This is a genomic window from Arthrobacter sp. P1_D12 (assembly GCF_056406175.1).
In genome coordinates, this window is the sequence record NZ_JBFUAR010000014.1 from 1 (window position 1) to 52603 (window position 52603).

The window sequence follows — 52603 nt, forward strand, 5'->3', positions numbered from 1 at the left end:
AACGCGCCCAGGGAAAGAAACACAACGCCGCCGTCATCTGCCTGGCCCGCCGCCGCTGCGACGTCATCTACTCCATGCTCAGACACGGCACCTTCTACGACGAGAAGCCCGCCCTGGCCGCTTGACCAAAAGCATAGGGACACCCCCCAGCCATTCTCGGGCAGGTCCAGCCAGGAAGCCGAGGGCCCGGATTCCTGCACCTCACTCCACATGGGCTGCTCCTTGCCTCTCCGAATGGGTCACCTCTCCGCACGGCTGCGGCAGGGAGAACATCCGGTTCCGGGACCCGCATCCGGGCGGCTTCCCGTGGAAGCTTGAGCCCGTCATTGAAATCCGTACCTTGACCTTCGTCCGCGTATCAGGGCGTGCGGTGGGCCGGGGCGAACTGCGCCGCGCGGTTGGTTTCTTCGGCGCGGATGAGGTGCACGAGCGCGTTGATGAGGGCCAGGTGGGTGAACGCCTGTGGGAAGTTGCCGAGGTGACGGCCGCTCACCGGATCCAGCTCCTCAGCGTAGAGGCCCAAGGGACTGGCAAGGGACAGCAGACGTTCGCACAGTGCCTTGGCGCGTACCACCTCTCCGATCTCGACCAGGGCCGAGACGAGCCAGAACGAGCAGGTCGTGAAGGTCCCTTCGTCGCCGGTGAGACCGTCGTCGGTCTGCTCGGGGCGGTAGCGCAGGACGAGTCCGTCCCGGGTGAGTTCATCGGCGATGGCCAAGACCGTGGCGCGCACGCGTGGATCGTTGATGGGCAGGAATCGGACGAGCGGAACAAGGAGAAGCGAGGCATCGAGGTTCGTTGTGCCGTAGGACTGGACGAACACGCCTCGGTCGTCGACCGCATTGCGGCAGATGTCCTCATGAATCTCCGTGGCGATGGCGTCCCACTTTCGTGCGTAATCAGCCTGACCGTGCAGGCGCGCCAGCCGGGCGCCACGATCCAGGGCGACCCAGCACATGAGCTTTGAGGAGGTGAAGTGCTTCGGTTCGCCACGGACCTCCCAGATGCCGTGGTCGGGGTCCCGCCAGTGGGCGGCGGCTTGCTCGACCTGGCGGAGCAGGACGGGCCAGAGCGGCTCGGGAAGCTGGTCACGGGATTTGGCGTGGAGGTAGACGGAGTCCAGCATCATGCCCCAGACGTCGAGCTGGCGCTGGTGGGCGGCAGCGTTGCCGATCCGGACGGGGCGGGCGCCGTCGTAGCCGCCGAGTCCCTCGACAGTAACCTCGGGAAGGTCCCTTTCGCCGTCGATGCCGTACATGATCTGCAGGTCGTCCTCGGCGGCGACGTCGCGGATGAATGCGAAGAAGTCGTCGGCTTCCCGGTCCAGGCCGAGGGTGTAGAGGGCCCAGAGCGCGAACGTGGAATCGCGCACCCATGTGTACCGGTAATCCCAGTTCCGCTCTCCCCCGGGCGTCTCGGGCAGCGAGGTGGTGGGCGCCGCGACCAGAGCTCCAGTCGGCGCGTAGGTGAGGCCCTTCAACGTCAGCGCACTGCGCTGCAACTGCTCCCGCCACGGGTGGTCGGGGAACTCGCCCCCGGTGATCCATTGCCTCCAGAATTCAGTGGTCTGCCACTGCTTGCGTGTGGCTTCTTCCCACGTCCGCGGCGGGGGCAGCGACCCCCAGGAGAGCGCGATAAAGGCCTGCTCGCCCTCGGTCATCCGGCTGCGAATGACCGCGATGGAGTCCTCGATGCCCAGCCGGCGGTCGGTAGTCAGATGCAGCACCGGATCCCCCTCATCACCGCTGACGGTCACGGCCTCTCCGTATCCGGGGCTGGAGAACTCCCACCGTGCCCGGCGCTGGCCGTAGCCGAGGACCGGCTCGCACAGCACGGACAGCTCAACCGCACCGTTGACGCACCGGACGGTGCGCAGCAGGCAATGCTCGGCCTCGTAGTTCGTCGGCGGGCGGCGGTACCGGCCTGCCCTCTCGTCGGTGTGGTGCCACGGACCCATCACCAGGGCATCTCTCACGATCAGCCAGCCCGTCCTGGTCTGCCAGGTGGTCTCCAGGATCAAGCTGCCGGGGAGATAGCGGCGCGCAGTGGGCTCCCGGACGCCGTACGGCGCCACCTTGAAGCCACCCGCGGCGCGGTCGAGGATAGTCGAGAACACACTCGGCGAGTCGTGACGCGGCACGCACATCCACTCGACCTGCCCGCTCGATGCAATCAAGCAGTTGGCCTCACAGTCAGACAAAAACCCATAGTCGGCGATCGGCGGAAACGGGCTCGTGCCGGCCCCGGGCCGCCGCTTCCCCTCTGCCCCTGACCGGGCGTCGATCCTCACCACCCCAGTATGTTCCCCTCAGGGTGGAAACGGGACCCCGGCTACCTGGACGGCTTCCTCCCCAACGGTCAGTTCTTCATCGCAGAGGACGACGGCGATGCGGCGGCGAAGATCTCGTACGCACGCCGGCCAAAGAGGCGCTGGACCTGAATTCCCTATATGGTCGAGGCCTCCTCGACCCGGGACAACGTTGACCCGCTCTGCCAATCCTTGGGATTGTTCAATCGGGGCGCTGAAGGATTTCGCCGATGATTGTGCTGAGATCCCCGTCGGCTCCGCAATTCCGATGGATCGACAAGATGAGCAACGGAGGATTGATCTCATGTCACAGGTATGGCGTTTCGATCATGTTGGTATCACCGTTGCCGATCTCAACGCGGTGACGGCGTTCTTCGTCGGGCTGGGTCTCGAGGTCGAGGGCGCGCCGATGTTCGTCGAGGGCGAGTTCCTCGACACGGTGATCGGCATCCCCGACTCCCGAACGCAGATCATCATGCTGCGGCCGCCCGACGGAGGTACCCGGCTGGAGCTTTCGAGCTTTGTCCGGCCCGACCACCAGCCTGGATCGCCCGCGGCGATGGCCAATGAGTTGGGGCTGCGCAACGTGGCCTTCGAGGTCGACGACATCCAGGCGGTCGTTGACCTCCTGGCCGCGGACGGCTACGGGCTGATCGGCGACATCGGCCAGTACGAGCACATCTGGCGCATGGCCTATGTACGCGGCCCGGAGAGGACTATCGTGTCCCTGGCCGAGCGGGCCGGCACCTGCACCGGTGTCCCTTCTCCCCCGCCATGCCATTGCTACCAGTAGAGGCAAGCGGACAGGCCGGCCTATTGTGGTCGATCCGGCGAAACTCGGCTATGCCGCCTACCTTCACGACATACGGGCTCTAGCGTCTGCCGTCACCTGCCACCTCGCCCCCGCAGGCGCTGACCACGGAGAACCAGCAAGCGACTAAGAGAACGGCTCCCAGCCCCCGCGGCGTTTGGTACACACGAGTTCGACGAGCACCCATTGACGGTCTAGCTCAGTCTCAGGCACCGTCCGGCGGTCTGCTCATGGGTCGGATTTGCGAGTAGATTGTTCACATCTGCTGAGGGCCCGCGTATCAGCGAAACGACGTGGACAAGGATCCGGATGGGCCGGCCGTACCGCATTGACACTCACCAGCACATCATTCCGCCTGGGTATGCGCGCTGGATACTTGAAAAGGGCATCCGCCCCGGCGGCATTGGCCTGCCGTCGTGGTCCGAGCGCTCAGCGTTGAAGTTCATGGACAGGCACGACGTGCAGACCGGCATCTTGTCCCTGTCCACGCCCGGCGTGTACTTCGGGGACGCTGCGGAGGCACGGCGGCGGGCGCGGGAGATCAACGAATACAGTGCAGAGGTGGTCGCGGCCCGGCCTGAGCGGTTCGGGTTCTTCGCGACGCTCACGCTGCCGGACGTGCAAGGCGCCCTGGCGGAGGCCCAGTACGCCCTGGACACCCTGCTCGCGGACGGGATCGTATTGCTGGCCAACAACGCCGGCCGCTATCTGGGCGATCCTGGCTTTGAGCCTCTGCTGGAGTTCCTGCACCACCGCCGTGCCGTAGTGTTCATCCACCCCGCTGAACTGCCCGGTCCGGCGGTGCCGGGCATACCCGCCTTCGCCGCAGATTTCCTACTCGACACCACCCGCACCGCTATCAGCCTGATCCTGTCCGGTGCGATGGAAAAGTTCTCGGGAATCAGGTTCATCCTGGCCCACGCGGGCGGCTTCGTGCCTTACATCGCCTACAGGATCCTGCTGACGATGCTCAACGATAAGGACCTGGCCCTCAGCGCGCTGGCGGCGCTGGGAGATAAGAAGCAGTCCATCTTGCGGCGGTTTTATTACGACGTGGCCCTGTCCGCCAGCCCGGCGGCCCTGCCCAGCCTGCTCGAGGTAGCTGACCCGAGCCGGATCACATACGGAACTGACTTCCCGTTCGCACCCTCTGCGGCGATCGATTTCCTGAATATGGAGTATGAGAATTATCCGCTGGACTCCTCCGTGCGCGCTGCGATAGACCGCGGCAATTCCGAGGCGCTCTTTCCCCGGCTGAGGCCTGAGCAGACTTAGTTCATATTGGAAGCGTTGCATGACAGCCACTGGTCGCACCGCCTGACCCGAACCGCCGAGTGCTGGCATGATGGGCGCATGAGCAGAGTCACATGCGATCTGACTATTTCCCTCGACGGATTCGTTGCTGGCCCAAACCAAAGCGTGGCGGAACCCCTGGGGCGGGGCGGAGAACGCCTCCACAGGTGGATGTTCGAAGAAGCCGAGTCCAACGCAGCCGAGCTCGAAGGCATCCTCGCCGCTGGCGCGTACATCATGGGCCGGAACATGTACGCCGGTCCAGGGGCATGGGATGAGCAGTGGCGGGGATGGTGGGGTGAGGAACCGCCCTATCACGCACCTGTGTTCGTTCTCACCCATCATCCACGCGAGCCCGTGGAGATGGAGGGCGGCACAACGTTCAACTTCGCGGCCGATGGGATCGAATCGGCGTTGGCCCAGGCGCGGAAGGCCGCTGGCGGCAAGGACGTGGCCATAGCCGGAGGAGCGCAGACCGCCCGACAATTCCTTGCGGCGGGGCTGATCGACGAGCTGCGGCTCCACATTGCGCCCATAGTTTTGGGAGCGGGCGAGCGGTTGCTGGACGGCGTGACGGACCTCAAGCTTGAGCCGACGGAAGTGAGCGGTTCCAGCCTCGTCACCCACGTGCGCTATCGGGTAATCCGCTGACAGGCCGACCCTTAGTCCTCGGAGATCACTCGGCCTGCCCGAGGACCACGGTATGGACGAGGCTTCGAACTTCGTCGAGCAGGCCGTGCCGCCGCGGAACCATCAGCGCGTGGTCTTCGCGGTTTATGTAGAACAGGCCACCGCGCCAGTACTTGTCGTCGTCCCGGTGAGTTAGTCCCGTGTCCCTCTTACCCTCATCGCGCTCGCGGTTGTTCCTGGCCAGGACCACTATGGCAACACCGACGGCGGCCAGGATCGGGAGCGCGACCACCAGTCCCGCCCACGGCGAGACCGTCCCGGTCCACATCAACAGCGACGAGCCCAGCATCCCCACGTCGATCATCGCGACCAGCCCGAGGAGCGCTTGACGCCCAGTGACATGTACTGCCGGTACCAGCGCGCCGAGGCCAACGGGCGAGCCGGGTCGAGGTCGGGCCGGCTGTGGAAGATGGCCGCCGCGATACGAGCAACCCGGTCACACAGATTTGCACGAACACCAGAGAGAAACGCAGGGCCCACCGACTTGGCTGCCACCCGGTTGGGCGCGCCGTTCGCGCCGTGGTGGACCGCGAGCGCGTCGGGCATCGACGGGTAGCTGATCACGCCGACTATGACCGTGGCGACGATGGCGATCACTGCCGGGGCCCCAGAGCCAGGTCGGGTAGGTAGGGCCTACGCTTGTCGGCGCCGCGCCGCGTCAGGGATTGTCCCGTGCCCCTGGGGGGACTTTTTCGCAAGCTACGAAGGAGCAACCTCATGAAGCGCGTGCTCATACCCATTGCCCTCCCTGTTCGGCCTTTCCGCAGGGTCGGGCTCGGCCGTCGCGGCACCACCGACGCCGGTCGAGCAGACGACGGACACTCTTGACTGCCCCGGTTTCCAGGTCGAGGCCGTGACTACGGGGAAGATCAAAGTGATCGAACAGTTTCCCCATCACTGCAACGGCTCGAAGCTGTTGCGGTTCTATAGCAACGTAGGTGCGGCCATCACAATCACGCTGACGGGCCCGACCTCAAAAGTGGTCAGCTACCCCTTGAACGGGACTATACAGGTGGCGCTTGGCCCCACCGACTTTGTCTATAAAGCGACCGGCAAAAACCTGATCACACTCCCAGTTGGCTCCGGCGCCCCTGGCATCTTCTACACATCAGGTCAGGTGAACTGGACTTTGAATGGGTCGGTCTACCCGAATGGGGGGCTCACCGGGCCGGGCAAATTGACGGATGTCTGTGCGCTGCTGGCGCCATAGGCGTGGCATTCCCGATCCCACACCGGGCCGCAGGTAACAGTCTGCGCCCCAGCGGCCGCCGGGCCGGATCCACCGGTGCAAAGGAGTGTCCCATGGCAGGCAAATACGAGGTCTACAAGGACAAAGGCCGGCGGGTCCCGGTTCCGGCGGAAAGCGGCGAACGGTGAGGTGATCGCGTCCTCGGAAAGCTATAAGACGAAGGCCAGCGCGATGCACGAGGTCGAGTCCGTCAAGAAGAAGGCCGGGTCCGACGTCGTGGACCTCACCGAGGGGTCCTGACCGGGCCCCTCACGGCGTGAGAAAAGCCGGCCGTCCGCTGCAAGCCGGCCGGACTTTCATCTGGCCTGGCTGTGGTCTTTCCGTGACACGAGCCGTGCGACCACGGCGCGGACCGGGCGGATGAAGCAGACCAGGGCCGCGGCCAGCAGCGCCCCGCCAATGATGAAGATTGGTGCCGGGTTGAACGTAGGGATGCTGGAGGCCCGCTCGGCGGCTGCCTGGCTCGCGACCGGCGGTGACGAGGATGCCACCGGAACGGCATTTGAGATTTCCTCGGCGGGGGGTGACCGTCTGCGGGCCGATGGCCGGACCGCACTGCGTGCCGGGAACCGGAGCGCCGGGAGCCTGCGGCTGCGCCCAGGTCTTGGCGGGGGCATTGTTCGGGGCCGGCACCCTGACGACCGGAGCCGGCGCGGGACCGGCACCCGATACACGGGGGCTGGGGGCTGGACCGGCGCGGGCGCGTGATAATCCGGTGCGGGAGCCGGGCCGTTTCCTCCGTTGCCAAGCGCTTCGGCAGGGAGATCCCCTTGCATGGGTTGTCTGCGCGCTACTTCGCTCTGACCTTGGTGTTGAACAATGCCGAAATCAGGCCGTGGACGTTCGCGCTTTCAATCCTGTTGATCGTTTGCTCCGAGCCTCGGTCACGAGAGTGCGTCCCACTTCCTTGGAACCGGGACAGCCATAGTGGAACGCTCCCCCCGCTGACCGCGAACCGCAGGCCGCCGCGTAACCTGGCCGTCCCGCATGTTGTCCCACAACCCCCACCACAATCACCCGTCGCAGATACAACCCTGGGTACGGTGCGCGGTTGTGACTGTCAACCTGGGATAGCGATTAAATTGCCGAGCTGGCCGGTCTTGCCGTTCCGTATAGGGATCCCTCTGCGGGAATCTGCGAGACTTGCCCGATGATTACCGAACACGCGCTGCTTCCCGTTATTTCCGGCCAGGAAGAAGATTTTGAGGCAGCATTCGATCGCGCTCGTTTGATTATTGCGTCGATGCCTGGCTTCGTCTCGTTGTCGCTCTCGCGCTCGATCGAAACACCCAACACGTACTTACTTCTGGTGCAGTGGGACAGTTTGGAGGACCACACCATTGGCTTCAGGGGATCCCGGCAGTATCAGCAGTGGCGGGAGCTTCTGCATAGGTTCTACGAGCCGTTTCCGTTGGTCGAACACTACGAGCTCGTGAGCTCCGCTCCTCCTCAGTAGAGCGCGCCTAGCCTGGCCGGCATCCCGGAAGGGATCCCTCACCGGTCTGGCAGACCAATGAAGGATCTACGTGTCCAGTGAAGGGGAAGGCGTCATCGATTGGGTCTCTTGCATACCGATACCCGCGGATATTATCTTCGAGCGGATTGTTGACCATCACGTCGTCAAAGTAGCCCGAGCATCTTACCGATGATCCCGGATTAAGGGGGAGGTGATTGCGCCCATTTCACTGGGGTCAACCTCGGGATGGGTAGCTGCCCAAGCATGAAGCGCGTCAATGTAGTTTTTAACCGGTCCACCCGGGTCAGGCACGCGGTCCGCTTCAGCCTGCAGTGCACGGACAGGAATCGCTCCCTCGCTGACAGCACAGCCTCCCCACGCCGGCGCATCGCGTCGTAGTGGTACTGATACCAAGCCTCGGAGTAGGCCCTCAACGCTGCACTGAGTTCTTCGTCGACCCCGTCTCATAGCTGCATGTGCCCCCGAGCGCCGTGAAGCGATGGATGCTCTACCCGTCGGTGTCGCGGAGTCCAGATGCGGTTAACGCTCCAAGATGATCCTGCAAGACTTATCCAACTTGGAGACGGAGCGGCGTCCCCGGCCGGCCCGCCCGTAAGCCGGTCCCCCACCGCGACACCCTCGATCCGCTCCCCCGCAGCGAAAAATCCCGGACAAATGTGTAAATCGCAGCGATAAGTGGCGGCATTCTCGCAGCGCTAATTGTCACCCCTGGTGCCCGTAAGCCGATCCCTTTGCGGGACGCGTATTGGCTCCGCCCGGGCTTGGCCAGCTTGTTTGCACGCAGTAGCGTTCTTCGGGTGAACGAGGAAGCTGAAGAACTTGTAGGCGGAAACGCCTCAGAGAGTGTCGTTCGTATTGGCGACACGGTCCGCAAACCGTGGCTGGAAAACTCTGCCATTGTCCAGAAGTACCTGAAAGCTCTTCAAGTAGCTGGCGTTGACGTTTTTTCCCAAACCCCTGGGCAAGGATCACGCTGAGCGGCATGTCATCGAGTACGTCGAGGGTGTATCTGCGCTGGACCAGTTGCCCCTAGGGCAGGATGACCTCTTGCGGGTCGGCCGTTTGATTCGCCAGATTCAAGATGCGAGCGAAGGATTTGGCCTCCCGGAGACGACCGGATGGAACCTTCTGCYTCCTGCCGAGAATCCGACCTTGATGTGCCACAACGACCTGGCGCCGTGGAACCTCATTATGGGCGAGCGGTGGGTGTTCATCGATTGGGACGCGGCGGGCCCGAGTACGCGCCTCTCGGACGCGCTGGTTCCAGTCCCCGAGAGCCTGGCCGCCTTCTCGTCATTCCTCCCGCCACTACCCGGAAATCCACACGGCATCGCCGTGTTCCCTGGCGCCGGACACGGCCTGTTCATGGAAGCCCCCGATCCGGCCATAGACAGAGCTTCGCAACTGGCACCGGGCCTCATTCCTATGGTTCAGTCCTTCATTCACAAAAATACGTCCGCCACGCTCAACTGACGCGCACGCAGTCGGGACCGGAGCCGACGGGTGTAATCACCAGGACCACACCTGTGGCCCACGTCGGAGTGACGCCCGAGGACGCTTGACCTGCACAAACGAGGCCTGTTCCTTCGGGGAGTCACGTCGGACCCCGAGAGAACGTTAGAAGTGGAACGGGCGTGCGGCTCCGATTTGCATTGATCAACTTCCCCCTTGCGCGGGAGTGACGACAAGCAGTTCACCGACCGAGCAGTCGAGAACATCGCAGATCGCGGAGAGTGTGGAAAAGCGAATCGCACGCGCCCGGTCGTTTTTCAGGACGGACAGGTTGACGATACTGACGCCTACTCGCTGGCTCAGCTCAGTCAAGGTCATGCCACGGGCAGCGAGGATCTCATCGAGTCGGCAATGGATTCGCTGCTCTTCGTCTGGTGCGGGAGGCATCAGATCAGCCCGTTCAGTTCGAGCTGATGGCGCCGGCCCGTCTCGAACATGCTCGCGAGAGCGGCAGTACCGACTCCGACCGCGATCGGCCAAAGATCCAGTTCCATGAGGAAGAATGCACCTGTTTCCTGTTCCGGAAGCAATGTGATCCGACTGAGGATCGAGTGGTGGGCGATTGCGTTCATGAAGGGGCCCAGGAGTCCCCAGGTCATCACGGCGATACCCGAGATGCCAACGGCGCGGGCCAGCTGCTTTCCGAAGCCCGTGCCGCGGTAGACGGACCAGCTGATCAGGCCCAGAGTCGCCGCGGACATCAGGGCGGCAAGACCGCCCAGGAGTCGTGATCCGAGCAGCAAATAGCGTTCGGTCGAGGTCAGGCTGGCCGGCTGGACATCGGCCGTGGCATACGCGGCTTTGATGACTGCGCTGTTGCCCTCACCCAGGTCGGGAGTCACCAGGTTCGTGAGGGGCACATTCAGAAGAGGCGTGTTCCCGAGCCCGGAGTACATGGCCACAAGCGCCGAAACGGCGATGCTGAGTGCGGCCAGCCCAAAAATGCCGGCAACCAGCAAAGCGCCCTTGCGGTCCAAAGGAGCAATCGTATTCGCCACAGTCCACCCCAATCCAAGACAAAGTTTATCGTTTTTCGTTAACATAACGACAAACGATAAATACTGCAAGGCGCCTGTGTGGATGACCGTCAGCCCCTACCGAAAGTCACCAGTCTGACAAATGACAGGATCCGGCAGCGGGCAGACCGATGTGGCACCTACTGCCAAGAGCGCCACTCAGTCCTGCGAAAAAGCCGCCATCTAGCGCTGCAATTGACACCTACTGTTGGGCTACTGCAGAGCTTCCGGGATGCGGAATCGCCTCCCAATGAGTTTGCGAACGGACGCCTCTAAAGGCTGATCCTCCAGCTCAACGCCCTCTCCCCCGTAATACACGCCCGTTTCGTCGGCTACAGCATCGATATCAAAAAGCCTGAGTATCTCGGCCACGCGCAACTGATATTCGACGGCGGTCATTTGGCGAGACGCACGAACTGGAATTGTGCTGAGTGTGCGCGCGACCTCAGCATCGATGGATTCAGTCATGGGCGCGCGTCGCGTTACCTGGTTCTGGTGCTGTCCGTGGGAGAAGATGACTTCCTGGTTCGCATCCAGGTGAAGGTCATCGGCGGTGACGCCGGCCAGTGTCAAGAGAAAGTGCGTCTCGAAGATCCGGATCGCATCGATCTTTCCGTAGATGACCTCGGCACCCTTGGTGAGACCGAAGTGGGCCCCAATGAAGGATTCGTTCAAATCCCTGGCCGGAACCGCGTACTGGTCAATGCTGCCACCTGGGTAGATCATGTTTCCTTTCGTAGGTGGACCTTGCCGTGCCGATCCTACGGGAGCGGCGTCACGGGGAGACGGACTTCCGCAAGGACCTTCTTGAAGGGCCAGATTAGAGATTCCGCCTTAACTGCCTTTGGCCTGATTTTGATGGACTTGCCAAGCTATGGAGAATGCTGCGGTAACGCAAACAGCGGTGAGGACACGGGTATGAACGCGATAAAAAGAGCCTTGATCGGCAAAGATAAGGAAGCCACCGCCAGCAGTACGGCCGGGGTCTCCACCGACCATGAACTCCAAGGATCAGCGGGCCCCGTCGCGCCGGCCGCCCGAAGCCCCCTCGCAGCGGCAGGTCTCCCCTAGCCTCTACGAGCGGGGCACCAACGTCGCCGAGGATCAGCGCATCGACGATGCCATCGCACGCATCTTCGGCAGGAATCGCTAGGCGGGCGCGACGTGTCCGGGGCCTTGTGCCGGCAGCCGGCGTGTGCAGACGACTTCTGACATTCCGTGCAGACGGCTTTTGAAACTGACAGTTCCGCGCAGTTACTGGTCTGGGCCATGTACGTAAGACCCGCACGATCAAATGCACGGAGACGGGGGGATTACTGCAACCATATCCTCATGACGGGAATGAAGATCGGCTATGCCCGGGTCTCGACGAACGACCAGGACCTCACCGCCCAACGCACGCTCTCCTTGCCCTGGGTGTAGAAGAGAAGCAGATCTTTATCGACCACGGCCTTACAGGAGCGAATCGGGCGCGCCCCGGACTTCGTGAAGCGATGGCGGCCTGCCGGGGCGGCGACACGCTCGTGGTGACCAAACTCGACCGGCTAGCGCGCTCCCTGCCCGATGCCAGGGACATAGCCGACGAGCTGACGGCCGAGGGGGTAGTGCTCAGTCTTGGCGGCAGCACCTATGACCCGACTGATCCGGTAGGCCGGCTGCTAGTGGGCGTAGTCGCCGCGGGTGTATTCGAAAACCCAGCCGATCAGTGCAACCAAGGCTAAACCGCCGGCAATATAGACGAGCCAGAAGCCAATCGCCATCCCTAGGAAGCCGGTGGCGGCGGAAAGTCCCAGGGACACCGGCCACCAACTCCATGGACTGAAGTGCCCCTGCTCGCCGGCGCCTTCGTGGATCTCGGCGTCGTTACGGTCTTCCGGGCGCATGCCGATGCGCCTGCCGGTGAAACCGAGGTAGGCGCCAATCATGCCGGTCAGCCCGCCAACGAGCCACAGGGCCAGAAAGCCCACCGGCTCCGTCCACCCCGTAACCCACCCGTAGACCACACCGACGGGCACGAAGAACAGTGCCAAGCCCCCGAAGATTCGAGATTCGATTCTCATCTGTCCTCGTTCTGAACTGACGGGCGCACCGGAAACCACCGGTGACGCAACCGGGGGCGGCAACGGTGGAGGCGCCCCTGAGTGCATTCTTCAGCGCCCAGGCCGGGCGCGGAAAGGGGCTAAAGTCACGCTTCGCCAGAATAGTTGCGGCGGGCGTCAATCCTGCGGCGGGCTCCAATGTGGACCAGCAACTCACAGGACGTCCTCCATGCGGGGGTCGACTTCGGCCGGGGGTTCTGGCTGTGCCGTTCTTCCGGTTTTGCTGCGTCGGCCATGAGCTGGTCAAATGCGTGCCGAGTCCGTGTGGGCGGCTTTGAGCGCGTCGGCGCGCCTGAAGGGTTCCGCCAGTGCTTTATCTGCCTGTTCGAGGCGCGACCCGGTACGGTTCACACCGCCGTCGACCGGGTGGTTAGGCTGGGTGGATGGCGACAGTTATTCTCGTGCGGCACGGCCGCACCACAGCCAATGCCACTGGACTGCTGGCCGGTCGGGCCGTCGGCGTCAGCCTGGACCAGATCGGGCGCGACCAGGCGGCTCTGACCGGAGACCGGCTCGCGGCCGTGCCCGTAGTCGGGGTGGTGTCGAGCCCTCTTGAGCGTTGTCAGCAGACCGCCCAGCTCATCCTCGATCGCCAGGCTGGCACGCCGTACGCACCGGTCGATCTCGATCTCACCGAGTGCGATTACGGCCAGTGGCAGGGCCGCACGCTCAGTGATCTCGCGACCGAGGATTTGTGGCCGGTTGTGCAGTCGCAACCGTCCGCCGTCGTCTTTCCCGGCGGTGAATCCATGGCCGCGACGCAGGCTCGGTCAGTGGCAGCGATTCGACGCCACGATGCAGCCTTCGAAGCCGAGTACGGGCCAGGGGCCGTGTGGGTGGCGGTGAGTCACGGTGACATCATCAAGTCAATCCTCGCCGACGCGCTCGGCATGCACCTTGACCTGTTCCAGCGTATTAACGTGGGCCCCGCCTCCGTATCGATCGTGCGCTACGGCGCTAGTCGGCCGAGCGTCTACGCGACCAACACCGACGCGGGTGACCTGTCGTGGCTGTCGAACGGCATCCACTCTGGCGATGCGCCGGTGGGCGGCGGTGCAGGACAAAAGGCGCCATGAACCTCATGTGCCTAAAATACTGACATGCCTACACGTGTTCACGAGTTTGCCTGGCCTGATCGAATCGTCGTCGGCACCATTGGCCTTCCAGGGGCGCGCACGTTCTACCTGCAGGTGCGCGCAGGGACGCAGATCGTGAGTATTGCCCTGGAGAAGCAGCAGTCGGCTCTGCTCGCGGAGAAGATCGACGAAATTCTCGACCAGCTCATCACAGTCGAGGGCAACCCCTTCAGCGTTCCCACGAGCACTCCCATTGAACTTGTCGACAATGACCAGCTCGAGGCCGTCCAGGAGCAGTTTCGCACCGGCGCCATGAGCTTAGGTTGGGACCCAACCACGGCCCAGGTCGTAATAGAGGCCTACCCCATCGCCGATGTCGATGCTGATGACAACGACGAACCGCTTGATGAGGGCGGCGCTAACGAGTCCGAAATGCTGCTGGTGCGAATGCCGGTCGGCACCGCCCGCGCATTCGCCAAGCGCACCCGTGAGATCGTGGGCGCCGGGCGTCCGACGTGCCCGCTCTGCGGTTACCCCATAGACGCCGACGGGCACATCTGCGCCCTTCCCGAGGTCTGATGCCAGCGCCGGACCTAGTGACCGCCGAGCTGACGCTCACCGGCCGCATCACGACGGCTTCAAACGCTACATTTCTGGGCAGCATCGGCGACGTGGTGGTCGTCTATAAGCCGATAGCAGGCGAAAGTCCGCTGTGGGATTTTCCCCACGGCACCCTGGCTCACCGGGAGGTGGCCGCCTACCTGGTCTCGCAAGTCTTAGGCTGGGACGTGGTGCCGCACACCTGGCTGCGCGATGGTCCTTTGGGCGAAGGAATGGTGCAGCTCTGGCAGGAGGAAGACCCCGCCCAATGCGCCGTGAACCTGGTCGCGACGGACCAGGTGCCGGAGACGGGCTGGAAACATGTTCTCGAGGGACGGGATGAGAACGGACGGATGGTCGCCCTCGTTCACGAAGACTCGCCAGCGCTCAGACGCATGGCGGTGTTCGACATGGTCGTCAACAACGCCGACCGCAAAGGCGACCACATTCTTGCCATGACGGACGGACACCGGCACGGCGTGGACCATGGGCTCACCTTTCACCGTGACCACAAGCTGCGCACGGTGCTGTGGGGATGGCTGGGAGACGCGCTGACCGCCGAGGAACGCGACGGCATCGATCGTGTCAGCGAAGGACTGCACGGTGGGCTGGGCCGGAACCTGGCGGACTTGCTCAGCGCCGATGAAATCGCATCGCTCGCCGCGCGCTGCGCACGGTTGCGCTTGGCAGGGCGGTTTCCGGCTCCGAGCGGTGAGATGTCGGCGGTGCCCTGGCCGCTGTTCTAGGGGAATTGCGGCTACGGGCTTCGCAGGCTGTGTCACACGACGGCATGGATCTTAAGGTAGCGACGGAGCAACTGTCACCAAGAACTCGCTGCCCAAACGCCGATAGCAGCGCCTACGCTCAACCAAGCCCGCGGGCCCCATCTTCCGCAAACGACGCGGCGAGTGTCCCATAAGCAGCACCCCTTCAGTCAGTTGTTGCGATGTCGAGGAGAAACCGCGCTGCTTACGCAGCCGAGGGATATGGGCAGAGTCCAACTTTTGTCGGCACGTCCGGCTACACTGATTATATCGAACATATATTCGAATAGGGTTGTGTTGTGGGCGTTGTTGTCGGTCCCCGCGTGATAGATGCGGGCATGTCGTTGCTGTCGGTGCTGATCTCTCCGGTCCCCGTCGCGGCCGGGTACCCCTCGCCGGCCCAGGACTACTTTGATGGGCGGATTGACCTGAACGAGCATCTGATCAAGGACATCACCAGCACGTACGTCGTGCGGGTCTCCGGAGACTCGATGGAACGCGCCGGCATCAGCGACGGGGATGAACTGATCGTCAACCGGGCCCTGGAACCCAAGGACGGGTCCGTAGTCATAGCCGTCCTGGACGGAGAATTGACCATCAAGCGGCTGCGAATCACGGCCGCCGGCGTCGTGCTGCAGGCGGAGAATCCGTCCTACCCGGACATCCGGGTTCCGTCCATGTCGGATCTGGTCATTTGGGGCGTCGCGACCCGCTGCCTGCACCATGTTTGAGGCACACCATGTCTAAGCCCTCCCCGATGCGGCGGATGCCGCAGATCGCGCACGTGGATGTGAACTGCTTCTACGCCTCGGCCGAGCGGGCATTCGACCCGTCCCTCGAAGGCCGGCCCGTCGTCGTCCTGTCCAACAACGACGGGTGCGCCGTCACCCGGTCCCCGGAAGCCAAGGCTCTCGGGATCGGCCTCGGTGACCCATGGTTCAAACTCGCCCCGCGGGCCAAGGAGTGGGGACTTGTTGCCCTCTCGAGCAACTACGAGCTTTACGGGGACATCAGCGCCCGGGTGATGGAACTGCTGGGCCGCTACAGCGCTTGGTTGGAGGTTTACAGCATCGACGAGGCCTTCCTGGGCGTCAAAGGCGCGCCGGAGGACCTGCTGATCCTGGGCCAGACCATGAAGGCAGCCGTGCGGCGCAACGTCGGGGTTCCGGTCTGCGTCGGGATCGCCGGGACCAAGACACTCGCGAAACTGGCCAACAAATGGGCCAAGCACAACCCGGCCTTCGACGGGGTCTGCCACTGGGACTCCGTGCCGGCCGCCGCCCGGGAAGCGCTGATGGGCCGGCTGTGTCCGTGATCGAAATCTGGGGCGTCGCGACGCGGCTGACCAAACGCCTCAACGCCTTAGGGCTCCAGTCCATCCTTGACCTGGCCCGGGCCGACCCGGTGATGATCCGGGACCGCTTCTCCGTGGTCATGATGCGCACCGTCCTGGAACTGCAGGGCACCCCGTGCATCCCGATGGAAGAAGAACGGATCGGCCGGGACCAGCTCATCTTCTCGCGCTCCTTCGCCACCCCCATCACCACCGCCGCCGGCATGCGGCAGGTCCTGTCCGTCTACGGCCAGCAGGCTTCAGCACGGCTGGCCAAACACAGCCTCCAGGCCAAGGTCCTCACCGCCTTCGCCGGCACCTCGCACTTCAACCCGAACGACACCTCCTACCCCTCGGTGTGCGTGCCGCTGCCGATGCCCACCGCCGATCCCGTCCTACTCACCCGGGCCGCCCACGCCCTCTTGCCCCACATCCAGGAAGGCATCAAATACGCCCGGGCCGGCATCATGGTCACCGACCTGCGGCCCACCGGCAACCAGGCACCGCTGGCCCTGTTCCAGAACCCGCACGAGGAACGCCACATCGGAACCCTCCTGGAAGATGTGACCCGCCGATACGGGCGCGGCTCCATCGGCCTCGGCCACGCCGGCATACGGGGCGGGCCGGACTGGACCATGAAACGGGACATGCTCTCCCCCCGCTACACCACTCATTGGGACGAACTCCCCCTAGTCAAAGCCGCCTAACGCCAACACGCGCCCGCAGCACCGCACCACGAAAGACCACCCCATGACCCTCAGCACCGAAAACCCCACACGGACCCTTGACCTTCAAGTCCGGCTCGACCCGGCAGGCAAGCCCCTTGCCATCCGGCACGACGGACGGATCTGGCTTGTCGATCCGGCCACCGAATCCCGGCACTGGATCGGCGGTGACGCCGGGCGGGGCACCCGATGCACGGCCGCCGCTGGCTGCGCCAACCCGGCCGGTATCGAATACTGGCGTGTCGAGGCCCGGCTGGGGTCGAATTCAGCGCTGCGCACCTTCACGCTGCGCCGGAATCCGCGCTCCGTCCAGTGGCTCCTGGACGACATCAGCGACGGCGGCTAGGCAACGGTGACACTGAACCGTCAGCCGATCAATGACCAGACCTGGGCGGGGATCAGGGAAGAATTCACGCTGCCCGCCCTGGAACAGGTCCGCCGCCGCCTCGCCGAACTGATGGACGACCCCGACCCTGTAATGCAGCAGCTTGTCCGCGTCTTCATCGACGACGGCACGTTCTGCCCGGGATTCCAATTCGTCGCCGGCGGCCACCTCCACCCGACCGTCGTCGGACTATTCCAGCGCGCCATAGAACTGAAGGTTCCGCACAACTACTTCACGGCCTGGATGGTTACACCCTGCCGGGAACTCGGCGGGTCCCGCCCCGTTGACCATCTGAAAAGCGGTCGCGCTCCCCTGTTTCGCGCGCTGGAATCCCACCGATGGCAGTAGAGCCGGCCAGCGAACCGACGTCCAACGGTTCCGCTGATCAGTCCGGCCCGGGGATGTATTGAGCCACACCCGGGAATCGCAGCTGCCCTGCCATTGGTAGTCTTTAGCCCACTGTCCCTTTCCGCCCGACACTTGAGGTGCGAACCATGATCCCGACGACTCCCACTCCGGGCACTGTCCTTCTTGCCGGCGCCACCGGCGATCTCGGCGGGCGTATCCTGCAGAATTTGATCGCCCTGGGGGCCACCGTTCGGGTCCTGACACGGCCAGGAACCAGCACGGAGCGCATTGCGCAGCTCCGCACCCAAGGCGTCGAAGTGATCCAGGCGGGCTACGACGATCCCGCGGGCCTCCGAAGGGCCTGCGCGGACGTTGACTGCATAGTCTCCGCGATCAACGGCGTGGACAGCGCAATTTTCGACGCCCAATCGCGCTTGCTGGAGGCGGCGGCCGCGGTGGGCGTACCGCGTTTCATCCCTTCCGATTACTCCATCGATTACCGTGGAATCCGCCCCCGAAGCAACCGGAACCTGCAGTTCCGCCGAGACTTCGCACAGCGGCTGGATGCCACCGAAATCCGGGCCACTTCCATCCTCAATGGCGCCTTCACCGACATGCTCTCCGGGCAGGCACCCATGATCCTGTTCTCCCGGCGTCGTGTGCTCTTCTGGTCCGACGCCGACCAGGTGCTCGACTTCACCACGAAGGATGACACTGCCTCCTACACCGCCGCCGCCGCCCTCGACCAGCGGGCTCCCCGCGTCCTCCAGATCGCCGGAGACCAGGTCACGGCAAGGACCTTGGCCGCCACCATGTCCGACCTGACCGGAACGCAATTCCGGCTCCTCTACGCGGGCAGCGTCGGTTCCTTGACTGCTATGAGCCGGGCAGTCAAAGCCCTCATGCCGGCCTCTGACAAGCCGTTCCCGCCGTGGCAGGGCATGCAGTACTTCGCCAGCATGTTCAGCGGCGACGCGACGCTGAACTACGTCAGCAACGACCGGTACGGGAGCCGGACGTGGACAACCGCCCGGGACATCCTGGACCAGCACGTGCAGCAAAGCTCACCGGCCCCGGTCGCCTAGCCCGGGGGTTGTTGCACGGACAAGCCCCGAACCCCTAGGGTTCGGATCATGGCCGCGCCCGGGGGACCCGCTCGTTATGGAATGCACACGACGCCGACACTGCTATCCGTAGTGTGCCTCGCCGTTGTCGCGTTAACCGCGGCCTGCGCATCTACTCCCCCACTAAGCATGCCGGCCGGCGAGCAAACGGTCACCAAACCGCCCGCCGCCGGGCAGGGTATAGATGAATGCCTGCCACAGCGTGCAGAGAACGCCGTAGCCAACGGAGCGCTGGAGTGCCAGTACTTCACATCCGGTTCCATGACGCCGGCTTCTGTGCCCCGTGATCCGGGAATGAGCTCCGGCGACTACGCGATACGGTTCGGCAGCGTTGGCGGCCGCACGTTGACGACCGTGCGCATCCCCTGTGCCTCGTATGCGGTCACGGTCAGCATTGCCACCGAATCGATCACGCCGGATCCGGGGACACTGGGAAGTTCCCTGGGCACGTGCAACTTCCCGTGGGACCAGGAACAGTCGCGGATGAAACGATACCTTGAGGCTCCGCTTCAGTTTGCACAGCGGGAGACTGGAATCGTGCTGCACAACCCGGAATGGGGAATTACCCTCTTCCGGACCCCCTACGAGGCCGGCTGAGCCCGCGGTCCCGCCTAAGGGGCGCCAGGCGTGCCGCGGGAGGGGTGCGAGGCTGAGGGCCCGCGGGAGGGGTGCGAGGCTGAGGGCCCGCGGGAATAAGAACCGCCGCCACCATGTTCGTTTCCGGTGTGAAGAACATCGGATTCCTGTCCTTCGGCCATTGGACCGACCACCCGGATTCCGGCACGCGCACCGCGTCGGACGCGCTGTTGCAGGCGATCGACCTCGCGGTCGCGGCCGAGGAGCTGGGTGCGGACGGCGCCTACTTCCGAGTCCACCACTTCGCGCAGCAATACGCCTCCCCGTTCCCGCTGCTCGCTGCGATCGGGGCCCGGACAAGCCGCATCGAGATCGGCACCGGCGTGATCGACATGCGCTACGAGAACCCGCTCTACATGGCGGAGGACGCTGGCGCGGCCGACCTGATCGCGGGCGGCCGGCTGCAGCTGGGCATCAGCAGGGGTTCACCCGAGCAGGTCATCGACGGATGGCGTTACTTCGGCTTCGCCCCCGCCGAGGGCGAGTCGGACGCCGACATGGGCCGCAGGCACGCCGAGCGTCTGCTCGAGGTCCTCACTGGCAAGGGTTTTGCGGCGCCGAACCCCCGCCCGATGTTCCCGAACCCTCCGGGCCTGCTGCGCGTTGAGCCGCACTCAAGGGGGCTGCGCGAGCGCATCTGGTGGGGCTCCGGCTCGAACGCCACGGCCATCTGGGCGGCGAAGCTCGGCATGAACCTGCAGAGCTCCACGCTCAAGGATGATGAGAGCGGCAAGCCCTTCCACGTCCAGCAGGCCGAGCAGATCGAGCTCTACCGGCAGGCCTGGAAGGAGGCGGGGCACGAGCGGGAGCCGCGCGTCTCGGTCAGCCGCAGCATCTTCGCGCTGACGGACGAGCGCGACTGGCAGTACTTCGCCCGCGACCGCCACAGCTCCGACCAGGTGGGCAACATCGACGAGAAAACACGCGCGGTCTTTGGCCGCTCCTACGCCGGTGCCCCGGACGAGCTGGCCGCGAAGCTGGCCGAGGACGAGGCGATCGCCGCGGCAGACACCCTGCTCCTCACGGTCCCGAACCAGCTCGGTGTCGACTACAACGCCCACGTCATCGAGTCGATCCTGAAGTATGTGGCGCCGCAGCTCGGCTGGCGCTGACCCCTCGTGACAGATTCCCCGGGCGCCGCGCCGTCGACGCTTGCGGGGTCCAGCATTGCAACGCCAGTGCGACGACGCCGGTCCGGCCGGTACTCAGCACCGCGGCAGCCTTGACGCCGAACACCACTTCGGCTGAGGCACAGGGCGGGCGGCCGCGATGCGCTCGCGACCGCCCGCAGCAACCGGGTGCACCCTGGGCTTAGCGCACCGACTTGCGCTCGTAGATCGCCATCGACCAGGCGTACCCGGCGACCACAATCACGACGCACCACCCGATTGCCAGCACCGGGCTCCAGCCGAGCGGGGTGCCGAGCAGCAGCCCGCGGATGGCCTCAATGAACGGCGTGAAGGGTTGGTACTGCGCGAACCACTGCAGCCATTCCGGCATCGACTCGGTCGGCACAAAGCCGCTGCTGAGGAAGGGCAGGAAGGTCAGCACGAGGGGTAGGTTGCTGGCGGTCTCGGCCGACTTCGCCTGCATGCCCATGGCCACCCCGAGCCAACTGATCGCGTACGCGATGAGCACGATCAGACCTGCGGCGGAGATCCATTCGACAAACCCGGCGGTCGGGCGGAAGCCAATCAGGAGGCCGACGCCAAGCACGAGCACGACGGCGATAATCGCCTGGATGGTATTGCCGAGCACGTGCCCGGCGAGCACCGCGGCCCGCGAGATCGCCATCGTCCGGAACCGCGCGGTGATGCCCTCGGTCATGTCCATCGACACGGTCGTCGCGATGCCGCCTGCGCTGCCGGCGATGGTCAACAGCAGGATGCCCGGCATGACGTAGGCGACATACGCCTCGCGCCCGCCGGCCGGATCAGCGCCGGGCAGGCCGGCCCCGAGCGTGCCGCCGAATACGAACACGAAGAACAGCAGCAGGACTACCGGCCCCACTATGGTGAACACCGACAGGCCCGGGTAGCGCAGCATGTGCAGCAGGTTGCGGCGCAGCATCGTCACCGAGTCGGCAATGACGTGCGATTGCTGGCCGGTGCCCGGGGCCGTCCGGCGCTTGGCGGCGATGGTGGTCATGATTCGGTTCCCTTCGTCTCGACCCGGCCGGTGAGCGCGAAAAACACGTCATCGAGGTCCGGGGTGTGGATGCTGAGGTCGTCGACCTCCAGGTTGGCCGTGTCGAGGCGGTCCAGCACGGTGCGCAGCGCGCCGACACCGCCGTCGCTCGGCACGGTAAGCGAGAGCCCGGCGTCGTCGCGGACGGACTCACCGAGCAGCCGGGAGGCGGCGTCGAGCCGCCCGGCATCGGCGAACCGGAGCCGGATATGTCCACCCGGCACCAGGCGCTTGAGCTCGTCCGGCGTCCCCTCGGCGACGTGCCGGCCGCCGTCGAGCACCGCAATGCGGTCCGCGAGCTCGTCCGCCTCGTCCAGGTACTGGGTGGTGAGCAGCACGGTGGTGCCGTCCGCGACCAGGCTGCGGACAATGTCCCACATGGTGTGGCGGCTGCGCGGGTCCAGGCCCGTGGTGGGCTCGTCCAGGAAGATGACGCTGGGCGCCGAGACGAGGGTCATGGCGAGGTCGAGGCGGCGCTGCATGCCACCCGAGTAGGTGGCGAGCGGCTTGCGGGCGGCCTCGACGAGGTCGAACTGCTCCAGCAGCTCGGCCACCCGGGTCTTCGAGCGCTTCGCTCCAAGATGGCGCAGCCGGGCCATCAGCAGCAGGTTCTCCTCGCCGGTGAGCAGCTTGTCCACCGCGGAGAACTGGCCGGTGAGGCCGATCGCGGCGCGGACGCCGTCGGGGTCGCGCACGACGTCGCATCCGTTCACCAGTGCCGTGCCGCCGTCGGGCCGCACCAGGGTGGACAGGATGTGCACGGTCGTCGTCTTGCCGGCGCCGTTCGGGCCGAGCAACGCGGTGACGGTGCCCGCGTCCACGGTGAGGTCGACGTCGACGAGCACGGCCTTTGCGCCGTAGGACTTCCGCAGCCCGCGGACTTCGATTGCTGGCGTGTTCATGTGCTTCGTTCCCTTCTGTTGGTGGCCCGGAGTCATTGGGCGCGCTGGATGCTGATGTCACCGTGCTGGGTGCGTGCACGCACTGCGACGGTCTGTTCGGACGCGTCGGGAGCGCGGTCGCTGTCCAGCTGGTTGCGGACGTGCCCCTCTTTCGAGGACAGATCGAGCCAGGCGGGAACGCCGGGCCGCACGCCGATGGTGACCTGGCCGAAGCCGCTCTCGACCTGGATGGAACCACTCGAGACCTCTGCGAGCTGGATGCTGCCGTAGGCGGTCTTCGCCGCGACGGAGCCGAGTGCCTTCGAGATCTCGAGGTCGCCGTAGGAGAGCTTCGCTTCAAGGTCGCCGCCGGACTCCCCGATCAGGATGGTGCCGTGCGACGCCTTGAGTATCGCGTCGCCGGTGACTTTGCCGATCCGGATCTGACCGTGGTCGGCCGTGATCTCGATCCCGCCCTCGGCGGTGCCGAGGGTCGCGTTGCCGTGCGAGGCGCGCAGCCACAGGTCGCCGGTGGAGTCGAGATCAACGCGGCCCATCGAACTCTTGATCCGGGTAGCGCCGAGGCGTCCGACGGCGCGCACGCCGCCCACCCCTATCTCGGCGGTGAGCCGCGACCCGGCCGGCAGCTCGACCTTCACATCGACCGACTCGGTGGGGCCGATCCAGCTGATGCGGGGCCGGGGGCCGGTGATGATGAGCCGCTGGCCGTCGACGTCGACCCTGGTCTCTTCCGCGCCCCGCCGGTCGACCGCCTTCGCGGGGTTCGTCGGCGAGACGGTCACAACCGTGTCGTCGCGGTCAGTGGCGATGATTTCGATCGCGCCGACCTGCAGTTTGATGGCGAGGTCGATGGGGGTGGGGGTGTCGTAGGTGGGCATGCTGGCGCCTTCCTTTTGGGTGTGTTTGATCGACCCCGCGGGTCCGCGTGGTTGGTGGGTGTCGTGTGGTGCGGTGGGCGGTTTAGCGCGCCCAGCCGGCGAAGTTGTCGCCGGTGCGCAGCGTGCGCTGCGCGGATCGTCGCTGCTTGGGCTGGAGAGCGGCTGCGACCGCACGGACCAGCCAGGTGTTGACGGACAGGCCGTCAGCGGCCGCGGCCTCGTCCACCCGCGTCTTGAGGGCATCTGGCAGGCGGAGCGTCGTGCGCGAGGTGCTCGCGTCGTCGAGGTCGAGGGGTGCGGCCGGACGCTCGTCGGTGTCGGATTCCGGGTTCGGCTGGGTCACCACGAACTCGACGTCGCGTCCGCGCAGCCGCATGTCGACTGATCCGGGTGCGAGGTCGCGGGTGATCTCGCCGACTGCAGCCGAGAGAACGTCGAGGAGCACGAGCCGGGTCGCGGCGTCCAGTCCGGCGGCGAGCCGCTCGGCCACGGCGCGGGTGTCCTCCGAGCCGTTCTCCGCGGCATCCACTAGCTGCCGCTGTAGGTCGTTGACGTATTGTCCGAGTTCCATGCCACCATAGTGACACCACAGTGGTGTCACGTCAAGCCTTCGTGGTGTCACGGGTGATCCGCAGGTTGGTGCGGCGGCTCGATGAGGGTTGGGGACGGGCGAAGGGCCTCGCCCTGAGTCCTAGTTGGCGTCCTGTCGGTTCACCATTTCGGCGATCCAGATCGGCGCGAAGGGAGAGGTGCAGTTCGGCGGCGTCGGGTAATCCTTGAGCACCTCCAGGCGCTCGCCGATGCCGATCGCGCGGGCGCGGTGTTCGGGGTGCTCAATCCCGATCTGGGCCAGGCAGTGGTTCATCGCCCACTGCAAGCGGTCTGGGGTGTCCTTCATCTGCGCCTCGATGATGTCGAGCAGTCCTGGCAGGTCGAGGCCCCCCGGCTTCTTCGCAACGCGGTCGGTAGTCAGCGCCCAGCCGGCACTTGCCACCAGCGGGTCCGGATCGGCGAACCAGGCCACGCGCAGTTCCTCGGCATGCGGGTTCTTCTTCACCACATAGTTGACGAGCCAGTCCTGCACCTTGGGAGTGTGCGCCTGGCGCAACATGACGTCCAACTCATCACGATCGAACGCCTTCGGACGGCAGATCAGGAGCGCCAGGAGCCGCGCCGCGGTATCACCGGTCCCCCACAGCTCACCGGCCAGCTCCTGCTGCGTCTTGAGCCGCTTGGCCAACGCCCGCAGCTTGCCGAGGTTCACCCCGTGGTCGTCACCGTGCTTGGCGTTCACGTCCCGGATCCTCGGGTCCTCGAGGTCGGCCAGCTCGGCCATCACCTCGGCCGCCGTCGTTCCGGTTTCCGTCGTCTCGGCCACCTCGGCCTCCTGTCCGTTGCTTGTGCGATTCAGCATACGTCGGCGGTTCGGCCGCCCGCGGCAATAAGCGGCTTGGCGACGAAAACAGACGACTGCACCGTGGCCGCGCACGCCGGTGAGCGTCCGGTGCTCACCTGTGAATCGCCCGCTGCCCCTTGCCCCAGACTGGTTGCCTGCGGCAAGCTGTTGATCAGCTGATGAATTGATCAACCGGGAGAGACCCGACGGCGGCAGCCCCCGGAAGGTTGCCGCGGCGGTGCCGTTGCGGGGCTGGAACCCCGCAGGGCGGGAGGGCTCGGAACATGGAACGTGCAGGATCCAGGCCGGCAAAAATTCGCGACGCCGTCATTTTCTCAGTGGTGGCGGTGATGGTAATTCTTGGAATTGCGTGGATCGTGACTACCCGGTCACCGGTCACGCCGCCTCCGGGAGCGTCCGGGACCCCGGTGAGTAATCCTTCGGTATCGGGACGTGCGACTTTCCAGAAGGTCCCGAATCAGGTTCTGTTTGCGCTTGATGATTCCGGAAACCCGGACCTCTCCGGAGACTTGACGAATATCAAGCAGGGTGACGCCGGCGATTGCTATTTCCTCGCAGCGTTGATGACAGTGGCCTCCCGGCCCCTGCGACCGTCTTGAACATCGTTCATGACAACGGCAACGGCGCCCACACCATTTCTTTCCACAGCAAGTACGACGGGGTGTCCAATCCGGTGACGGTCACGGTCAACGGTGATCTTCCGTACCGCCGCGGCAAGCCCTCCAACTCCGACGGCGAGCTGGTCTCCGACCATTCCTACGCATTGCTGGGTCTGAATCCCTCCGACCAAACGGTCGTGGTGGGTGATCCGGAGGGTGGCCACACCACGCTGGCTTTTGCGACCTTCCAGTCAACGAACATCAACCAGTACATCGCGATACCGACATATCCTTGAGCGGCAGCCCTAAACGGCAGCCATGGCCCGCTCGCCGTTGAAGTATTCGAGCTGCCAGCCGTCGACCGCATGGTGGTGGGCCAGGTTGAGCACGGCGTTGTCGATGCTTTCCAGGGTGCGGCCGACGGCGCGGCTGAGACTCACGCGCAGGAGCGTGCCATGGGCGACGGCCAGGACGCGGCGGCCACGGAACTCCTCGGCCAGCGCCTCAAGCGCGGCCAACCCCCGGCCGGCGGCCTCGTCCTCGCTTTCCGCTCCTCGGAACCCATGAGGAATGCGCAGTGCGTCCAGTTCAGGACCGTCCTGCAGGCCCTCCGCGGGTCCGAAGCTGCGCTCGGCGAGCTCCGGCACGCGCCGGGCCACGCTGAGGCCGAGCCCGGCGGCGATGAGATCGGCGGTTTCAGCGGCACGGCTCAGCGGCGAGGACACGATCGCGTCCCATTCATAGCCGGACAGGACGGCGACGGCGTCGCGAGCCTGACCGCGGCCGACGTCGTTCAGAGGAATGTCGGTGGATCCCTGCAGCCGGCGCTGTGCATTCCAGTCCGTCTGGCCATGGCGGATGAGGGCGAACGTCGTAAAGGTCATGCCTTCCATTCTGCCCTGACGGCAGGCTGGCGATGACAGAGGCGCTGGCCTGGCAGCTCGGGACCCAAACAGCGGAGCCGCCGCGAGCATCCTCGTCATCGGCAAATGCGACAAAGAGCGATCGCAAAACACCGCCACTTCTCATAGTCCCTTGACGCATGGCCAGCACCGGACGCAAAGTTCACACGAGAGTCATTCCGCAGATGGCCGATAACCGTCCGGGCCCAGCCCTCATGCCGCAACAACCGCTGCACGGCGGAGCATATTGCATCCCATGAGCCCCTCCCCGGCCGAGCCGCTTGCGGTCAACAACGGAAGCGCTCCGGTCACCTCTTGGACAGGAGAAGTAAGGATGGATCTCGAGCAACCGCCCCCAGGCCCAAAGACGGTAACTGCGGCCAGGGCCGCCAAAGACGCGGCCCTGGCGTCCAGTTCCGCGTCGCGGAAGAAAGTTTCGTACGGAGCCCAGGACCGCAGAGGACCACTACTGTGGAACTCAGGCCTGGAAAGGCTCACCAACCGAACCCGTCTGCCGGGACAGCCAGCCGATGTGGGCGTGAACCTGTTCTACGAGGACCTTGAGTGGAATCCCCTCTTTGGCCCGGGCGATCCCTCGGGGATCATTCCAAGGGACACAGATCAGGTTCCGCCTGGAAATATGGCTAATGCGGGAGGGCTGATTCTGCCCTGGTGCTCGAATTCTCAGGAGGTCCGCCGGAAGGCCATTGTTGTGTACCGCCTTGGCGAGGACCTGGATACAATCGAAGATCCCCTCCTGTATGTCTTCCAGTATTACTGGGACAACGTGGGGTACTTCTTGCCGGCCACCTTTGGGTCTTTCGACGAGAAGATCTCTATGGGTGAGGGGCCCAGCGCATCCCTCAATGTGGACTTCGTTCTCGGCCCAACAGGAGACCTGGTTGCCAGGGCACGGGCATAGGGGCCTGGCCGGAGCGCGGCCCGGCCGCTGCCAATCACTTTGGGAGCCGGCAAGGGTGTCCGGATACTAAGTCGAGTTGCACGGTGGCACTATCCGGGAGTACCCGACTGTGCGGCGTAGGCAGTGGCCCGGTCGCGTACGTGGTCCACGTACGGATCAGACTGGTTGTAGGAGTAGATCGCGTCGGCCCAGCCGGCGGCGGTGGTCAGGTCACCGCCGTGGGCGCACAGGTACGAGGCGGCACTTAGCGCGGCGTCATCGATGTTAAACGGGTCGGCTGTTCCGTCGCCGTTCCCGTCCCGGCCTGCGAGCAGCCAGGTGGAGGGAATGAACTGCATGGGTCCGACGGCGTGGTCCCACCGGGCGTCACCGTCCAGGGCGCCGGCGTCCGAATCAGGGATCGCGGCGAAGCCGTCGCCATTGAGGCTCGGACCGACAATTGGCCCGCTCACCTGACCTGTGGCGGTCAGGCTGCCGCCGCCGTACGTTCCGTGGCCGGATTCGACGAAGCCCACCGCTGCCACTGTATTCCAACCGATCCCGCACGTCGGGGCCGATGTGTTGGCCGCATCGGCCGCCGCCACGTAGGCCTGGAGGGCCCGGGCGGGGATGCCGGTCTGCGCGGCGGCATGGGTGAGCCACTCGGCGTCCGCGCTCCGGGTGATGTTCACGGCGGAGGTGATGCCGGCGGACAGCGATTCGAGTTTCGCCTCTGCCCGCGGCGGCGCGGGCAGGGCCACGCGGGTCTCCGCCCCGGAGAACCGGAAGGCCCAAAACAAGAACCCGGTGATGACGCAAAATACGAACAGGCCGAGCACGGCAAGGCGTTTCAGACGGAGCATGGACTAAGCGGGCCGACCGGGGACGGCGCTGACCCGCGTGTCCGGCGCGGCACGGAAAACCGCGCCTGCGCTCGGCGACAATTTCCCCGCCCGGGCTGATCGCATCGTCAAAAGCGTCGGCTTCATCCAGTTCTCGGACAACGCTGCGGGCATCCGGGGCGTTGGCGGATTGCAGCGCCTGCAGGGAATTATCCTGCGACTCCTTGACGTCGGATCGGACTTCGTCGTAATCGGTTGCCACGGGGGTGACTCTCATTCCTGTGTTTAGTTCTGACGGGAAGCCAACGTACACCATTGCGCGCGTCGCTGCCTCATGTGAACCAAGTCCTTCAGGCCGAACGGAGTCCCGGGACCGCGTCGACCGGCACCTGTGCGGGGTCCTGGGACCCCGCCGGGCCCGGGCCCGCCGGACTCCTGTGGGCAGCCGAGACGAAGGTGTTGGCCGGCCGGGGCAGCCCGTAGTGTTCCCGGAGCGTCCGTCCACTGTATGCGCGCCGGAAGAGTCCGCGGTCCCGCAGGATCGGGATGACGTGGTCCACGAAGGCGTCCAGGCCGGACGGAAGCACGGGAGGCATGATGTTGAAGCCGTCCGCCGCCCCGGCCTCAAACCATTCCTGGATCGCGTCGGCCACCTGCTCAGGGGTGCCAGAGAAAGTACGGTGGCCGCGGCCGCCGCCGAGCCTGCCGATGAGCTGGCGCACGGTCAGCCGTTCCCGCCGGGCGAGGTCCACGATCAGCGTGTACCTGCTCTTGGCCCCTTCGATCTCGTCCTCGGAGGGCAGGTCGTCCGGTAGCTCGGCGTCGAGGGCCAGGGATGCTGCGGGGACCCGCAGCACCCCGGCGAGCTGCCTTCTGGCGTGCTCCGGGTGGATCAGCTCGTCGAGGTCTTGCTCCAGCCGCCGCGCCTCGGCCTCGGTTGAGCCGATGACGGGAACGATGCCCGGGAGCACCTTGATCGTTCCCGGGTCACGGCCGGCGGCGGCGGTTCGCCGCTTCAGGTCGGCATAGAAGCGCTGTGCGTCGGGCAGCGTCTGCTGGGCCGTGAACACCGCTTCGGCGTAGCGGGCGGCGAAGTCCTTGCCGTCCTCCGAGGAGCCGGCCTGGACAATCACCGGGTGGCCCTGGGCGGAGCGTGGCACGTCCAGCGGCCCCTGGACGCTGAAGTACGTGCCGGCGTGGTTGACCGGGTGGACCCGGGTGTTGTCGCCCCAGGTCCCGGCTTCCTTGTCGCCGAGGGCGGCGTCGTCCTCCCAGCTGTCCCAGAGCTTGCGGGCCACGTCGAGGAATTCCGCGGCCCGCTCGTACCGCAACGCGTGGGCCGGCTGGTCCCGCAGGGAGAAGTTCCTCGCGGCGGCGTCTCCGGCGGTGGTGACCACGTTCCACCCGGTCCTGCCGCCGCTGATGTGGTCCACGGAGGCAAACCGGCGGGCCAGGTTGTAGGGGTCGTTGTAGGTGGTGGACGCCGTGGCGATCAGCCCGATGCGGTCGGTGACGGCGGCGATGGCGGCGAGCAGGACGGTCGGCTCGAGTGTGCCGTAGGGCCGCTGGCCGACGTCGCCGTGCAGCACCGGTGAGTCCGCGAAGAAGATCGAATCGAACGTCCCGCGTTCCGCCGTTTGGGCCAGCCGCTGGAAATGCGCGACGTCCGTCCCGGCGAAACTGTCGCTTTCCGGCAGCCGCCACGAGGCCTCGTGGTGACCCGTGCTCATCAGGAACGCGTTCAGGTGCAGCTGCCGTGCCCCGCTCACAGCTGAACTCCGGGAACGCCGGCGCGCAGTTCTACCGTCTCGGAATAGACGGAGGAGTCGCCCTGGATGGACGTGCTGCTGCGTCCGTCGACGCCGCGGGGTACGTCGCCGGCCACCGTGACCCGGTTCAGCTGCCGGGGCTGGCCGTCGTAGTTGTCCGGGGCGTAGTGCTGGGTGATGCGGTTGTCGAACAGCACCAGCTGGTCCGGTTCCCAGTTGACGCGGACCACGTTCTCGGGGCGGGTGACGTAGGCCTGGAGCAGCCGCAGGATGTCCTTGGATTCGGTGTTGGACAGTCCCACGATGCGCAGCCTTTGGGCGAAGCCGCCGATGAAGAGGCCGCGCTCCCCGGTCAGTGGGTGGACCCGGACCACGGGGTGGGCAGTCTCGAAGTGGATCCGGGTGAATTCCTTCCGCCGCTCACCGGCGCTGGCGTGCTCGAGGTTTTTCGGCACGGAGTAGTCGTAATCATTGGTGTGGACGGCCCACAGGGTGTCGGCGAAGTTCCGCAGCTCGTCCGGCAGATCGGCGTAGGCTCCGGCGGCCGAAGCGATCAGGGTCTCGCCGCCGAAGGCCGGCAAGGTGATGCTGCGCAGGGTGGAGGCCTGCGGCGGGTTCACGACGAACGTGACGTCGGTGTGCCAGTTGTTCGCGCTGCCGTTTTCGCTGTCCACCGGCAGGACCGCAGGTTTGCCCTCGACGGAGGCCACCGTGGGGTGGGCCTGGGTGAGTGGGCCGAAGCGGGCGGCGAAGCGGACCTGGGCTTCGTCGTCGTGGACGTTTGCTTCGCGGAAGACCAAGGCCTTGTGCCTGTTCAGGGCTTCACGGATCTGGGCGATCGTGGCGTCGCTGAGGTCGCTGCTGAGGTCCAGGCCGCGGATCTCGGCACCGATGCGGGCGCTGAGTTTCCGGAATTCGAGGCGGGTTTGGGTGGTTATCGACATGGTTGACTCCTTTGGTCTGCGGGGGTTAGTTCGACTGGGATCCGACGGCGGTCCGCCACCGGGAGAAGTGCCGTTCGACGGCGACCAGCAGGTAGTTGACCAGCAGGCCGAGCAGCGAGACGGTGAGGATTCCGGCATACATGTCCGGGATCAGGAAACTGGACTGGGCGTTGACGATCAGGTACCCGAGGCCCGCCTTGGCACCGACCATCTCCGCCGCAATGAGCACCAGGATCGAGGACGTTCCGGCCATCCGGATTCCGGTGAAAATGGTCGGCACCGCCGAGGGAAGGATGACCTTCAGGAACAGCCGGAAGTTGGAGAGTCCCAGCGAGCGGGCGGCCCGGACGAGCAGCGGGTCGACGGTCCTGACGCCGGCGATGGTGTTCAGCAGCACGGGGAAGAACGCGGCGTAAGCCACGATGCTGATTTTGGAGGTCTCCCCGATCCCCAGCAGGAGGGTGAAGACCGGGAGCAGCGCCAGCGCCGCGGTGTTCCGGAAGACCTCCAGCAGTGGGTTGAGGAACCGGTCAAGGGACCGGTACCAGGCGACCAGCAGGCCAAGGGCGACGGCGAAGACGACGGCGATGCCGAAGCCGCTGGCGGAGCGGGTCAGGCTGGCTGCCAGATGGTTCTGCAGTTGGCCCTTGGCGATGAGTGATCCCAGTGCCCCCAGGACCTCGTGCAGCGGCGGGAGGAAGACCCTGGTCGAGGCCGTGGCGAGGTAGGTGGGGCCCAGTTCCCAGAGCAGGAGGAACAGCACAATGGCGCCCGAGGCCCAGATCCCGCGTGCTGCCCGGCGGGCTCCGGAACGGGCCATGGCGGGAAGGCGTCGGGTTGCGGCGGGCTGTGGGGGCCGCCCGGTAGCGGCTGTAGCGGGTGCAGTCAGGTCTTTGGTCAGTGTTGGTGCGGTCATCAGGCGGCCCTTCCCTTGCTGAGCTGTCCCTTGCTGGGCTGTCTCTTGCTGAGCTGCGGTGCCTCGTCGGGCGCGGACCCGTCGGGCCGGATCTTGGCATGCCCGGCTTCCTGGGCTTTCCGGACCTCGTCGTGCAGCAGCGACCAGACTTTGTGGCGGTGTTCGATGAAGACGGCGTCGGAGCGGACGTCCCGGTCGCCGCTCCGCTCCCCCAGGTCAATGTCGACAATCTGCTTGAGCCGGCCGGGTCGGGAGCTGAGCACGGCGACCCGCTGGCCCAGGTACACAGCCTCGTCGATGCCGTGGGTGATGAAGATGATGGTCTTGCCCGTGGAGCGCCAGATGCGCAGGAGTTCCTCCTGGAGCTGTTCCCGGGTCTGGGCATCCAGCGCTGCGAACGGTTCATCCATGAGCAGGACGTCCGGCTCGTACGCGAGGCTCCGGGCGATGGCAACCCGCTGCTTCATGCCGCCGGAAAGCTCATGGGGATACCGGTCCTCGAAACCGGAGAGGCCGACGAGCTCAAGGTAGTGGCGGGCCGTGTCGGCACGGTCCCTCCGGCTCAGGCGGCGCCCGTCGCTGCCGGTTCCTTCGAGGCCGAAGGCGACGTTGGCGGCCGCGGTGCGCCATGGGAAAAGGGCGTACTGCTGGAAGACGACTGCACGGTCGCGACCGGGCCCTGTCACCTCCTTGCCGTCCACGAGCACCTGGCCGGCGTCCGGCCGGGTGAGCCCGGCGAGGAGGTCCAGGAGGGTGGTTTTGCCGGAGCCGCTCGGCCCGACCAGAGTAATGAACTCGCCCGCGGCGACGTCCAGGGTGATGCCCTCCAGCGCCGTCAGGGTGGAGCCCTCGGGCTGGTCCTTGCTGGGCCGGACGGTGAACTGTTTCCCGACGTTGCGGAGGCTGATTTTCGGCGTCGGTCCGGCACCGCGGGTCATGATGCCGCCCCGTTCAGCAGTCCGTTGAAATCGTTGGTGTAGTACTTGGACGGGGTGATCCCGCCGCTGACGATGCCGGTGTCGTTCAGCCATGCTGACCAGCGGGTGAAGTCCTGGTCGCTGATGGCCCCCTTGGACGGGACTCCGACGCTCTTCCAGTACTTCAACGCCGCGGTGCTTTCGGAGCGCTGACGTTTGTTGATGATGTTCGTAAACCGCGCGATCACCTCGTCGCGGGGGGTGGTGCGTTCCCATTCGATGGCCTTGGCCACACCGGTGGTGAAGATCTTCGTGGTTTCCGGGTTTTTCTCGATGAAGTCCTTGCGCAGGACGTACTGGCCGCCGGCGAAGGTTCCAAAGAGTTCGAAGTCGCTGAACAGGGACCGCAGGCCGCCCGTGGCGACAGCGTTGTCCTGCAGCACTCCGCCGAGCGCCCCGACGTCGACCTGGCCGCGGCGGATGGCCTCCTCGGTGTCGTTGGGCGGAACGACGACGAGCTGTACCTGCCGGATTTCCTCCTGCGACAGTCCGTTCTTCTTCAGGTAGCTGTTGATCACGGCGTCCGCATGGGCGCCCAGGGTGTTGACGGCGACTTTCTTGCCGATCAGATCCCGCGGCGTCCGGATCGGGCTGTCCTGGGTGACGTAGAAGCCGTTGAACGTCTTCTCATCCTCGCCGTAGTAGTTGATCACCGCAGTGACCGGCGCGCCGGCTTCGATGAGCTTGACCACGGCGCCGGAGAAGGCGCCGCCGAAGTCGGTGGCTCCTGTCGCGGCTGATTGGATGCTCGCCGGCCCGCTGGTGGTGTTGCCCACCCAGTTCAGCTTGACGTCGCCGAGGTAGCCGAGGTCCTCGGCCAGCTCCGGCAGGCTCACGTTGTTGGCCGAGCCCTCGTAGCGGAGTTCGGTCACTTCGGGTGCCCCGGGGGTATTTCCGGCAGGGGACTGGGCGCTCGCAGGGCCGCCGCAACCGGAGACCACCAGCGAGACCGCCACGGCGGCAGCAACGCCCAAGGTGGAGAAAAGTCCTGCGGGTAAGTGTCGGTTTTTCATAGCGGATTCTTTCTGGATTCGATGGTGCGGCCCGGGGCTACCGGACCGTGCCCACCATCAGAGCAGAGTCGAATCCGTTCCGCAGGTGCCTCGACACCCGAGGAAACCGCGCGTAATCCGGCGACGAAAACAGCCATGGACGCACCCCCGGTACCCGATCGGACGCAGCGGGAAGCAGTCCGTAACAGGGCAAGACTCACGCGGTCATTTGCGCCCATCCTGGGACACAGCCGCGCCCCACCGGACCGGCACTGTGAAGTTTTGGTGACGCCCGGCGACGGCGTGTGAAAGGGCCGTCGCCGCGCCACTGTCGTGCAGGGGACGAAAGATTCCTGCAGATGTGGCCGAATGTTGCGGGCCAGGCGCGGTACCGGCGGTCAGGGCCCAGTACGACCAGGCGCACAACAGGACGAGCAACAGCAGGACGAACAAAGGCGTGTCCGCCGCTGCTGTGAAGCTGCGGCGAACACGCCTTGAGCATCGGGCCGAGCCGCTGCTTACATTCCGGGGATCTGCTGCGCCTCGTGAACCTCGATTTCGCAGCCGCCGGGCATGTTCAGGTGCGGATGCACCTTGGCCAGTTCCACGGCCGCATCAAGGCTGTCGGCTTCGATGATGCTGTATCCGGCGACGTCACGCTGGCTCGGCGCAGTGGCTCCACCGGCGGAAACGCGGACACCGTTGGCCAGGGGCGTTCCAAAGTCGATCAGGCCGTTGCCGACCTTGGCGGCCCAGTTGTTCCACTGTTCCATGGCGGCTGCCATGTCCTCCGGCGCGGGCGGCGCGGCCTCGGCGGGGGTCATCGGGGCGTGGTAGATGAAGACGAACTTGGTCATGTTGCTCCTGCTTTCCTGGCGGTCTGGACGGGCTTAGGTTGGAAAACTTCAGACGGCGACGGGCCGGCCGGTGAATGCGATCAGGCGCTCCAGGCTGCTCGCAGTCTCCGCGACCGGCTGGACAGCGGCGAAGCTGCCGCTGGCGCGGACCTGGTCCGAGATGGTCACCAGGGCCAGGGCCTCAACGTGATCCGTGACGACGTCGGAGACTACTAGTTCCTGGCCGGTGGCCTTCGCGAAGTCCCACGCGTGGACGAGCAGCTCGAGGTGACGATCCCGGCGACGACGGTCGCGGGCAGCTCGGCGAAGCCCATGTCGATGGTGCCTTCGAAGCCGCGGCGGCTGAACGCCTCCAGGGTGGCCTGCGCGAGTCCGGCGATGCGAACTTCCGGACCTGCCCCGGCGTCGTCGCTGACGTCCGCGCCCAGCGCACCGCCGATCTGCTTCAGCGAACCGGCCAGGTGCTCCAGCAATTCGTGGGCCGTGAAATTTTCGCAGGGAGTGGCTTTCTCACGGTCCTCCGGGGTGAGCTTGCGCAGCACGCCCAGGAGCACGGCGAGCGAAGCCCCGGCGGAGCTGAGGTGATCGATCGGGTCCGGGGCAGCCGACCATGCGTCCGGACCGGCGCCGTCCGGGGAGGAGGTCTCGGCGATCAGGCGGTCAAGGTAGTGGCTCGATCTCCTGGAATGTGCCGGCGGCGTGGTGGCCGGGAGTGACGGTCCAGCGGTAGTCGCCGCCAATCCGAAGGACAACCCGGGCAGCCACCGTTTGCCAGCGGCGCAGCCGTTCCGGCTCGGTGATGAGCGCAAAGGCCTCGTCGGCGCGGACGGGGAGGTGAATGGTTTTATCGAACGTTATGAGAGTGGTCCCTTGTCTTGAGGCGAAGTATCGGAATTGATCGTGTGATGTTGCGGAGGCCGGTGGCGTTGGGCGGCCAATGCGGACGCATCTGATGCCAGCAGGTCCAGTTCGTAGGTCCAGAACTGTTCGACAAGGTCACGCAGCCGGCCCATGCCCCCTGGGTCGAGTCGGTAGTACCTGTTCCGGCCCTCTTTGCGGGCAGCCACCAGGCCGGCCTGTTATCGGAGTGGTTTGTCAGGGCGCTATGGCGCGTACGGGGTTTAAGAGATGCCGGTAACCGGGACGGGGAATCCCCGGGCGTAGCGGCTAAAGGCCCCGGTGGTGCTCGATGAGCCATCGCGCCATCTGCTGGGCGCGCTTGGAGGCCAGCGCGTCCCCTTCGGTGGCGGAAATGATGGAGCCTTTCATCAGGATGTGCCAGGACCGGGCAAATTCCTCGGGGCGGTCCAGCCCGGCTTCCTCGGCCAGTGCCTGGATGTGCCCACGGATGCGGCTGAGGTAATCGATGCTCGCCTTGCCCAACGGGTGCCCGGCGCCCATTTCCAGCAGCACATTGATAAACGAGCACGCCTCGAAATCCTCGCGCTGGAACCAGTCACCGAACACGTCAAAGACGGCGAGCAGCTTCTCCTCGGGGGTGTTGCCCCGCCGGCTGGCCTCGGCCACGATCAGGTCCACGGTCCACACCTGGTCGCGGAGTTCCAGGAAGGCCAGCACCAGGGCGTCCTTGGACGGAAAGTGCCGGTAGAAGGTTGCCTTGGATACCCCCGAATTGCTGATCAGCTCATTGACCCCTACGTCGCGGATGCCGCGGCGGGAGAATAACTCGTAAGCAGTGGCGAGGATACGGTCCACCGGCTCGTCGCGTCCGGCCATGGCTGTGGCGGGCAGCAGCGTAGGACCCTCGGCGTCGTTGACAGTCATGATGAAAAAATTTTACACCGGACCGAGGCGAACAGACTGGTCTGCCTCGGAGTGTGCTATCAGTCTCCGCCGGATTCACCCCGGCGCTTTCGGCTAACACGACGCCGGCGGGCCGGCCGAGGACCCGCCCGGCGCCTTACCCCCAGCTAGGGATGCAGAACCCGTTCGCCATCGCGGCGTTGTGAGAAACGACCGTCCAGTGCGTGGACGAAGCTGCGGAGGGTCGCGGATTCGTGCGTGCAGTTGGCCAGCCGGACGATGGCCGAAGCCGTGTGGGCCAACTTGATGTTGTGGTGCTGGCTGTAGGCGGAAAGCCGTTCGAAGGCGTCGTCGGAACCGATATGGAGTATTCCCATCAGGATGCCCTTGGCCTGTTCGATAAGGCCTCGGGTGCCGATGGCTCCGGCGACGGCCTCGCGGGCGGACCGGTCCGTTTCAAGCTGAACTGTTCTGGTGAGGTCCAGGATGAACCCGTCGACGAACAACAGCTTCCCGTCACTGTCCAGCACGCCCTCCCCCGCCGTCAGGACTCGCCGTTCACGCCGGCGCGCGTCGAATAGACGGTGATAATTGGCGAAAAAACCTCCGCCACGGCACACATCCTCAAAGATTTCCCTGCACTGCTTCCGGTCGTCAGGATGCACGTGCTGCATAAGAACACCCACAGTGGGCACCACCTCGCCGCGGTGATAGCCGTGGATCTGGTAAATCTGCTCGGACCACTGCAGCTCCCCCGAGGCCACATCGTAGCGAAAGGTCCCGGCGAGGCAGTCCTCGGGGGCCAGCGCGCTGGAATAGGCCTGCAACGCCTTCAACTCCGTCATGGCCTGGCCTGCCCGCCCGGCCCGCCGGCGGGCGCCCTGCCCCGGGACACGGTCAGCACGAGCTGAGCCCAACCTGCGCAGTCCGCGTCTCCAGTGCCTGCCGCCACCGCACGATCAGCCGCTGGTTCCGGGTCCCTGCGAGTCGGCCCAAGAAGCGCGCTGCGGACGGGATGCGGAGGCGCGGCGGCCCTTCAGGAGACCTGGGCGCCCCGCCACGGGCCGGTCTCGCCCGGGCGCGCTGGCCCTTCACGTGCGCCTCGTGAACTCCGCGCCTCTGCGCGCTGGGGTCCACGGGAATGCCCTCGGCCACGGACTGGAGCAGCGCGTCAACCCGCGGTGCCGAAATTTCCGAGACCAGCCCCATACCGGCATACTCCCGTACTGCTGCGATCCCGGCCACCGCCGCCGGCAGGTCTGGAAAGGGCCTGGAGAGGGCCATGACGGTCCCGTCCGGGGCCGTAAGTCGAAATCGGTAGGACGTTTCGGAATCGGTGAACAGTTCGAACATGCCTGTCATAGAACCCTCCTGGAAGCCGGGACCCGAAGGTTCCCGGCGACGCCGTTGTCACCGGGAACAGCCTGATTCCACCCGAATGCCAGTCACTTGTACCGGCCGAATCGAATTGATGAATTCATGAAAGTCTGAACTATGCAACTCACCTGCGCAAGAGGTACCACCCTGTCCGGCGGCGGCGACGACACTGCAGCGGTCCGGCGCTACGATATGTAAGCGGGCTGACCAAATCATGGGTGTGCAAGACAGACTTTTCTGTCTTGCTTGTGCTAGTTTTCCTGTCGCCGGGGTCTGCACAGACGCGCGGTTCAGAATAGTTGAATGTGAAGGAGGGAGGCCCCGATGCCGGATGATCTTCCTGCAAGTCCGGTCCAGACCGATGTGAAGGCAGAACTGTTCAAGGCCATGGGCCACCCTGCCCGAATCCAGTTGCTGGAAATGCTCGCCGACGGACCAGTTGCCGTAAGCCGGCTACGCGACAACACGGGCCTTGAGCCGTCGAACCTCTCCCAACATTTGAGCATTCTCCGCCGCCAGCGCCTGATTGTCCCCTCACGGCGCGAGGGCAGGTTGTTCTATGAACTGGCCAGCCCTGAGGTTAATGTCCTGCTCGCGGCCGCCCGATCCCTGCTCGGATCTCTCCTGGTCACCACCCGGATGACCCTGAGCCCCATGGCTGAAGAGCCTGAAGAAGCAATCCGCTAAATACCGGCGCACGACGGACTATGGACAACATCGATCGACCGGCCTGGACGCGTCCGGACTAAAACCTGTAGGGGTAGCAATGGCTCACGCCGAGAACGAGACCACCATCAACCGATCTCCGGAGGACGTCTATGCGTTCCTCGCGGATGGGCTGAATAACCGCGCATGGCGCTCCGGGGTTCAGGACATAACACTGAAGAGTGGAACACCCGGGGACCTCGGTGCCGTGTACAGCCAGACTCTCTCGGGCCCCGGGGGCCGGCCGATCGTCGGGGACTACGAAATCACCGCGGCGGACCCCGGAAAGCTCCTGGGCTTCCAGGTGGTGGCCGGTCCGGCCCGTCCGGCCGGTGCGTACCGGCTCAGTGAAGCGCCGGGCGGAACGACTGTTCGTTTCAGCCTGGACCTGGAGCCCAAGGGACTCATGAAGCTCGTGGGCCCGGTGATTGTCCGCACCATGAATGCCGAGGTCGCTCAGTTGACCAATCTCAAGAACGTTCTCGAATCCGCCTAGATGAAGGCGCAGGGCGTTCATTCTTGAGTGTGACCCGTCCGTAGCTGAAGCCATCAAGTGGCAAGCACGAACACGTCCCCCTGATGTTCCACCAGGGCGCATCAAACCAGAATGATGCGCGGCTTCTGGAAGGTAACGGTGAAGAAAGGACCATCGTCATGGCTCGCATTTTCATCACCGGCTCTACCGACGGACTTGGCCTCGCCACCGCCCGGACGCTCCTGAACGGCGGCGACGAGGTCCTGCTGCACGCCCGCTCCAGGGAACGCGCCGCCTCCCTCGAAGAACTCGCGCCGCTTGCCATCGGCATAGTGATCGGTGACCTCAGCAGGGCCTCCGAAACCCGGGAACTGGCGGCGCAGGTGAACGCTTACGGGCGGATGGACGCCGTCATCCATAACGCAGGCGTCTACCTCTCGCCGGGGCGAGTCGCGACCCCGGAGGGACACTCCCGCACCCTGGCCGTCAACGTTCTGGCGCCCTACATTCTCACCGCGCTGATCGAGCGGCCGCACCGGCTGATCTACCTCAGCAGCGGGATGCACCGCGCGGCCAGCAGCAACCTCCAGGACATCGATTGGACCCGACGGCGCTGGGACGCCAGCGCGGCCTACTCCGAGAGCAAGCTCTACGTTTCCGCGCTCTCCGCTGCCGTCGCCCGGCAGTGGACCGACGTGCTCAGCAACTCCGTTGACCCCGGCTGGGTGCCCACCAAGATGGGCGGCGCCGGCGCCCCCGACGACCTCGCCATGGGCCAGGACACCCAGGGCTGGCTCGCCGTCAGCCCTGACCCCGCCGTCCAGGTCTCCGGAATGTACTGGCATCACCGCCGGCCGCGGAAGCCGGCTCCGGAGGTCACCGACGCTGATTTCCAGGACAAGCTCACCGACAAACTCGCCGAACTCACCGGCATCACGCTCTTCTGAAGCGAAGCATCGAACCGGCCCCACCGGCACCCACGGGTAGGTAGGCCCGGCCGGCGGGTCAGGTGACGCAAAGTATCCCCCAGCCCGTCCCTATCGTGAGCTCCACTTGTCGGCTTAGGCTGGTCGCATTCTATGAACGCAGTTGAGCATCGAACACCGCCGGCATCTGGAAGTCCGGCAGCTGGTTCGAGGGGGCCGGAAGGAGGCCGGGATGACGCCGGCGGACAGGACGTGGACACCCGAGGACCAGGGCTGGCTCCGGGAAAACCTGCGTGAGGCCATCGACCATCTGGTGGAGATGGGGTACACGGTGCGTGGGGGGCAAGGCGAAGATCCGGAACTGATTCACCCCGGCGGCTCGGCCGTGCAGACGTGGCGGGAAGACTACCCCTACGAGCAACGGATGTCCCGCGAAGAGTACGAGCTGGAGAAATACCGGCTGCAGGTTGAACTGCTGAAGTTCCAGTACTGGGGCCAGGACCAGGACCTCCGGCACGTGATCGTCTTCGAGGGCCGGGATGCGGCCGGCAAGGGCGGAACAATCAAGCGGTTCACTGAGCACCTGAATCCCCGCTCGGCCCGGGCAGTGGCATTGAGTAAACCCTCTGACCGTGAACTGGGCCAGTGGTATTTCCAGCGCTACATCCAGCACCTGCCCACGGCCGGGGAGATCGTGATGTTCGACCGCTCCTGGTACAACCGTGCAAATGTGGAGCGGGTCATGGGCTTCTGCACGGAGCAGGAGTTCGACACCTTTATGGTTCAGGCCCCGCTCTTCGAGCGGATGCTGGTGGACTCCGGGATCCACCTGACCAAGTTCTGGTTCTCGGTGACCCGCCACGAGCAGCGCACCCGTTTTGCGATCCGGCAGATCGACCCGGTGCGGCGCTGGAAACTCTCGCCCATCGATCTCGCCTCCCTGGACCGGTGGGAGGAGTACACGGCCGCCAAGGAGGAGACGTTCCTGCGGACCGACACGGACCATGCGCCGTGGATCACCATCAAGTTCAATGACAAGAAGCGGGGTCGGATCAACGCCATGCGCTACTTCCTCAACCAGTTCGACTACGAGGACAAGGACACATCCGTGGTCCACAGCCCCGACCGGCTGATCGTGCGCCGCGGCCGCGAAGCCGCCGGCGACTAGCGGCCGGCTCGCGGTCAGCGTATGCGCGATCGCACGGATGCGTCGCGCTCACGGTGGGATCCCAGCAGAAGATGGCAACATGGGGACATGACTCCTGCACACGGTTCTTCCGGCCTTTTCCGGCGTCCCCAGCCCATCAAACCCAAGGCGGGTCAAGAATCGGTGTGGGACTACCCGCGGCCGCCGAGGGTCGAGCCCCGATCCGAACGGGTTACCGTGCGGCTTGGCGGGCAGGTGATTGCCGACACCACCGATGCAGTGCGCGTCCTGGAGACAAGTCACCCGCCTGTCTACTACTTGCCGTTGGACTCATTCCCTGCCGGTGTACTCATCCCGGTCGGGGGCATCAGCTTCTGCGAGTTCAAGGGAGAAGCGCACTACTTCGACGTCGTTGCCGGCGGCGTCGTCGTTCCCCGTGGCGGGTGGACCTACCCCGAACCCACCCGGGGTTTCGGGGCGCTCAGCACCCGAGTGGCCCTCTACCCGGCTCACATGGACTCCTGCCAAGTCAACGGCGAGCAGGTGACCTTCCAGGAAGGTGACTTCTACGGCGGTTGGATCACCACGCAGATCGTCGGTCCTTTCAAGGGCGGCCCGGGCACGGCCGGGTGGTGAGCACTTCGCGCTTACGCCGGCAAGACTTGCTGACTGTGCGTGTGGCGACTCAGCCGGTGCTCGCTCTGGCGGCTTGATGCCCGTTGTGCCCCGCCTTGCCGGCGTGATAGCTTTCCGGTGATCGTGATCAATCTTCAGGAGGTGGGACCCATGAACGCAGTATCCGTAATGGGCGCTCCCCCGAAGTCCACGGTCGCGCGACTGCAGTAGTCGTCTCCGGGAGTGCCGCAAGGCAAATTCGCGAAAGGCGACTCCCATGAAAACAACACCCTCTTCAACTCCGCGCATCCGTTCGACGACCACTTCCGGCGCCATTGCAGTGACGCGGACACCACAGCCCGGAAATTGGCCCGTTTGCGGCCAACAGGCCTACGCCGCACGACAGAGCGGCAACTCACACAAGCGGGCCTTGGTGCTCGCCGGCGCCGGAGCGGCAGGCAATGCGTGGGAGCTCGGTCTCATCGCCGGCCTGTCCGATGCCGGCATCGATGTCACCGAGGCCGACCTCATCATCGGGACATCGGCAGGATCGACAGTGGCTGCCCAGATCACCAGCGGGACACGGCCGGCCGAACTGTATGCCGCCATCCAAGCCGAAGTGCCTCGGCCACAAGCCGGCCACTCCGGACCGGACAGGGGACGCGCTCCGAATATCTCGGGACAAACCTACCTGGAGTGGTCCAACGGAATCATTGGTTCTGCTGCGGATGCCTCCGACATGCGCCGCAGGATGGGCGCCGCGGCACTCGAGATGGAAGCTTCCGACGGCTCTGCCCAGCTGCGCTGGCGCGACATCGTCGCGGCCCGGCTTCCCAGCCGGCACTGGCCGCAACAGCCCGTGCTGATCACGGCTGTTGATGCGGATACCGGGGACCCGGTCGTGTTCGACCGCCACAGCGGAATCGATCTGGTGGACGCCGTCGCCGCCAGCACCAGCAACGGCTACCGCATCGGCGGGAGCCGGTACATCAACGGCGGCTATCGACGCAGTGAGAACGCCGACCTGGCCGCTGGATACGGGCGGGTGCTGGTGCTGTCGCCCTTCGGCGGCAGGACGCGGATGCCGCTCGAGTGGGGCATGGATCTCGCCGCCCAAATCGACGAACTGCGCGCCGGTGGCAGCAGGGTCCAAACAATCTTCCCGGATAGCGCCGCCGAGCACATGTTCGGCGCCAACGCGATGGATCTGTCCCTGCGTCCGCCCGCGGCTCGAGCTGGTTACAGCCAGGGCAGAGCCCTCGCGGAACTGGTCGCCGAAATCTGGCGGTGATGCCCGAAACCACTCGGCATTCGACTGTTACGGCGCGAGAGTCCAGGGGTCTCCGTGCGAGGCGCGGTGCCATGCCTGCCGCGGGCCGCCCGTTTCGTGCGCGACATCTGTCAGCCAGATCGTGCTGTCCGGGGCCCATCCGGCGATGACCGTCGCCGTTTCGGCGTCGACCTGTAGTGGGCGCGTCGCGCCGTTGAGGTAACCCAGGACGGAGAGGTGCGCGGCGTCCCACTCCCCTGCCACTTGTTCCCAATCCGGGATGACCCATCGGCCGTCGCGTCCGGTCAGGCGGAACCAGTCGTGTCGCCGGGATGCAGTGACCTCTACTGGGAACCTGCGGCACAGCGTTATCCAGTCTTCTGCTGTGCCGATCTCAAGAGTCCGGCCCGCTCCCCGAACCGGAACCGTGGTCGCCTGCTCCCACCCCAGGGAATCTTCCACGAGGCTCAGTGCGGCCGGGACCTGCCCAACGGTGTGGAGCAGCCCGTGCGGGATCGACCACCAAGTTCCTGACCAGTTGGCGCGAGGATCGCCCGGGCGTTCGCGCGCGGCCCGCAGTTCCCTGGCTCGTTCGTCTCGGCCCCACCCAGCCAGTGTTTGTCGCGGATTCTTCGGCAGCGGTGCCTGGCCGTTTGTCGATCGCAAGTCGATGGCCCACTGCTCCGCCCGGCGAGGCTGCCAGAACCACTGGCTGTCGGGCAGCGCCATGACCTGTTCCGCGACGGGCGACAGGGCCGCCGTCACACTCGGGAGATCCGCGAGCACGTCCTCTCCATCGGGTGCCTGCCAGTACCTTGCCGTGTCCACTGACCGCTCGAGGGCCGCCTGCACCAGGTCGCTGTCAAGTTCGGTGAAGTCCAGGGAGGCGAGCCTGGCAGCCAGCTGTTCTGGTGACGCGGCAAAGGCCGGCGTCGCTGCCTCCCGGGAGGCAGCAGCGCTCAGCAGGACCCGCGAGGTCCCCGGTCCACCATCAAGTTCGTATCCCAACCAGAAGACCGCCGTTTTGACCTCCGGATCAAGCTGCATCGCCAGCTCGAGGCACAGACGGCGCCCTCGGGGCCCCCGCAGAAATACGTCCACACTTGGCGTCATCAAATCATCCTCCCACCGGAGCGCAGCTTTACCCGGAGCGGTCCCGGGTGCCGTCGATGATGGCGGGTATCGCCGCGACGCGTTCTACCATAGCGGGATGGACACCACGGTTAGCGGAGTGCCTGTGCATTACGCCGAGTTCGGCAGCGGCACGCCGGTTCTCGCTCTCCACGGCGCCGGTGTGGATCATCGCGAGATCGCCAGTGCCCTTGAACCGATTTTCGACGACGTTCCTGGCTACCGGCGCCTGTATCCGGACCTGCCCGGGATGGGCCGGACCCCGGCGCCCGAGACGATCACGAGCAATGACGACGTCGTGGACATTCTGCTCGGCCTGATCGCCAGCACTATTGGTGATGAACCGTTTCTCATCGTGGGTCAGTCCTACGGCGGCTACCTGGCCCGTGCGATTGCGAATCTGCGACCTGATCAGGCCGTCGGGCTGGCGCTGATCTGCCCTGTTGGCCCGCAGACGCGCGACGTGCCTCAGCACGAGGTCCTCGTTTCGTCGGTCGATCTGACCGGTGCACTCGACTCGGATCTCGAGGCCACTTACCGCAGCTACTTCGTTGTGCAGACGCGTGAAACGCTGCGCCGGTTCCAGGAGTATGTGGCTCCCGCAACGTCCCTGGCTGACGAGTCGAGCCTGATGCGGATCTTTTCGCACTGGGAATTGCGGGATCGGCCGGAAGCCGCGAAAGCCTATCCTCATCCGGTGTTGGTCGTTGCCGGGCGACAGGATGCCACCGCCGGGCACACAGGACCCTCGGAGCTGATCCTGCACTACCCACGCGCTACGTTGGCCGTCCTCGACCGCGCCGGCCACGCCTTGATCCATGAGCAACCCAACCTCGTGCGAGCCCTTGTCGCCGACTGGCTCATGCGCGTGCGCGAGGCATCAGACGACAAAACCTAGTGGGTAGTGGCGCCCGCATGCGGACGGAATCCCTGTGTCATGGCTCCGCCGAACAAGGGCAAGGCGATGCGTCCGCGGCGCCCAACCGGCGTCATGCAATGCCCGGCAAGCAGCAAACCATCGCGACGGATTGCAGTCGGGCTGCCAGCGAAAGGACAATGGTGCCCATGACCGTCGTGACCCTCCTGGCCTTTGCCGGGCTGTGCCTGCTGCTTTCCGTCACCCCCGGCCCGGATACCTTCCTGGTGCTGAGGATCTCGCTGCAAAGTGCCGGGGCCGGCCTGGCGGCGGCGCTGGGCTCAGCTCTGGCATCCCTGGTCTGGGCCGCGCTGGTGGGAGTGGGGCTCGCCGCCGTGCTGGAGGACTCGGCGGAAGTGTTCCGTTGGCTGAAGATCGCAGGCGGGTTGTACTTGCTGTATCTGGGAATCTCGTCGCTGATCCGGGCGCGCCGCACAACTGCCTCCCCGGCGGCCGGGCACGCTCCCCGGCGGAGCTACAGCCGAAGGACCGGCTTCGGTGCCGGCGCGTTCTCCACACTGCTCAACCCCAAGGTCGGCCTGTTCTACCTCGCCGTCGTGCCGCAGTTCATTCCACACGGCGGCAACACGCTGGACACCGCCATGGTGCTCGGTGCCATCGAGAGCGCCATTGGATTCCTCTACCTGGCGGCTGTAGCCGTCGCGGCAGCGAAGGCAATGGCCTGGCTGCAGCGCCCCCGGGTCAGCAGTTGGCTCGAACGCGGCAGCAGCGGCATGATCGCCGCGCTCGGCCTGGGCGTACTGGCATCCAGCACCAGCTCGTAGCGGCGCGCCGGACCTCGACGGACAGGTGCACTCCCTATCCGGCAGAAAGCCTACTCACTCAAGAGCCGAGCTGGTTATCCGTCTCCCTCCTCTGGACCTTCAGTTGGCACATTGACTTCGCGAATTTCACGAAAACGGCGACCGGTCCTGAAGAGGACCGACCGCCGCCGAATGAAGATCGGGGTTGCATCAGGCCTTGGCCTTTCGCTTCACCCAGCCCCATACAGCCGTAGCCACCAGGAGCACCAGGCCGATGATGGCCAACCAGAGCAGGCCCTTCACGGCGAAGCCCAGGATCGAAAGAATAAGCCAAATAATAAGTAGTGTGATTATTAGTCCCATACGGAAAGCCTAAGCCACCCAGGTGGCTGTTTCCGAACGATCAGTGATCGTGGCGGAAGATGGCCACGGCTTCGCGGACCGCGTAGTAGACGATGACCATACCGGTCACGGGGTCGGCCCACCACCAACCGGCAAAGGTGTCCAGCAAGATGCCGGCCAGCACGGCGGCTGCCAGAAGACCGTCGATAAACGTCACCTTGCCCTCTGCTATGAGAACGGGATTGCCCAGCGCCTTGCCCGTGCGGGCCTTTCCGGCTGAGAGGGCGAACATGACCACTGCCGTGACAGCCGTCCAGATAATTCCGGTGGGGCTCGGCCGTGCGTGGTGCCCTGCTGCCAAGGCGAGTCCGGACTGGACGAGCAGATAGAGAGCCAGGGCAACGAACGCCCCGGCGATCAGCCTCAACGCGAACCGTTGACGCCGTTCCCCGGCCCCGGCGAGTTCCCAGATCACCACGGTGCTGGCACCGATCTCGATCAGGCTGTCCAGGCCGAAGCCGGCCAGCGCCACCGATCCGGCCGTGATGGAAGCGACGGCAAGAACTGCCACTCCGACGACGTTCCAGCCCAGCGTGATGCCCTCAAGGATGAACCCGCGACGTCTCAGGCGCGCGATCTCAGGGCGCGTCAAGATTTCAGGCAGCATCCGTGCCCTCTTTCCCGGCGCCCCCGGCGTTTCCGGCGATGGGTGCCGGCAGGCCGGCCAGCCGTTCGATGACGGCAAGCCCGGCCGGGGTGCCCGGCCAATGCCGCCGCAAAGACTCCGGGCCTGCGGAGCGGATCACGGAACGAAGAACCAAGGCCATGACGATCACGTCATCGGCATAGCCAATCAGCGGGAGGAAGTCCGGGACAAGATCCAGCGGCAAGAGCAGATATCCCAACAAAAGGAACAGCTTGATCCGGGCGCCGCGGGATACCGCCGGGTCGGCCGCCAAACGCCTCAGCACGCGCAACACATCCGGCAGCAACCGCAACGCTTCCCGCATACCCACCGTCTCCGGATGGGACCTCGCATAGACCCACAACCCCAGCAGAAGAACCGCGTAGACAGCTACCAGCCCGGCCAGGATCCCCAGCGCCGCGTGCCACCACTGCACGGCCCCTACTCCCCGGCCTCAGGCAGGCCATGGCCTGACGGGGCATGCAGAGTCGCGTAGACCTTCTCGGCGTACTCGTCGAATACAGCGGAACACTCGCGCAGCCGCTCGTCGGCGGCCTGCGCTTCCGGCAGTTCCAGAACGTCACGGCTTTTCAGATCACGGTACCAGCGCCGCAGGCGCTCCAGGCTCTGCTCTTCCTCTTCCAGCTCCGCCAGAGTGAACTTGGCGTTTCGGGTTTCCTTGGCGATTTCGTCCTCGAACGCCCCGCAATCGCCGGTGAATTCCTTCCACTCATCCAACCTCAGCTCCTTGAATGCCGAGCGCAGGCCTTCCACTCCCGCATCGCCGCTACCCGGCGTTGGCAGGACGAGGACACTGCCGGTTCCGCGGCCGGCCAGCTCCACGACCCTAGGCACGGCCTCCGAGAAGAACGGCGTGTCTGGAACGGTCCATACCCCCGAGGCCACTGGCGCAGCACCGATCCTCCGGAGCTCCCGCCACACACCGACTCTCGTCCGTGAGGTCTCACCAGTCAACCGGACAACAAGAACCAACCAATCCATGCATCAATCATATACTGCTACAGCAAGGTAAGTAACAGCTGTTACATCCCCCCTGCTCGGGAGGGCACAGAACCCGAGGACCTCGGCCGGTAGGTTCGGTCGGTCCGATGGAACCCCTTAGCCCTATCTGCCCGGTCTGAAAATACGGTAGCTCCGGGTGCTTTGGGATGGGACTTTCTGCCTTGCCCGGACTGCAGGCCGCTCGCGTGGGTTCTGGATACCGATGGCGGAAACCATGCCCCCGAGGATGAGCAGCACCGCCGCCACGGTCACCACCCGGTGAAATCCGTCGAGATCAAGTTTGCCGCCCATGACGAGGCCGACCAGCGAGATGCCGATCAGACCGGCAACCCTGCTGACGGCGTTATTCGCTGCCGAGCCGATGCCGGCCTGCTGTTCCGAGATCGAACCGAGAATGGCGGCGGTGAGCGGTGCGACTGTCGCCGAGAGCCCGACTGCGAACAGGAGGATCCCGGGCATCAGCTGGGTCCAGTAGTTGACCGGGATTTCCGACGCGAGCATCAGCAGGTAGCCAACTCCGGCGAGAACAGGTCCGAATGCCATGAACCACCGCGGGCCGAACCGCCCGGCCAGTGAGCCAAACCATGACGCCAGGAGGATGTTGACGAGGCTGACGGGAAGCAACGCCAGAGCGGCCGACGTCGCCGGAAAACCGGCAACCTGCTGCAGGAAAAGCACGATGATGAACCCGCCGATCGACAGCGCGGCGTAGACGAAGGCCGTAGCCACGTTGCCGACGGCAAAGTTTCGGACGGCGAAGAGGCTGAGCGGCAGGAGCGGGTGCTTCGCGGTCTTTTCCCGCCAAATGAACCCGGCGAGGCACAGGATGCCGAGGACGAGGGGCATCAGAATGAGTGGGCTCCCCCAGCCGTAGTTGCCCTGTTCGATCAGCGCGTAGACCGGCCCCGCCAGCCCGAGCACACAGAGCACGGCGCCCGGGTAGTCGATCCGCACGCCCTCCTCGCGAACATCCTTGGCCCGCAGCACGGCTAGCAAGTACAAGGTCACGGCAATGGGCAGGACGTTGATTCCGAAGATCCAGCGCCAGCCCACCGAATCAACGAGCACTCCACCAAGCAGGGGTCCCGCGATGAAAGCCACGGTTGTACCAGCAGTCCACTGGCCGATTGCCTTCGCCCGGGGCGCTTCGTCGAAGTTTGATGTGATCAGAGCCAGGGAACTGGGCACCAGCAAGGCGCCCGCCACGCCTTGAAGCGCCCTGGCCAGGACCAGCCAGTCCGCTGTGGGTGCCAGCGCACACATCACTGATGTCGCGCCGAACCCGATCAGGCCTGCCCGGAGAACGACAACCCGGCCCAACAAATCAGAGAGCGAACCGGCGACCAGGATCAGTGACCCCAGGGTGATCAGGTAGGCATCGACAACCCATTGCTGCGTTGTCAGTCCGCCGCCCAGTTCACGGGAAATGGCCGGCAGCGCTACGTTGATGACGCTGCCATCGAGAAACGACACAAAGGACGCGAGAATCGCGATCCACAGCACAAGCCTCTGCGTACGCGCCGACGGTAGGGAACCCATCCTTCAAGCTACACCCGCCCCGGCGGTTGCCGGACTCACATATGGAAGGACGTACAGCCCCTCGCCGGAGTATATTTTTATGTCTGGTCTCGGTCCCGCCGTTGCCCTATCGTTGGGGCACCGATTACATTCGACCGGCGGAGCTCCGCATCGGAGGTACATGATGGGAATCATCTCGTCTGGTTTTCATGGAAAACGGCGCACCGGCAATCCAGCGTTACCACCCGGTCAATACGAGACGCCAAGCTTTCCCGTACTGACGGCGGGCCCTGCACCTTATATCGCCCGGGCTGACTGGGAATTCTTCATTACAACGGAGACTGGGCAGCGCCGCGCCTGGTCCTGGGATGAGCTCTTGGCACTACCGCAGGTCGACATCCGGACCGATATTCATTGCGTGACCAGCTGGTCCAAGCTGGGCACCTCGTGGCGCGGGGTGTCCCTGGACACCTTGTTCGCGGATGTGGAAACAACGTCCGAGTTCACTTCGGCTCACTCCTACGGCGGCTATACGACCAATGTCCCGTTGCAGGACCTGCTGGACGGCCAGGCATGGGTGGCGTGGCAATTCGACGGTGAACCACTGGAACGGGCCCACGGTGGCCCCGCCCGCCTGCTGATACCCCACTTGTACTTTTGGAAGAGTGCGAAGTGGATCAATGGCATCGAGCTGATGCCGCACGATGTTCCCGGCTTCTGGGAATCGAACGGGTACCACATCTACGGCGACCCCTGGCGCGAGGAGCGCTACTCATGAGGCAGGACAGATGAGCACCCTGTGGCGCGTCGCCGAGGTGATCCGCGGCGTTCCTGAAACGGAATCCTCCAGAACCATCGGCCTGCGCGTGGACGGGCTGAACGGCAACCTTGCCGGCCAGCACATCGATATCCGGCTCACGGCGGACGACGGATACACGGCAGTGCGGTCCTACTCAGTAGCCACAGCCGGCATGGACGAACTCCTGGAGATCACGGTCGACGAACTGGCCAACGGGGAGGTCTCCCCCTATCTGGTCAGAGACCTGATGGTCGGGGACCAGTTGGAGATCCGGGGGCCCGTCGGCGGCTGGTTCGTCTGGCTTCCGACCGACCCCAACCCGGTTCAGCTGATCGCCGGGGGATCCGGCATTGTCCCGCTCATGTCCATGATCCGCGCCCACGAGGCATCCGGGAATCCTTCACAGTTCCGGTTGCTGTACTCGCTGAAATCGCCCGAGGCAGGGTTCTATCGGGAGGAGCTGCTCACCTTGAACCAGGGATCTCCCAAGCTGACGGTCGACTATGTCTATACACGCAAAGTTCCGGAGGGCTGGCCAAGGGCCCCGAAGCGACTCACCGCCGAAACACTGTTGGCAAGCATCCTGCCGGCGGACATGGCACCCGACATTTTCATCTGCGGTCAGACGATGTTTGTCGAAACGGTCACAGAGTGGATGGTGCAGGCGGGCTATCCTGCCGCCTCGATCAAGACCGAACGCTTTGGCGGAACGGGAGGAACACGGTGACTGGCAACAACGGCTCCGCTTCCCCTGGTGCTGAGGACCCGCGCCTCGAGGACCAGGATATCGCCGGGACCGCAGGCAATCCGATACCTCACCTTGACGGGAACGCGGCAGCAGGACCCCTGTGGGAACTGTTCCGCATCGACATCATTGCAGCGATCGGTCGGTGCAAGAATTGTGGCGCTGTCAGGGTCTTCGGCGAAGCGGCGGTCTATGCCGATGCCCCGGGAATAGTTGTGCGCTGCAGTTCCTGCGGGGGCGTCCTGCTGCGACTCGTAGAGACTCCGACCAAATTCTGGCTCGATGTCAGCGGACTCAGCTACCTCCAGATCGACCGGGAGACCTAACGCGCTGCTCTGCTGTCCGCACCCCGCCGTGCTCAAGACCGCAGCAGGCGTGAAGAGGTAGTCTGCGACGATGCTGAACACCCTCAACCCTTGCCGCTTGTTCATCATGGGCGCCAGTGGATCTGGAACAACGACACTCGGCCGGGCGATCGCCAACCAGTGGTCAGTACCTTTCCCCTAGTTATTTGATCAACGTGTCGCCCGGGCCGCGGTTAGGCTTACCGTCATGGCGATCATCCATCAGGCAGAACTGCAGCCGACGAAACTTGAGCTTCTCGCAGAGTGGCTGCCCCGCCAGCCCTGGTTCACGGAACCCGGCACGGCAGCGCTGCACAAAGTTGGCTCCTACCGGTTCGACGACCCCGCCGGCGAGGTCGGCATAGAAACCATCATCGTGTCGGTGGGTAACTCCACTTTTCACGTCCCACTCACGTACAGGGCCCAACCCTTGGCCGGCGCGGAATCCTGGTTGGTCGGAACCATGCAGCACTCGGTTCTCGGCCCGAGGTGGGTTTACGATGCCTGCGCCGATCCAATCTACGTGGCAGCGCTGGCGGCGAGCATCATGCTGGGCCGGCCGCAGGCAGAGCAATACCTCCAAAAAGGGGAAAACCTGGAACTCCTGGCCCAGACGGTCTTCGTGCGAAGCACCGGGCCGAAACTCGATTCAGTCCCTGACGTCTCTTCAGCGGCACCGCGCGCCACCGACGCCGGCACCGCCATCGAGACTGCTGACCTTCACCTGCTTGTTATCCGGCGGCTGGACCTGGATGAGCAACCGGCCGGCCCGCTCGCGCTGACCGGCACATGGGAAGGTCAGAAGGACAACGTCAAACTCGCCGCCATCAGTGATGCCTGACATTTCCGCGGGTTAGGGGCGCCCCACTCCGTCCGTGTCCCGGGGTTGGGTATTGCCTTCCTGCCGTTCAGGCTGGATCCCGTGCTGTTCCCGGAGCTCGCGCCCGCGGCGAATGTCCTCTTCTTCGCGGGCCTGGAGCTTGTCGCTCTGTTTCGTGTCCCGTGGCGGCAATTGGATGGTCTCTTCGGCCTCAATGCCGGCCTGGAGTTGGCGTCCACGCTCCATCTCGGCGTCGAACTCGGCACCGAACAGCAACGACATGTTCAGGATCCAGAGCCACAGCAGCGAGATGATGACGCCGCCGATCGCACCATAGGTCTTCTCGTAGCTATTGAAGTTGGCCACATAGAAAGCGAAGGCCAAGGACGCCAGCAGGAAGATGACCAAGGCGATAGCGGAACCCAGGCTCATCCAGCGGAACTTGGGCTGCTTTACGTTCGGCGTAGCGTAGTAGAGGATGGCGATCACCAGAATCACGAGTAACAGAATCACCGGCCACTTGAGAATGTTCCACGCCGTCAGGACGGCCCCGCCCAGGCCGATCGCGTTGCCGACGGCGTCCGCCACCGGCCCGCTCAGCACGAGCATGGCTGAAAGCACGAGGACGATCAGCACGGCGGCAATGGTGACGGCGAGCATCGTGCCCCGAAGTTTGATGAACGGCCGGCCCTCGTCAATTTCGTAGAT

At 65.1% G+C, this 52603-nt stretch carries 65 protein-coding genes and 4 pseudogenes (1 of these 69 cut by a window edge); 35 read left to right on the top strand and 34 right to left on the bottom strand.

Going from position 1 to position 52603, the window contains the following annotated elements:
* Nucleotides 1-125 (top strand): annotated as a pseudogene (locus AC1DZV_RS11545) (IS110 family transposase); the annotation flags it as partial.
* A 233-nt stretch (nt 126-358) separates the two neighbouring features.
* Here the strand turns inward: AC1DZV_RS11545 and AC1DZV_RS11550 are convergent.
* Nucleotides 359-2293 carry a glycoside hydrolase family 15 protein gene (locus AC1DZV_RS11550; protein ID WP_476953757.1) on the bottom strand — a complete coding sequence of 645 codons (1935 nt, stop codon included), beginning with the start codon at nt 2291-2293 and terminating at the stop codon, nt 359-361.
* Between the two features lie 6 nt (nt 2294-2299).
* Here AC1DZV_RS11550 and AC1DZV_RS11555 point away from each other — a divergent pair, with 6 nt between their 5' ends.
* The 4 genes from AC1DZV_RS11555 to AC1DZV_RS11570 all read left to right on the top strand — a co-directional run bounded on the left by AC1DZV_RS11555 (nt 2300) and on the right by AC1DZV_RS11570 (nt 5063).
* Nucleotides 2300-2440 carry a hypothetical protein gene (locus AC1DZV_RS11555; protein WP_476949545.1) on the top strand — a complete coding sequence of 47 codons (141 nt, stop codon included), beginning with the start codon at nt 2300-2302 and terminating at the stop codon, nt 2438-2440.
* Between the two features lie 172 nt (nt 2441-2612).
* Nucleotides 2613-3101 (top strand): VOC family protein, encoded by a 489-nt coding sequence (locus tag AC1DZV_RS11560; protein WP_476949544.1) that lies wholly within the window; start codon nt 2613-2615, stop codon nt 3099-3101.
* A 327-nt stretch (nt 3102-3428) separates the two neighbouring features.
* Nucleotides 3429-4394 (top strand): amidohydrolase family protein, encoded by a 966-nt coding sequence (locus AC1DZV_RS11565; RefSeq protein ID WP_476949543.1) that lies wholly within the window; start codon nt 3429-3431, stop codon nt 4392-4394.
* Between the two features lie 78 nt (nt 4395-4472).
* On the top strand, nt 4473-5063 hold the full coding sequence (locus tag AC1DZV_RS11570; protein ID WP_476949542.1) for a dihydrofolate reductase family protein: 591 nt from the start codon (nt 4473-4475) through the stop codon (nt 5061-5063).
* Between the two features lie 25 nt (nt 5064-5088).
* On the opposite strand, the gene AC1DZV_RS11575 is transcribed toward AC1DZV_RS11570, so the two are convergent.
* Together AC1DZV_RS11575 and AC1DZV_RS11580 are read right to left on the bottom strand one after the other, a co-directional pair.
* On the bottom strand, nt 5089-5406 hold the full coding sequence (locus tag AC1DZV_RS11575; protein WP_476949541.1) for a hypothetical protein: 318 nt from the start codon (nt 5404-5406) through the stop codon (nt 5089-5091).
* A complete protein-coding gene (locus AC1DZV_RS11580) occupies nt 5403-5699 on the bottom strand; it encodes a DUF1648 domain-containing protein (protein ID WP_476949540.1) in 297 nt (98 codons plus the stop codon). The genes AC1DZV_RS11575 and AC1DZV_RS11580 overlap by 4 nt, the downstream gene beginning before the upstream one ends.
* A 142-nt stretch (nt 5700-5841) precedes the next feature.
* Between AC1DZV_RS11580 and AC1DZV_RS11585 the strand changes: the two genes are divergently transcribed.
* Nucleotides 5842-6312: a hypothetical protein gene (locus AC1DZV_RS11585; protein ID WP_476953758.1), complete on the top strand. Its 471-nt coding sequence runs from the start codon at nt 5842-5844 to the stop codon at nt 6310-6312.
* 168 nt (nt 6313-6480) lie between these two features.
* Nucleotides 6481-6591, top strand: a complete 111-nt coding sequence (locus tag AC1DZV_RS11590) for a DUF1508 domain-containing protein (protein ID WP_476949538.1) — start codon at nt 6481-6483, stop codon at nt 6589-6591.
* Between the two features lie 56 nt (nt 6592-6647).
* Here the strand turns inward: AC1DZV_RS11590 and AC1DZV_RS11595 are convergent, their stop codons facing one another.
* The gene (locus tag AC1DZV_RS11595; RefSeq protein ID WP_476949537.1) at nt 6648-6842 is read right to left on the bottom strand and encodes a hypothetical protein; all 195 of its coding nucleotides are present in this window, start codon (nt 6840-6842) and stop codon (nt 6648-6650) included.
* 659 nt (nt 6843-7501) lie between these two features.
* Between AC1DZV_RS11595 and AC1DZV_RS11600 the strand changes: the two genes are divergently transcribed.
* Both AC1DZV_RS11600 and AC1DZV_RS11605 read left to right on the top strand, forming a co-directional pair.
* On the top strand, nt 7502-7807 hold the full coding sequence (locus AC1DZV_RS11600; RefSeq protein ID WP_476949536.1) for an antibiotic biosynthesis monooxygenase family protein: 306 nt from the start codon (nt 7502-7504) through the stop codon (nt 7805-7807).
* 957 nt (nt 7808-8764) lie between these two features.
* Nucleotides 8765-9301 (top strand): phosphotransferase, encoded by a 537-nt coding sequence (locus AC1DZV_RS11605; protein WP_476953759.1) that lies wholly within the window; start codon nt 8765-8767, stop codon nt 9299-9301.
* A 183-nt stretch (nt 9302-9484) separates the two neighbouring features.
* On the opposite strand, the gene AC1DZV_RS11610 is transcribed toward AC1DZV_RS11605, so the two are convergent.
* The 3 genes from AC1DZV_RS11610 to AC1DZV_RS11620 all read right to left on the bottom strand — a co-directional run bounded on the left by AC1DZV_RS11610 (nt 9485) and on the right by AC1DZV_RS11620 (nt 11082).
* Nucleotides 9485-9727, bottom strand: coding sequence for a helix-turn-helix domain-containing protein (locus AC1DZV_RS11610; protein ID WP_476949534.1), 243 nt, complete (start codon nt 9725-9727; stop codon nt 9485-9487).
* On the bottom strand, nt 9727-10338 hold the full coding sequence (locus tag AC1DZV_RS11615) for a hypothetical protein (RefSeq protein WP_476953760.1): 612 nt from the start codon (nt 10336-10338) through the stop codon (nt 9727-9729). Before AC1DZV_RS11615 ends, AC1DZV_RS11610 begins: the two co-directional genes overlap by 1 nt.
* 231 nt (nt 10339-10569) lie before the next feature.
* Nucleotides 10570-11082 carry a hypothetical protein gene (locus tag AC1DZV_RS11620; protein ID WP_476949532.1) on the bottom strand — a complete coding sequence of 171 codons (513 nt, stop codon included), beginning with the start codon at nt 11080-11082 and terminating at the stop codon, nt 10570-10572.
* A 271-nt stretch (nt 11083-11353) separates the two neighbouring features.
* Here AC1DZV_RS11620 and AC1DZV_RS11625 point away from each other — a divergent pair, with 271 nt between their 5' ends.
* Both AC1DZV_RS11625 and AC1DZV_RS11630 read left to right on the top strand, forming a co-directional pair.
* Nucleotides 11354-11509, top strand: coding sequence for a hypothetical protein (locus AC1DZV_RS11625; RefSeq protein ID WP_476949531.1), 156 nt, complete (start codon nt 11354-11356; stop codon nt 11507-11509).
* A gap of 179 nt (nt 11510-11688) precedes the next feature.
* Nucleotides 11689-12032 (top strand): annotated as a pseudogene (locus AC1DZV_RS11630) (recombinase family protein); the annotation flags it as partial.
* Here AC1DZV_RS11630 and AC1DZV_RS11635 read toward each other — a convergent pair.
* Nucleotides 12015-12416, bottom strand: coding sequence for a cytochrome c oxidase subunit 4 (locus AC1DZV_RS11635; RefSeq protein WP_476949530.1), 402 nt, complete (start codon nt 12414-12416; stop codon nt 12015-12017). The pseudogene AC1DZV_RS11630 and the gene AC1DZV_RS11635 overlap by 18 nt on opposite strands.
* A gap of 422 nt (nt 12417-12838) precedes the next feature.
* On the opposite strand from AC1DZV_RS11635, the gene AC1DZV_RS11640 reads away from it, so the two are divergent.
* The 10 genes and pseudogenes from AC1DZV_RS11640 (at nt 12839) to AC1DZV_RS11685 (ending at nt 20558) form a co-directional block, all read left to right on the top strand.
* Nucleotides 12839-13531, top strand: a complete 693-nt coding sequence (locus AC1DZV_RS11640; protein WP_476953761.1) for a histidine phosphatase family protein — start codon at nt 12839-12841, stop codon at nt 13529-13531.
* A 24-nt stretch (nt 13532-13555) separates the two neighbouring features.
* A complete protein-coding gene (locus AC1DZV_RS11645; protein WP_476949529.1) occupies nt 13556-14110 on the top strand; it encodes a DUF3090 domain-containing protein in 555 nt (184 codons plus the stop codon).
* Nucleotides 14110-14877 (top strand): SCO1664 family protein, encoded by a 768-nt coding sequence (locus tag AC1DZV_RS11650; RefSeq protein ID WP_476949528.1) that lies wholly within the window; start codon nt 14110-14112, stop codon nt 14875-14877. The genes AC1DZV_RS11645 and AC1DZV_RS11650 overlap by 1 nt, the downstream gene beginning before the upstream one ends.
* A gap of 317 nt (nt 14878-15194) precedes the next feature.
* The gene (locus tag AC1DZV_RS11655) at nt 15195-15626 is read left to right on the top strand and encodes a LexA family protein (protein WP_223916267.1); all 432 of its coding nucleotides are present in this window, start codon (nt 15195-15197) and stop codon (nt 15624-15626) included.
* A gap of 8 nt (nt 15627-15634) precedes the next feature.
* Nucleotides 15635-16935: pseudogene (locus tag AC1DZV_RS11660) on the top strand (Y-family DNA polymerase).
* 43 nt (nt 16936-16978) lie between these two features.
* Entirely contained in the window at nt 16979-17299 is a 321-nt protein-coding gene (locus AC1DZV_RS11665) for a hypothetical protein (RefSeq protein WP_459384712.1), read from the top strand.
* A 6-nt stretch (nt 17300-17305) separates the two neighbouring features.
* Nucleotides 17306-17686 carry a hypothetical protein gene (locus AC1DZV_RS11670; protein ID WP_476949526.1) on the top strand — a complete coding sequence of 127 codons (381 nt, stop codon included), beginning with the start codon at nt 17306-17308 and terminating at the stop codon, nt 17684-17686.
* Between the two features lie 146 nt (nt 17687-17832).
* The gene (locus AC1DZV_RS11675; protein ID WP_476953762.1) at nt 17833-18771 is read left to right on the top strand and encodes an NmrA family NAD(P)-binding protein; all 939 of its coding nucleotides are present in this window, start codon (nt 17833-17835) and stop codon (nt 18769-18771) included.
* Between the two features lie 333 nt (nt 18772-19104).
* Nucleotides 19105-19407 (top strand): hypothetical protein, encoded by a 303-nt coding sequence (locus AC1DZV_RS11680; RefSeq protein WP_476953763.1) that lies wholly within the window; start codon nt 19105-19107, stop codon nt 19405-19407.
* Between the two features lie 113 nt (nt 19408-19520).
* Nucleotides 19521-20558 carry an LLM class flavin-dependent oxidoreductase gene (locus AC1DZV_RS11685; protein ID WP_253906731.1) on the top strand — a complete coding sequence of 346 codons (1038 nt, stop codon included), beginning with the start codon at nt 19521-19523 and terminating at the stop codon, nt 20556-20558.
* Nucleotides 20559-20757: 199 nt separating this feature from the next.
* On the opposite strand, the gene AC1DZV_RS11690 is transcribed toward AC1DZV_RS11685, so the two are convergent.
* The 5 genes from AC1DZV_RS11690 to AC1DZV_RS11710 all read right to left on the bottom strand — a co-directional run bounded on the left by AC1DZV_RS11690 (nt 20758) and on the right by AC1DZV_RS11710 (nt 24749).
* The gene (locus AC1DZV_RS11690) at nt 20758-21594 is read right to left on the bottom strand and encodes an ABC transporter permease (RefSeq protein ID WP_476949523.1); all 837 of its coding nucleotides are present in this window, start codon (nt 21592-21594) and stop codon (nt 20758-20760) included.
* Entirely contained in the window at nt 21591-22535 is a 945-nt protein-coding gene (locus tag AC1DZV_RS11695) for an ATP-binding cassette domain-containing protein (RefSeq protein ID WP_476949522.1), read from the bottom strand. The genes AC1DZV_RS11690 and AC1DZV_RS11695 overlap by 4 nt, the downstream gene beginning before the upstream one ends.
* Nucleotides 22536-22567: 32 nt before the next feature.
* Nucleotides 22568-23413 (bottom strand): DUF4097 family beta strand repeat-containing protein, encoded by an 846-nt coding sequence (locus AC1DZV_RS11700; protein ID WP_476953764.1) that lies wholly within the window; start codon nt 23411-23413, stop codon nt 22568-22570.
* 82 nt (nt 23414-23495) lie between these two features.
* Nucleotides 23496-23984 carry a histidine kinase gene (locus tag AC1DZV_RS11705; RefSeq protein WP_476849190.1) on the bottom strand — a complete coding sequence of 163 codons (489 nt, stop codon included), beginning with the start codon at nt 23982-23984 and terminating at the stop codon, nt 23496-23498.
* A gap of 120 nt (nt 23985-24104) precedes the next feature.
* A complete protein-coding gene (locus AC1DZV_RS11710) occupies nt 24105-24749 on the bottom strand; it encodes a DNA alkylation repair protein (protein WP_476953824.1) in 645 nt (214 codons plus the stop codon).
* Nucleotides 24750-25425: 676 nt separating this feature from the next.
* Between AC1DZV_RS11710 and AC1DZV_RS11715 the strand changes: the two genes are divergently transcribed.
* Nucleotides 25426-25725, top strand: coding sequence for a hypothetical protein (locus AC1DZV_RS11715; RefSeq protein WP_476949519.1), 300 nt, complete (start codon nt 25426-25428; stop codon nt 25723-25725).
* Nucleotides 25726-25734: 9 nt separating this feature from the next.
* Here the strand turns inward: AC1DZV_RS11715 and AC1DZV_RS11720 are convergent, their stop codons facing one another.
* The gene (locus AC1DZV_RS11720) at nt 25735-26313 is read right to left on the bottom strand and encodes a histidine phosphatase family protein (RefSeq protein WP_476949518.1); all 579 of its coding nucleotides are present in this window, start codon (nt 26311-26313) and stop codon (nt 25735-25737) included.
* Between the two features lie 556 nt (nt 26314-26869).
* On the opposite strand from AC1DZV_RS11720, the gene AC1DZV_RS11725 reads away from it, so the two are divergent.
* On the top strand, nt 26870-27253 hold the full coding sequence (locus tag AC1DZV_RS11725) for a hypothetical protein (RefSeq protein ID WP_476949517.1): 384 nt from the start codon (nt 26870-26872) through the stop codon (nt 27251-27253).
* An 89-nt stretch (nt 27254-27342) separates the two neighbouring features.
* Here the strand turns inward: AC1DZV_RS11725 and AC1DZV_RS11730 are convergent, their stop codons facing one another.
* The 13 genes and pseudogenes from AC1DZV_RS11730 to AC1DZV_RS11790 form a co-directional block, all read right to left on the bottom strand.
* Complete coding sequence (locus AC1DZV_RS11730) at nt 27343-28095, bottom strand: lytic transglycosylase domain-containing protein (RefSeq protein ID WP_476953765.1); 753 nt, start codon at nt 28093-28095, stop codon at nt 27343-27345.
* Nucleotides 28096-28165: 70 nt separating this feature from the next.
* A pseudogene (locus AC1DZV_RS11735) lies at nt 28166-28336 on the bottom strand (DUF4193 family protein); the annotation flags it as partial.
* Between the two features lie 88 nt (nt 28337-28424).
* Nucleotides 28425-29843 carry an LLM class flavin-dependent oxidoreductase gene (locus AC1DZV_RS11740; RefSeq protein ID WP_476953766.1) on the bottom strand — a complete coding sequence of 473 codons (1419 nt, stop codon included), beginning with the start codon at nt 29841-29843 and terminating at the stop codon, nt 28425-28427.
* Nucleotides 29840-30787 carry a TauD/TfdA dioxygenase family protein gene (locus AC1DZV_RS11745; protein ID WP_476953767.1) on the bottom strand — a complete coding sequence of 316 codons (948 nt, stop codon included), beginning with the start codon at nt 30785-30787 and terminating at the stop codon, nt 29840-29842. The genes AC1DZV_RS11740 and AC1DZV_RS11745 overlap by 4 nt, the downstream gene beginning before the upstream one ends.
* 25 nt (nt 30788-30812) lie before the next feature.
* Complete coding sequence (locus AC1DZV_RS11750) at nt 30813-31703, bottom strand: ABC transporter permease (protein WP_476953768.1); 891 nt, start codon at nt 31701-31703, stop codon at nt 30813-30815.
* A complete protein-coding gene (locus tag AC1DZV_RS11755; RefSeq protein ID WP_476949513.1) occupies nt 31703-32641 on the bottom strand; it encodes an ABC transporter ATP-binding protein in 939 nt (312 codons plus the stop codon). Before AC1DZV_RS11755 ends, AC1DZV_RS11750 begins: the two co-directional genes overlap by 1 nt.
* Entirely contained in the window at nt 32638-33693 is a 1056-nt protein-coding gene (locus tag AC1DZV_RS11760; RefSeq protein WP_476949512.1) for an ABC transporter substrate-binding protein, read from the bottom strand. The genes AC1DZV_RS11755 and AC1DZV_RS11760 overlap by 4 nt, the downstream gene beginning before the upstream one ends.
* Nucleotides 33694-34190: 497 nt before the next feature.
* Nucleotides 34191-34529, bottom strand: coding sequence for a YciI family protein (locus tag AC1DZV_RS11765; protein WP_476953769.1), 339 nt, complete (start codon nt 34527-34529; stop codon nt 34191-34193).
* A 212-nt stretch (nt 34530-34741) separates the two neighbouring features.
* Nucleotides 34742-35083 (bottom strand): DinB family protein, encoded by a 342-nt coding sequence (locus AC1DZV_RS11770; RefSeq protein WP_476953770.1) that lies wholly within the window; start codon nt 35081-35083, stop codon nt 34742-34744.
* Nucleotides 35084-35189: 106 nt separating this feature from the next.
* The gene (locus AC1DZV_RS11775; RefSeq protein WP_476949510.1) at nt 35190-35294 is read right to left on the bottom strand and encodes a hypothetical protein; all 105 of its coding nucleotides are present in this window, start codon (nt 35292-35294) and stop codon (nt 35190-35192) included.
* A 402-nt stretch (nt 35295-35696) separates the two neighbouring features.
* The gene (locus AC1DZV_RS11780; protein WP_476953771.1) at nt 35697-36314 is read right to left on the bottom strand and encodes a TetR/AcrR family transcriptional regulator; all 618 of its coding nucleotides are present in this window, start codon (nt 36312-36314) and stop codon (nt 35697-35699) included.
* A gap of 146 nt (nt 36315-36460) precedes the next feature.
* Nucleotides 36461-37138, bottom strand: coding sequence for a PAS and ANTAR domain-containing protein (locus AC1DZV_RS11785; protein ID WP_476953772.1), 678 nt, complete (start codon nt 37136-37138; stop codon nt 36461-36463).
* A gap of 52 nt (nt 37139-37190) precedes the next feature.
* On the bottom strand, nt 37191-37655 hold the full coding sequence (locus AC1DZV_RS11790; protein WP_476953773.1) for a YegP family protein: 465 nt from the start codon (nt 37653-37655) through the stop codon (nt 37191-37193).
* Between the two features lie 339 nt (nt 37656-37994).
* On the opposite strand from AC1DZV_RS11790, the gene AC1DZV_RS11795 reads away from it, so the two are divergent.
* The 6 genes from AC1DZV_RS11795 (at nt 37995) to AC1DZV_RS11820 (ending at nt 42829) form a co-directional block, all read left to right on the top strand.
* Nucleotides 37995-38357, top strand: a complete 363-nt coding sequence (locus tag AC1DZV_RS11795) for an ArsR/SmtB family transcription factor (RefSeq protein ID WP_028276286.1) — start codon at nt 37995-37997, stop codon at nt 38355-38357.
* Between the two features lie 79 nt (nt 38358-38436).
* Entirely contained in the window at nt 38437-38871 is a 435-nt protein-coding gene (locus AC1DZV_RS11800) for an SRPBCC family protein (RefSeq protein WP_028276285.1), read from the top strand.
* Nucleotides 38872-39029: 158 nt separating this feature from the next.
* Nucleotides 39030-39797 carry an SDR family NAD(P)-dependent oxidoreductase gene (locus AC1DZV_RS11805; RefSeq protein WP_476953774.1) on the top strand — a complete coding sequence of 256 codons (768 nt, stop codon included), beginning with the start codon at nt 39030-39032 and terminating at the stop codon, nt 39795-39797.
* A 211-nt stretch (nt 39798-40008) separates the two neighbouring features.
* Nucleotides 40009-40944 (top strand): polyphosphate kinase 2, encoded by a 936-nt coding sequence (gene ppk2 / locus AC1DZV_RS11810; RefSeq protein ID WP_476953775.1) that lies wholly within the window; start codon nt 40009-40011, stop codon nt 40942-40944.
* Between the two features lie 87 nt (nt 40945-41031).
* Nucleotides 41032-41559, top strand: coding sequence for a DUF427 domain-containing protein (locus AC1DZV_RS11815; RefSeq protein WP_476949502.1), 528 nt, complete (start codon nt 41032-41034; stop codon nt 41557-41559).
* Nucleotides 41560-41815: 256 nt separating this feature from the next.
* Nucleotides 41816-42829: a patatin-like phospholipase family protein gene (locus AC1DZV_RS11820; RefSeq protein WP_476953776.1), complete on the top strand. Its 1014-nt coding sequence runs from the start codon at nt 41816-41818 to the stop codon at nt 42827-42829.
* 27 nt (nt 42830-42856) lie between these two features.
* Here the strand turns inward: AC1DZV_RS11820 and AC1DZV_RS11825 are convergent, their stop codons facing one another.
* On the bottom strand, nt 42857-43921 hold the full coding sequence (locus AC1DZV_RS11825; RefSeq protein WP_476953777.1) for a hypothetical protein: 1065 nt from the start codon (nt 43919-43921) through the stop codon (nt 42857-42859).
* Nucleotides 43922-44018: 97 nt separating this feature from the next.
* Here AC1DZV_RS11825 and AC1DZV_RS11830 point away from each other — a divergent pair, with 97 nt between their 5' ends.
* Both AC1DZV_RS11830 and AC1DZV_RS11835 read left to right on the top strand, forming a co-directional pair.
* A complete protein-coding gene (locus tag AC1DZV_RS11830; protein ID WP_476953778.1) occupies nt 44019-44837 on the top strand; it encodes an alpha/beta fold hydrolase in 819 nt (272 codons plus the stop codon).
* A 167-nt stretch (nt 44838-45004) separates the two neighbouring features.
* Complete coding sequence (locus tag AC1DZV_RS11835; protein ID WP_476949498.1) at nt 45005-45640, top strand: LysE family translocator; 636 nt, start codon at nt 45005-45007, stop codon at nt 45638-45640.
* Nucleotides 45641-45829: 189 nt separating this feature from the next.
* Here the strand turns inward: AC1DZV_RS11835 and AC1DZV_RS11840 are convergent, their stop codons facing one another.
* From AC1DZV_RS11840 to AC1DZV_RS11860, 5 genes are all read right to left on the bottom strand, one after another.
* Nucleotides 45830-45982: an LPXTG cell wall anchor domain-containing protein gene (locus AC1DZV_RS11840; protein WP_028276278.1), complete on the bottom strand. Its 153-nt coding sequence runs from the start codon at nt 45980-45982 to the stop codon at nt 45830-45832.
* A gap of 40 nt (nt 45983-46022) precedes the next feature.
* Nucleotides 46023-46628: a cation efflux transmembrane domain-containing protein gene (locus AC1DZV_RS11845; RefSeq protein ID WP_476953779.1), complete on the bottom strand. Its 606-nt coding sequence runs from the start codon at nt 46626-46628 to the stop codon at nt 46023-46025.
* Entirely contained in the window at nt 46618-47082 is a 465-nt protein-coding gene (locus AC1DZV_RS11850; protein ID WP_243177468.1) for a DUF1232 domain-containing protein, read from the bottom strand. Before AC1DZV_RS11850 ends, AC1DZV_RS11845 begins: the two co-directional genes overlap by 11 nt.
* A gap of 5 nt (nt 47083-47087) precedes the next feature.
* Entirely contained in the window at nt 47088-47648 is a 561-nt protein-coding gene (locus AC1DZV_RS11855; RefSeq protein WP_476953780.1) for a Chromate resistance protein ChrB, read from the bottom strand.
* Between the two features lie 123 nt (nt 47649-47771).
* Entirely contained in the window at nt 47772-49172 is a 1401-nt protein-coding gene (locus AC1DZV_RS11860; protein ID WP_476953781.1) for an MFS transporter, read from the bottom strand.
* 199 nt (nt 49173-49371) lie between these two features.
* On the opposite strand from AC1DZV_RS11860, the gene AC1DZV_RS11865 reads away from it, so the two are divergent.
* The 4 genes from AC1DZV_RS11865 to AC1DZV_RS11880 all read left to right on the top strand — a co-directional run bounded on the left by AC1DZV_RS11865 (nt 49372) and on the right by AC1DZV_RS11880 (nt 51916).
* The gene (locus tag AC1DZV_RS11865; RefSeq protein WP_476953825.1) at nt 49372-49965 is read left to right on the top strand and encodes a sulfite oxidase-like oxidoreductase; all 594 of its coding nucleotides are present in this window, start codon (nt 49372-49374) and stop codon (nt 49963-49965) included.
* 10 nt (nt 49966-49975) lie between these two features.
* The gene (locus AC1DZV_RS11870; RefSeq protein ID WP_476953782.1) at nt 49976-50713 is read left to right on the top strand and encodes an FAD-binding oxidoreductase; all 738 of its coding nucleotides are present in this window, start codon (nt 49976-49978) and stop codon (nt 50711-50713) included.
* Nucleotides 50710-51057 carry a DUF6510 family protein gene (locus AC1DZV_RS11875; RefSeq protein WP_216699117.1) on the top strand — a complete coding sequence of 116 codons (348 nt, stop codon included), beginning with the start codon at nt 50710-50712 and terminating at the stop codon, nt 51055-51057. Before AC1DZV_RS11870 ends, AC1DZV_RS11875 begins: the two co-directional genes overlap by 4 nt.
* A 226-nt stretch (nt 51058-51283) precedes the next feature.
* Nucleotides 51284-51916, top strand: coding sequence for a CG0192-related protein (locus tag AC1DZV_RS11880; protein WP_476953783.1), 633 nt, complete (start codon nt 51284-51286; stop codon nt 51914-51916).
* A 12-nt stretch (nt 51917-51928) separates the two neighbouring features.
* Here the strand turns inward: AC1DZV_RS11880 and AC1DZV_RS11885 are convergent, their stop codons facing one another.
* Nucleotides 51929-52603: the 3' portion of a YihY/virulence factor BrkB family protein gene (locus AC1DZV_RS11885; protein ID WP_476949764.1), read on the bottom strand. It continues 447 nt past the right edge of the window; only the last 675 of its 1122 coding nucleotides appear in the window; the start codon falls outside the window, past its right edge — the gene reads right to left on this strand; its stop codon occupies nt 51929-51931.

Excerpts from the sequence above, each read along its gene's own strand:
- AC1DZV_RS11845 (WP_476953779.1), bottom strand. The coding sequence starts at position 46,628 with ATGCTGCCTGAAATCTTGACGCGCCCTGAGATCGCGCGCCTGAGACGT.
- AC1DZV_RS11830 (WP_476953778.1), top strand. The coding sequence starts at position 44,019 with ATGGACACCACGGTTAGCGGAGTGCCTGTGCATTACGCCGAGTTCGGC.
- AC1DZV_RS11680 (WP_476953763.1), top strand. The coding sequence starts at position 19,105 with ATGAGCTCCGGCGACTACGCGATACGGTTCGGCAGCGTTGGCGGCCGC.
- AC1DZV_RS11610 (WP_476949534.1), bottom strand. The coding sequence starts at position 9,727 with ATGCCTCCCGCACCAGACGAAGAGCAGCGAATCCATTGCCGACTCGAT.
- AC1DZV_RS11855 (WP_476953780.1), bottom strand. The coding sequence starts at position 47,648 with ATGGATTGGTTGGTTCTTGTTGTCCGGTTGACTGGTGAGACCTCACGG.
- AC1DZV_RS11780 (WP_476953771.1), bottom strand. The coding sequence starts at position 36,314 with ATGACTGTCAACGACGCCGAGGGTCCTACGCTGCTGCCCGCCACAGCC.
- AC1DZV_RS11705 (WP_476849190.1), bottom strand. The coding sequence starts at position 23,984 with ATGGAACTCGGACAATACGTCAACGACCTACAGCGGCAGCTAGTGGAT.
- AC1DZV_RS11685 (WP_253906731.1), top strand. The coding sequence starts at position 19,521 with ATGTTCGTTTCCGGTGTGAAGAACATCGGATTCCTGTCCTTCGGCCAT.
- AC1DZV_RS11570 (WP_476949542.1), top strand. The coding sequence starts at position 4,473 with ATGAGCAGAGTCACATGCGATCTGACTATTTCCCTCGACGGATTCGTT.
- AC1DZV_RS11840 (WP_028276278.1), bottom strand. The coding sequence starts at position 45,982 with ATGGGACTAATAATCACACTACTTATTATTTGGCTTATTCTTTCGATC.
- AC1DZV_RS11620 (WP_476949532.1), bottom strand. The coding sequence starts at position 11,082 with ATGATCTACCCAGGTGGCAGCATTGACCAGTACGCGGTTCCGGCCAGG.
- AC1DZV_RS11645 (WP_476949529.1), top strand. The coding sequence starts at position 13,556 with ATGCCTACACGTGTTCACGAGTTTGCCTGGCCTGATCGAATCGTCGTC.
- AC1DZV_RS11695 (WP_476949522.1), bottom strand. The coding sequence starts at position 22,535 with ATGAACACGCCAGCAATCGAAGTCCGCGGGCTGCGGAAGTCCTACGGC.
- AC1DZV_RS11795 (WP_028276286.1), top strand. The coding sequence starts at position 37,995 with ATGCCGGATGATCTTCCTGCAAGTCCGGTCCAGACCGATGTGAAGGCA.
- AC1DZV_RS11710 (WP_476953824.1), bottom strand. The coding sequence starts at position 24,749 with ATGGCCGAGCTGGCCGACCTCGAGGACCCGAGGATCCGGGACGTGAAC.
- ppk2 (WP_476953775.1), top strand. The coding sequence starts at position 40,009 with ATGACGCCGGCGGACAGGACGTGGACACCCGAGGACCAGGGCTGGCTC.
- AC1DZV_RS11730 (WP_476953765.1), bottom strand. The coding sequence starts at position 28,095 with ATGCTCCGTCTGAAACGCCTTGCCGTGCTCGGCCTGTTCGTATTTTGC.
- AC1DZV_RS11720 (WP_476949518.1), bottom strand. The coding sequence starts at position 26,313 with ATGACCTTTACGACGTTCGCCCTCATCCGCCATGGCCAGACGGACTGG.
- AC1DZV_RS11755 (WP_476949513.1), bottom strand. The coding sequence starts at position 32,641 with ATGACCCGCGGTGCCGGACCGACGCCGAAAATCAGCCTCCGCAACGTC.
- AC1DZV_RS11635 (WP_476949530.1), bottom strand. The coding sequence starts at position 12,416 with ATGAGAATCGAATCTCGAATCTTCGGGGGCTTGGCACTGTTCTTCGTG.
- AC1DZV_RS11815 (WP_476949502.1), top strand. The coding sequence starts at position 41,032 with ATGACTCCTGCACACGGTTCTTCCGGCCTTTTCCGGCGTCCCCAGCCC.
- AC1DZV_RS11640 (WP_476953761.1), top strand. The coding sequence starts at position 12,839 with ATGGCGACAGTTATTCTCGTGCGGCACGGCCGCACCACAGCCAATGCC.
- AC1DZV_RS11690 (WP_476949523.1), bottom strand. The coding sequence starts at position 21,594 with ATGACCACCATCGCCGCCAAGCGCCGGACGGCCCCGGGCACCGGCCAG.
- AC1DZV_RS11745 (WP_476953767.1), bottom strand. The coding sequence starts at position 30,787 with ATGTCGATAACCACCCAAACCCGCCTCGAATTCCGGAAACTCAGCGCC.
- AC1DZV_RS11750 (WP_476953768.1), bottom strand. The coding sequence starts at position 31,703 with ATGACCGCACCAACACTGACCAAAGACCTGACTGCACCCGCTACAGCC.
- AC1DZV_RS11785 (WP_476953772.1), bottom strand. The coding sequence starts at position 37,138 with ATGACGGAGTTGAAGGCGTTGCAGGCCTATTCCAGCGCGCTGGCCCCC.
- AC1DZV_RS11575 (WP_476949541.1), bottom strand. The coding sequence starts at position 5,406 with ATGATCGACGTGGGGATGCTGGGCTCGTCGCTGTTGATGTGGACCGGG.
- AC1DZV_RS11765 (WP_476953769.1), bottom strand. The coding sequence starts at position 34,529 with ATGACCAAGTTCGTCTTCATCTACCACGCCCCGATGACCCCCGCCGAG.
- AC1DZV_RS11650 (WP_476949528.1), top strand. The coding sequence starts at position 14,110 with ATGCCAGCGCCGGACCTAGTGACCGCCGAGCTGACGCTCACCGGCCGC.
- AC1DZV_RS11825 (WP_476953777.1), bottom strand. The coding sequence starts at position 43,921 with ATGACGCCAAGTGTGGACGTATTTCTGCGGGGGCCCCGAGGGCGCCGT.
- AC1DZV_RS11760 (WP_476949512.1), bottom strand. The coding sequence starts at position 33,693 with ATGAAAAACCGACACTTACCCGCAGGACTTTTCTCCACCTTGGGCGTT.
- AC1DZV_RS11835 (WP_476949498.1), top strand. The coding sequence starts at position 45,005 with ATGACCGTCGTGACCCTCCTGGCCTTTGCCGGGCTGTGCCTGCTGCTT.
- AC1DZV_RS11665 (WP_459384712.1), top strand. The coding sequence starts at position 16,979 with ATGACCCTCAGCACCGAAAACCCCACACGGACCCTTGACCTTCAAGTC.
- AC1DZV_RS11865 (WP_476953825.1), top strand. The coding sequence starts at position 49,372 with ATGGGAATCATCTCGTCTGGTTTTCATGGAAAACGGCGCACCGGCAAT.
- AC1DZV_RS11600 (WP_476949536.1), top strand. The coding sequence starts at position 7,502 with ATGATTACCGAACACGCGCTGCTTCCCGTTATTTCCGGCCAGGAAGAA.
- AC1DZV_RS11625 (WP_476949531.1), top strand. The coding sequence starts at position 11,354 with ATGAACTCCAAGGATCAGCGGGCCCCGTCGCGCCGGCCGCCCGAAGCC.
- AC1DZV_RS11565 (WP_476949543.1), top strand. The coding sequence starts at position 3,429 with ATGGGCCGGCCGTACCGCATTGACACTCACCAGCACATCATTCCGCCT.
- AC1DZV_RS11675 (WP_476953762.1), top strand. The coding sequence starts at position 17,833 with ATGATCCCGACGACTCCCACTCCGGGCACTGTCCTTCTTGCCGGCGCC.
- AC1DZV_RS11555 (WP_476949545.1), top strand. The coding sequence starts at position 2,300 with ATGTTCCCCTCAGGGTGGAAACGGGACCCCGGCTACCTGGACGGCTTC.
- AC1DZV_RS11805 (WP_476953774.1), top strand. The coding sequence starts at position 39,030 with ATGGCTCGCATTTTCATCACCGGCTCTACCGACGGACTTGGCCTCGCC.
- AC1DZV_RS11870 (WP_476953782.1), top strand. The coding sequence starts at position 49,976 with ATGAGCACCCTGTGGCGCGTCGCCGAGGTGATCCGCGGCGTTCCTGAA.
- AC1DZV_RS11880 (WP_476953783.1), top strand. The coding sequence starts at position 51,284 with ATGGCGATCATCCATCAGGCAGAACTGCAGCCGACGAAACTTGAGCTT.
- AC1DZV_RS11700 (WP_476953764.1), bottom strand. The coding sequence starts at position 23,413 with ATGCCCACCTACGACACCCCCACCCCCATCGACCTCGCCATCAAACTG.
- AC1DZV_RS11800 (WP_028276285.1), top strand. The coding sequence starts at position 38,437 with ATGGCTCACGCCGAGAACGAGACCACCATCAACCGATCTCCGGAGGAC.
- AC1DZV_RS11820 (WP_476953776.1), top strand. The coding sequence starts at position 41,816 with ATGAAAACAACACCCTCTTCAACTCCGCGCATCCGTTCGACGACCACT.
- AC1DZV_RS11560 (WP_476949544.1), top strand. The coding sequence starts at position 2,613 with ATGTCACAGGTATGGCGTTTCGATCATGTTGGTATCACCGTTGCCGAT.
- AC1DZV_RS11790 (WP_476953773.1), bottom strand. The coding sequence starts at position 37,655 with ATGACAGGCATGTTCGAACTGTTCACCGATTCCGAAACGTCCTACCGA.